The organism is Allosphingosinicella vermicomposti, from assembly GCF_003012815.1.
GTDB lineage: Bacteria > Pseudomonadota > Alphaproteobacteria > Sphingomonadales > Sphingomonadaceae > Allosphingosinicella > Allosphingosinicella vermicomposti.
In genome coordinates this window covers 111487-168051 of sequence record NZ_PXYJ01000002.1, presented here as the reverse complement: position 1 = coordinate 168051, position 56565 = coordinate 111487, and the positions used below count along the sequence as shown (strand labels likewise).

55 protein-coding genes (2 of these 55 cut by a window edge) are annotated in these 56565 nt (G+C 62.5%); 30 read left to right on the top strand and 25 right to left on the bottom strand.

Annotated features, from left to right (window positions below; genetic code table 11):
• Positions 1 to 1364 carry the 5' portion of an ABC transporter permease gene (locus C7I56_RS06730; RefSeq protein WP_106639803.1) on the bottom strand. It extends 1162 nt beyond the left edge of the window, so the window shows 1364 of its 2526 coding nt (coding positions 1-1364); the start codon lies at positions 1362 to 1364; its stop codon lies beyond the left edge, outside the window.
• Positions 1361 to 2074, bottom strand: coding sequence for an ABC transporter ATP-binding protein (locus C7I56_RS06725; protein WP_106639802.1), 714 nt, complete (start codon positions 2072 to 2074; stop codon positions 1361 to 1363). Before C7I56_RS06725 ends, C7I56_RS06730 begins: the two co-directional genes overlap by 4 nt.
• Here C7I56_RS06725 and C7I56_RS06720 point away from each other — a divergent pair.
• From C7I56_RS06720 to cueR, 4 genes are all read left to right on the top strand, one after another.
• Entirely contained in the window at positions 2043 to 2783 is a 741-nt protein-coding gene (locus C7I56_RS06720; RefSeq protein ID WP_106640183.1) for an arylesterase, read from the top strand. The genes C7I56_RS06725 and C7I56_RS06720 overlap by 32 nt on opposite strands.
• Positions 2784 to 3091: 308 nt before the next feature.
• Positions 3092 to 4360, top strand: coding sequence for a tyrosine-type recombinase/integrase (locus C7I56_RS06715; protein ID WP_106639801.1), 1269 nt, complete (start codon positions 3092 to 3094; stop codon positions 4358 to 4360).
• 247 nt (positions 4361 to 4607) lie between these two features.
• Positions 4608 to 6974: a heavy metal translocating P-type ATPase gene (locus C7I56_RS06710; RefSeq protein WP_106639800.1), complete on the top strand. Its 2367-nt coding sequence runs from the start codon at positions 4608 to 4610 to the stop codon at positions 6972 to 6974.
• Positions 6971 to 7369, top strand: coding sequence for a Cu(I)-responsive transcriptional regulator (cueR, locus tag C7I56_RS06705; protein ID WP_106639799.1), 399 nt, complete (start codon positions 6971 to 6973; stop codon positions 7367 to 7369). The genes C7I56_RS06710 and cueR overlap by 4 nt, the downstream gene beginning before the upstream one ends.
• A gap of 39 nt (positions 7370 to 7408) precedes the next feature.
• Here the strand turns inward: cueR and hutH are convergent, their stop codons facing one another.
• Positions 7409 to 8911, bottom strand: coding sequence for a histidine ammonia-lyase (gene hutH / locus C7I56_RS06700; protein WP_106639798.1), 1503 nt, complete (start codon positions 8909 to 8911; stop codon positions 7409 to 7411).
• On the bottom strand, positions 8908 to 10545 hold the full coding sequence (hutU, locus tag C7I56_RS06695; RefSeq protein ID WP_425352384.1) for a urocanate hydratase: 1638 nt from the start codon (positions 10543 to 10545) through the stop codon (positions 8908 to 8910). Before hutU ends, hutH begins: the two co-directional genes overlap by 4 nt.
• A 181-nt stretch (positions 10546 to 10726) precedes the next feature.
• Between hutU and hutI the strand changes: the two genes are divergently transcribed.
• The gene (gene hutI, locus C7I56_RS06690; protein WP_106639796.1) at positions 10727 to 12022 is read left to right on the top strand and encodes an imidazolonepropionase; all 1296 of its coding nucleotides are present in this window, start codon (positions 10727 to 10729) and stop codon (positions 12020 to 12022) included.
• Here the strand turns inward: hutI and hutC are convergent.
• From hutC to C7I56_RS06620, 14 genes are all read right to left on the bottom strand, one after another.
• The gene (gene hutC / locus C7I56_RS06685) at positions 11939 to 12688 is read right to left on the bottom strand and encodes a histidine utilization transcriptional repressor HutC (protein ID WP_245409619.1); all 750 of its coding nucleotides are present in this window, start codon (positions 12686 to 12688) and stop codon (positions 11939 to 11941) included. The two genes, hutI and hutC, sit on opposite strands and share 84 nt — an antisense overlap.
• A 176-nt stretch (positions 12689 to 12864) precedes the next feature.
• Complete coding sequence (locus tag C7I56_RS06680; protein ID WP_106639795.1) at positions 12865 to 13215, bottom strand: DUF3147 family protein; 351 nt, start codon at positions 13213 to 13215, stop codon at positions 12865 to 12867.
• Between the two features lie 55 nt (positions 13216 to 13270).
• Complete coding sequence (locus tag C7I56_RS06675; protein WP_106639794.1) at positions 13271 to 13588, bottom strand: 2Fe-2S iron-sulfur cluster-binding protein; 318 nt, start codon at positions 13586 to 13588, stop codon at positions 13271 to 13273.
• Positions 13589 to 13755: 167 nt separating this feature from the next.
• The gene (locus C7I56_RS06670; RefSeq protein ID WP_245409618.1) at positions 13756 to 14502 is read right to left on the bottom strand and encodes a PepSY domain-containing protein; all 747 of its coding nucleotides are present in this window, start codon (positions 14500 to 14502) and stop codon (positions 13756 to 13758) included.
• Positions 14499 to 15203 carry a PepSY domain-containing protein gene (locus tag C7I56_RS06665; protein WP_106639793.1) on the bottom strand — a complete coding sequence of 235 codons (705 nt, stop codon included), beginning with the start codon at positions 15201 to 15203 and terminating at the stop codon, positions 14499 to 14501. Before C7I56_RS06665 ends, C7I56_RS06670 begins: the two co-directional genes overlap by 4 nt.
• 12 nt (positions 15204 to 15215) lie before the next feature.
• Positions 15216 to 17939 carry a TonB-dependent receptor gene (locus tag C7I56_RS06660; RefSeq protein WP_106639792.1) on the bottom strand — a complete coding sequence of 908 codons (2724 nt, stop codon included), beginning with the start codon at positions 17937 to 17939 and terminating at the stop codon, positions 15216 to 15218.
• 203 nt (positions 17940 to 18142) lie between these two features.
• Entirely contained in the window at positions 18143 to 18964 is an 822-nt protein-coding gene (locus C7I56_RS06655) for a DUF305 domain-containing protein (RefSeq protein WP_158703032.1), read from the bottom strand.
• Between the two features lie 89 nt (positions 18965 to 19053).
• Complete coding sequence (locus C7I56_RS06650) at positions 19054 to 19818, bottom strand: copper resistance protein B (RefSeq protein WP_342587701.1); 765 nt, start codon at positions 19816 to 19818, stop codon at positions 19054 to 19056.
• 590 nt (positions 19819 to 20408) lie between these two features.
• Positions 20409 to 22154 carry a copper resistance system multicopper oxidase gene (locus C7I56_RS06645; protein ID WP_106640179.1) on the bottom strand — a complete coding sequence of 582 codons (1746 nt, stop codon included), beginning with the start codon at positions 22152 to 22154 and terminating at the stop codon, positions 20409 to 20411.
• Between the two features lie 77 nt (positions 22155 to 22231).
• Positions 22232 to 22585, bottom strand: coding sequence for a hypothetical protein (locus C7I56_RS06640; RefSeq protein ID WP_106639790.1), 354 nt, complete (start codon positions 22583 to 22585; stop codon positions 22232 to 22234).
• 413 nt (positions 22586 to 22998) lie between these two features.
• Positions 22999 to 23436, bottom strand: a complete 438-nt coding sequence (locus C7I56_RS06635; protein WP_106639789.1) for a DUF411 domain-containing protein — start codon at positions 23434 to 23436, stop codon at positions 22999 to 23001.
• Between the two features lie 72 nt (positions 23437 to 23508).
• Positions 23509 to 24260 (bottom strand): IS5 family transposase gene (locus C7I56_RS06630; protein ID WP_245409617.1). Its coding sequence is split into 2 segments (ribosomal slippage): positions 23509 to 23927 and positions 23927 to 24260, totalling 753 coding nucleotides; the frame shifts between segments, so codons are not numbered across the junction.
• A gap of 121 nt (positions 24261 to 24381) precedes the next feature.
• Positions 24382 to 24828 carry a DUF305 domain-containing protein gene (locus C7I56_RS06625; protein ID WP_106640178.1) on the bottom strand — a complete coding sequence of 149 codons (447 nt, stop codon included), beginning with the start codon at positions 24826 to 24828 and terminating at the stop codon, positions 24382 to 24384.
• Positions 24829 to 24887: 59 nt separating this feature from the next.
• A complete protein-coding gene (locus tag C7I56_RS06620) occupies positions 24888 to 25553 on the bottom strand; it encodes a DUF2231 domain-containing protein (protein WP_245409616.1) in 666 nt (221 codons plus the stop codon).
• A 143-nt stretch (positions 25554 to 25696) separates the two neighbouring features.
• Here C7I56_RS06620 and C7I56_RS06615 point away from each other — a divergent pair, with 143 nt between their 5' ends.
• The 3 genes from C7I56_RS06615 to C7I56_RS06605 are packed head-to-tail and all read left to right on the top strand — an operon-like array spanning position 25697 to position 26960.
• A complete protein-coding gene (locus C7I56_RS06615; protein WP_106639787.1) occupies positions 25697 to 25963 on the top strand; it encodes a hypothetical protein in 267 nt (88 codons plus the stop codon).
• Entirely contained in the window at positions 25960 to 26403 is a 444-nt protein-coding gene (locus tag C7I56_RS06610) for a Spy/CpxP family protein refolding chaperone (RefSeq protein ID WP_280951953.1), read from the top strand. The genes C7I56_RS06615 and C7I56_RS06610 overlap by 4 nt, the downstream gene beginning before the upstream one ends.
• Positions 26400 to 26960, top strand: a complete 561-nt coding sequence (locus tag C7I56_RS06605) for an RNA polymerase sigma factor (protein ID WP_106639786.1) — start codon at positions 26400 to 26402, stop codon at positions 26958 to 26960. The genes C7I56_RS06610 and C7I56_RS06605 overlap by 4 nt, the downstream gene beginning before the upstream one ends.
• Before the next feature lie 102 nt (positions 26961 to 27062).
• On the opposite strand, the gene C7I56_RS12725 is transcribed toward C7I56_RS06605, so the two are convergent.
• Positions 27063 to 27188 (bottom strand): hypothetical protein, encoded by a 126-nt coding sequence (locus C7I56_RS12725; protein WP_280951952.1) that lies wholly within the window; start codon positions 27186 to 27188, stop codon positions 27063 to 27065.
• A gap of 26 nt (positions 27189 to 27214) precedes the next feature.
• Here C7I56_RS12725 and C7I56_RS06600 point away from each other — a divergent pair, with 26 nt between their 5' ends.
• Genes C7I56_RS06600 through arsB form a run of 5 tightly spaced genes read left to right on the top strand, consistent with a single transcriptional unit; the run spans position 27215 to position 29927 of the window.
• Positions 27215 to 27562: an ArsR/SmtB family transcription factor gene (locus C7I56_RS06600; protein WP_106639785.1), complete on the top strand. Its 348-nt coding sequence runs from the start codon at positions 27215 to 27217 to the stop codon at positions 27560 to 27562.
• Positions 27559 to 28038: an ArsI/CadI family heavy metal resistance metalloenzyme gene (locus C7I56_RS06595; RefSeq protein ID WP_106639784.1), complete on the top strand. Its 480-nt coding sequence runs from the start codon at positions 27559 to 27561 to the stop codon at positions 28036 to 28038. The genes C7I56_RS06600 and C7I56_RS06595 overlap by 4 nt, the downstream gene beginning before the upstream one ends.
• Before the next feature lie 29 nt (positions 28039 to 28067).
• Entirely contained in the window at positions 28068 to 28460 is a 393-nt protein-coding gene (arsN2, locus tag C7I56_RS06590) for an arsenic resistance N-acetyltransferase ArsN2 (RefSeq protein ID WP_158703031.1), read from the top strand.
• Positions 28454 to 28870, top strand: a complete 417-nt coding sequence (gene arsC, locus C7I56_RS06585) for an arsenate reductase (glutaredoxin) (RefSeq protein WP_199792348.1) — start codon at positions 28454 to 28456, stop codon at positions 28868 to 28870. The genes arsN2 and arsC overlap by 7 nt, the downstream gene beginning before the upstream one ends.
• Positions 28863 to 29927: an ACR3 family arsenite efflux transporter gene (gene arsB / locus C7I56_RS06580; RefSeq protein WP_106639782.1), complete on the top strand. Its 1065-nt coding sequence runs from the start codon at positions 28863 to 28865 to the stop codon at positions 29925 to 29927. The genes arsC and arsB overlap by 8 nt, the downstream gene beginning before the upstream one ends.
• Before the next feature lie 20 nt (positions 29928 to 29947).
• Here the strand turns inward: arsB and C7I56_RS06575 are convergent, their stop codons facing one another.
• On the bottom strand, positions 29948 to 30469 hold the full coding sequence (locus tag C7I56_RS06575) for a helix-turn-helix domain-containing protein (protein ID WP_199792347.1): 522 nt from the start codon (positions 30467 to 30469) through the stop codon (positions 29948 to 29950).
• 644 nt (positions 30470 to 31113) lie between these two features.
• On the opposite strand from C7I56_RS06575, the gene C7I56_RS06570 reads away from it, so the two are divergent.
• The 3 genes from C7I56_RS06570 (at position 31114) to C7I56_RS06560 (ending at position 34432) form a co-directional block, all read left to right on the top strand.
• A complete protein-coding gene (locus C7I56_RS06570) occupies positions 31114 to 31776 on the top strand; it encodes a GntR family transcriptional regulator (protein ID WP_106639780.1) in 663 nt (220 codons plus the stop codon).
• A 243-nt stretch (positions 31777 to 32019) separates the two neighbouring features.
• The gene (locus tag C7I56_RS06565; RefSeq protein WP_106639779.1) at positions 32020 to 32655 is read left to right on the top strand and encodes a lasso peptide biosynthesis B2 protein; all 636 of its coding nucleotides are present in this window, start codon (positions 32020 to 32022) and stop codon (positions 32653 to 32655) included.
• Positions 32656 to 32734: 79 nt separating this feature from the next.
• Positions 32735 to 34432, top strand: a complete 1698-nt coding sequence (locus C7I56_RS06560) for an asparagine synthase-related protein (protein WP_158703029.1) — start codon at positions 32735 to 32737, stop codon at positions 34430 to 34432.
• Here C7I56_RS06560 and C7I56_RS06555 read toward each other — a convergent pair.
• The 4 genes from C7I56_RS06555 to C7I56_RS06540 all read right to left on the bottom strand — a co-directional run bounded on the left by C7I56_RS06555 (position 34386) and on the right by C7I56_RS06540 (position 41606).
• A complete protein-coding gene (locus C7I56_RS06555; RefSeq protein ID WP_106639777.1) occupies positions 34386 to 36857 on the bottom strand; it encodes a S9 family peptidase in 2472 nt (823 codons plus the stop codon). The two genes, C7I56_RS06560 and C7I56_RS06555, sit on opposite strands and share 47 nt — an antisense overlap.
• Positions 36858 to 36906: 49 nt before the next feature.
• Positions 36907 to 39963: a TonB-dependent receptor gene (locus C7I56_RS12720; RefSeq protein WP_158703028.1), complete on the bottom strand. Its 3057-nt coding sequence runs from the start codon at positions 39961 to 39963 to the stop codon at positions 36907 to 36909.
• A 130-nt stretch (positions 39964 to 40093) separates the two neighbouring features.
• Positions 40094 to 41056 (bottom strand): FecR family protein, encoded by a 963-nt coding sequence (locus tag C7I56_RS06545; protein ID WP_106639775.1) that lies wholly within the window; start codon positions 41054 to 41056, stop codon positions 40094 to 40096.
• Between the two features lie 13 nt (positions 41057 to 41069).
• Positions 41070 to 41606 carry an RNA polymerase sigma factor gene (locus tag C7I56_RS06540; RefSeq protein WP_199792346.1) on the bottom strand — a complete coding sequence of 179 codons (537 nt, stop codon included), beginning with the start codon at positions 41604 to 41606 and terminating at the stop codon, positions 41070 to 41072.
• Between the two features lie 728 nt (positions 41607 to 42334).
• Here C7I56_RS06540 and C7I56_RS12315 point away from each other — a divergent pair.
• The 13 genes from C7I56_RS12315 to rlxS all read left to right on the top strand — a co-directional run bounded on the left by C7I56_RS12315 (position 42335) and on the right by rlxS (position 53649).
• The gene (locus C7I56_RS12315) at positions 42335 to 42586 is read left to right on the top strand and encodes a transcriptional regulator domain-containing protein (RefSeq protein WP_158703027.1); all 252 of its coding nucleotides are present in this window, start codon (positions 42335 to 42337) and stop codon (positions 42584 to 42586) included.
• Positions 42567 to 43157: a DUF2285 domain-containing protein gene (locus C7I56_RS06535; protein ID WP_158703026.1), complete on the top strand. Its 591-nt coding sequence runs from the start codon at positions 42567 to 42569 to the stop codon at positions 43155 to 43157. Before C7I56_RS12315 ends, C7I56_RS06535 begins: the two co-directional genes overlap by 20 nt.
• Before the next feature lie 65 nt (positions 43158 to 43222).
• Entirely contained in the window at positions 43223 to 43438 is a 216-nt protein-coding gene (locus C7I56_RS06530; RefSeq protein ID WP_106639773.1) for a hypothetical protein, read from the top strand.
• A 388-nt stretch (positions 43439 to 43826) separates the two neighbouring features.
• Entirely contained in the window at positions 43827 to 44804 is a 978-nt protein-coding gene (locus C7I56_RS06525; RefSeq protein ID WP_106639772.1) for an ArdC family protein, read from the top strand.
• Positions 44801 to 45037 (top strand): hypothetical protein, encoded by a 237-nt coding sequence (locus tag C7I56_RS06520; protein ID WP_106639771.1) that lies wholly within the window; start codon positions 44801 to 44803, stop codon positions 45035 to 45037. Before C7I56_RS06525 ends, C7I56_RS06520 begins: the two co-directional genes overlap by 4 nt.
• Before the next feature lie 120 nt (positions 45038 to 45157).
• On the top strand, positions 45158 to 47077 hold the full coding sequence (locus C7I56_RS06515; RefSeq protein WP_106639770.1) for a ParB/RepB/Spo0J family partition protein: 1920 nt from the start codon (positions 45158 to 45160) through the stop codon (positions 47075 to 47077).
• A 380-nt stretch (positions 47078 to 47457) separates the two neighbouring features.
• Positions 47458 to 48054, top strand: a complete 597-nt coding sequence (locus tag C7I56_RS06510; protein ID WP_106639769.1) for an AbiEi antitoxin N-terminal domain-containing protein — start codon at positions 47458 to 47460, stop codon at positions 48052 to 48054.
• Positions 48047 to 49093 (top strand): nucleotidyl transferase AbiEii/AbiGii toxin family protein, encoded by a 1047-nt coding sequence (locus tag C7I56_RS06505; RefSeq protein ID WP_106639768.1) that lies wholly within the window; start codon positions 48047 to 48049, stop codon positions 49091 to 49093. The genes C7I56_RS06510 and C7I56_RS06505 overlap by 8 nt, the downstream gene beginning before the upstream one ends.
• A 361-nt stretch (positions 49094 to 49454) precedes the next feature.
• Positions 49455 to 49751: a DUF736 domain-containing protein gene (locus C7I56_RS06500; RefSeq protein ID WP_106639767.1), complete on the top strand. Its 297-nt coding sequence runs from the start codon at positions 49455 to 49457 to the stop codon at positions 49749 to 49751.
• A gap of 161 nt (positions 49752 to 49912) precedes the next feature.
• The gene (locus C7I56_RS06495) at positions 49913 to 50140 is read left to right on the top strand and encodes a helix-turn-helix transcriptional regulator (protein WP_106640173.1); all 228 of its coding nucleotides are present in this window, start codon (positions 49913 to 49915) and stop codon (positions 50138 to 50140) included.
• On the top strand, positions 50133 to 50705 hold the full coding sequence (locus C7I56_RS06490) for a S26 family signal peptidase (protein WP_106639766.1): 573 nt from the start codon (positions 50133 to 50135) through the stop codon (positions 50703 to 50705). Before C7I56_RS06495 ends, C7I56_RS06490 begins: the two co-directional genes overlap by 8 nt.
• Positions 50693 to 51358: a lytic transglycosylase domain-containing protein gene (locus C7I56_RS06485; RefSeq protein WP_106639765.1), complete on the top strand. Its 666-nt coding sequence runs from the start codon at positions 50693 to 50695 to the stop codon at positions 51356 to 51358. The genes C7I56_RS06490 and C7I56_RS06485 overlap by 13 nt, the downstream gene beginning before the upstream one ends.
• Before the next feature lie 314 nt (positions 51359 to 51672).
• The gene (gene rlxS / locus C7I56_RS06480; RefSeq protein ID WP_106639764.1) at positions 51673 to 53649 is read left to right on the top strand and encodes a relaxase/mobilization nuclease RlxS; all 1977 of its coding nucleotides are present in this window, start codon (positions 51673 to 51675) and stop codon (positions 53647 to 53649) included.
• 261 nt (positions 53650 to 53910) lie between these two features.
• Here rlxS and C7I56_RS06475 read toward each other — a convergent pair whose 3' ends face one another.
• Entirely contained in the window at positions 53911 to 56229 is a 2319-nt protein-coding gene (locus tag C7I56_RS06475; RefSeq protein WP_106639763.1) for an AAA family ATPase, read from the bottom strand.
• Between the two features lie 209 nt (positions 56230 to 56438).
• Here C7I56_RS06475 and C7I56_RS06470 point away from each other — a divergent pair, with 209 nt between their 5' ends.
• Positions 56439 to 56565, top strand: partial view of a hypothetical protein gene (locus C7I56_RS06470; protein ID WP_106639762.1) — the 5' portion only. 191 nt of this gene lie beyond the right edge of the window; 127 of the gene's 318 nt are visible here — the first part of the coding sequence; its start codon is at positions 56439 to 56441; its stop codon lies off the right edge, out of view.

Sequence of the window (56565 nt, the reverse complement as noted above, 5' to 3'; positions counted from 1 at the left end):
CGGGGCAGGCGGGCGGCGATGCGGCGCACGGCCCAGCCGATGCCCATCAGGAGAAGCAGGGTGGCAGCCGTCGCGCCAAGCACGGAGGCGGAGAAGATCGGCTCCCGCGCGGTGAGCAAGGCGAGGGCGATAATGGCAAGCGTCGCGCCGCTGACGAGCAGCCATGTGCGCGTATCGAAGCGGCCGCGCCGGTCGACAACGGCCCGGAACAGGGCGGTGGCGGGGAGGGTGCGGGCGCGGGCCAGGGGCGGCAGGGTGAAGATGAAGGCGATGAGCAGGCCGTAGGCGGCGCTGGTGGCCAGCGGCAACGGGTAGACGGACGCGCCCGGCTGCACGGGCAAAGCGTCGCCGAAGAGGGCGATGAGCGCGATCGGAATGATGCTGCCGACGATCAGGCCGCAGATGATGGCCAGAACGGCCGCCGCGCCGATCTGCATCATGTAGATGCGCGATATATCGCCGGACGTGGCGCCGAGTACCTTCAAGGTCGCGATGCCGCCCCGCTTCAAAGCGAGATAGGAGGCGACGCCATTGCTGACGCCGATGCCGGCGATGATGAGCGCGGTGAGGCCGATGAGCGAGAGGAATTGGCCCATGCGGCCGATGAAGCGGCTGGCGCCCGGCGCGGCGCGATCGCGGTCGCGGATTTCGAGGCCCGCGGTTGCGAATTGTTTCTCGATCCGTTCGGACGCGGCCTTTACGTCCGCGCCGGGGGCGAGCTTCAGGCGGTATTTGCTTTCGTAAAGGGCGCCGGGCTGGAGGAGGCCGGTGCGGCGAAGGCCGTCCAGCGACACGATGGCGACGGGGCCGAGGGTGAAGCCTTCGCCGACGCGGTCGGGTTCCTTCGCGATGATGTCGCGGACGCGGAAGGAGGCTTCGCCATAGCGGAGCGTCGCGCCGGGTGCGACGGACAGGCGATCGGCCAGCGCGCGATCGATGAGGATGTCGGTGGGGGGGAGCGGGGCGTAGCTGCCGCCTGCGAGGGTGAGGCTGCCGTAGAGCGGATAGGGGGCGTCGACGCCCTTCAATTCGGTGAGGATTGCGGCGGGGCCGTTACCTGCCCCTTCCGCGCTGACCATTGCGCGGGTGCGGATGGTTTCGCTGAGCGTGCCTTCGCGGGTGAAAGCGGCTTTTTCCTCTGCCGATGCCTCGCGCTGGCTGACGGTGATTTCGACGTCGCCGCCGAGGATATCCTGGCCCTGCGCGTTGATTTCCGACGTGATGGCGGTGGTGAGGCTGCCGATGGCCGCGAGCGTCGCGACGCCGAGGAACAGGCAGATGAAGAGGAGGCGCAGGCCCTTCAAGCGCGCTTGAAGGTCGCGCCGCGCGATCTTCCACGATGCGGACCAGCCGAGCGCCATCAGCCGGCCGCCGCCAAGGTGCGGCGATCCGCGACGATCGCGCCGTCGCGCATCTCGATGATGCGGTCGCAGCGATCGGCTAAGGCAGGGTCGTGGGTGATGATGATGAGGGTGGCGCCGTTCGAGGCCTTGCGCGCGAAAATCAGGTCGACGATGGCGTGGCTTGTCGTTTCGTCGAGATTGCCGGTGGGCTCGTCTGCGAAGATGATGTCGGGGCCGGGCGCCATGGCGCGGGCGATGGCCACGCGTTGCTGCTCGCCGCCCGAGAGCTGCGAGGGGTAGTGGGTGAGGCGGTGGGCAAGGCCGACGGCGGTGAGTTCTTCTTGCGCCTTCGTAAAGGCCACATTCGATCCGGCGAGTTCCAGCGGCACCGCGACATTTTCGAGCGCGGTCATCGTGGGGAGGAGGTGGAAGGATTGGAGGACGATGCCGATCCGGCCCCGGCGGGCGCGGGCCAGCGCATCTTCGTCAAGCGGGGTGTAATCGACGCCCGCGACGCTGACGCTGCCGCCGCTCGCCCGCTCGATACCGGACAGGATCGCCATGAGCGACGATTTGCCGGAACCCGACGGCCCGAGGATCGCGACGCTCTCGCCGCGCGCGATGTCGAGGTCGATCCCCTTCAGGATGCTCGTCATCGCATCCTTCGATCCAAGGGAAAGGGTGACATTGCGCGCCCGAATGGCAATATCAGCGCTCATCGTTCCGTGCATCAAAGAGGGCTTTCCCGTGTATGGCAGTTTCCGTCTTTATGGGGCCTTGCTCCTGATTGTCCAACTGGTCGCGGGTTGTTCGGAGGCGGAAACTCCGGGAAATGAGAATAAGGCGGTTGCTCCCGCCGCTGCCAAGGGGCCCGAAGCTGGTGACAAGATCGTCCTCGCCTTTGGCGACAGCCTGTATGCGGGCTACGGCGTTCAGCAGAATGAGAGTTTCCCGTTCGAGCTTGAGCGGGCGCTCGAAGCGCGGGGGATTCCCGCTTATGTGCATAATGCGGGTGTGTCGGGCGACACGAGCTCGGCTGGCCTCCAGCGGCTGACCTTTACGCTCGACGGGCTTCCGCGCAAGCCCGACCTCGTGGTTGTCGGCCTGGGCGGCAACGACATGCTGCGCGGCCTTGATCCCGCCGCCACGCGCAAGAATTTGGATGCCATCCTGAGCACCCTCAAAGAGCGCGATATCGACGTGATGCTGACTGGAATGGTCGCGGCGCCCAATATGGGCCAAGCCTATGCGGAGAGCTTTAATCCGATCTACCCGGAATTGGCGCGCGAATATGATGCCGCGCTTTACCCATTCTTCCTGGATGGCGTGATCACGGATCGAAACCTGATGCTACCGGACAGGATCCACCCCAATCCGGCGGGCATCGACAAGATCGTGGAAAAGGTGGCGCCGGTCGTCGCAAAGGCTTTGGAGGACTGAGCGAGGGCGGGGTAGCCTGCCTTGGATCCGGCGCTACTGGATTGCCGCGCTTCGCTCGCAATGACGAACGGTGGTGCGGACGGCGGGACTCGAACCCGCACGCCCCGAAGGACAAGAGATTTTAAGGCGGAACAGATGGTGTACGCTCTACCTCCCGTTACACCCGCTCTTATACGCTAAAGCACTGACATAGCTGGGATTATTGCCTCGCTCCTGTTACGCCGAAGCGCACAAGAGCTACGACCAAATTCGATCTTGGGCCGGAGCTTATTTGGCACCCAGATCAGAGGCGGTCAGGAGGTTCTTTTGTGGCAACCAAGAAGCTGACCAAGGCAGTCATACAGCAAGCGCGATCTGAAGCCGTGGCCTACGAAATCCGCGACACGGTCATTTCCGGACTTATTCTTAAGGTCAATCCCTCCGGCCGAAAAGTCTTCATGATCGACTATCGTGACAATGCCGGACAGCGGCGAAAACCGGTGATTGGCCGATTTGGCGATCTCACGGTGAGCCAAGCTCGCGACCTTGCCTGCACTTGGATGCATCAAGTGCGACACGGTGAAGACCCCACAGACAAGCGGCGGGAAGAGCGCAAGGCGGCCACGATCAGGGAGTTGTGCAACCGGTTCATCGAGGAATATTCCATCCCGAAGAACACAGCAAAGACGGTTCGCCAGAACCGGCAGTTGATCAAGCGTCATGTCCTTCCGGCGATCGGACGCACGAAAGTGCATGCGGTAAAGCGGGCGGACATAGCGGACCTCGTCGCCCGGATGCGCCATACCCCGACGACCGCAAATCGGGTGCTGTGCTGCCTTCGCAAGATATTCAATCTGGCCGAGGTGTGGGGATATCGGCCTGACTACAGCAACCCTTGTCGCCACATCCCGAGCTATCCTGAGGGCGGTGAAACCCGCTTCATCACCGATGCCGAGCTCATCCGCATCTTCGCCTATATTGAGAAGGCGGAAGAAGAGGGACTCGAGCACTGGGCCTACACGTTAGCGGTCCGACTCCAATTCGCGTTTGCGGCTCGAATGGGCGAAATCCTGACGCTGCAATGGGATTGGATCGATTTCACCAATAGACGCGTGGTTTGGCCGAACAGTAAGACAGGATCGATTTCCAAGCCGCTCAGCGAAGAGGCGGCGCTTCTTCTGTCGCAAGCTCCCTGCCTCGACGATCTGGCTGGAAAACCATCGCCGTTCGTTTGTCCCTCCCTACGGGATCCCAGCCGGCCAATGCCCGATGGCAGCTATGCTAAAGCTTGGTCACGCATCTTGAAGCGAGCCAAGGTTCCCCATGTCGGAACCCATGGTATTCGGCATCGGGCAGCAACCGACATCGCGAACTCCGGAGTCCCGATAAAGGTGGGCATGCAACTGACAGCGCACAAAACGGTGTCTCAGTTCATGCGATATGTGCATGCTGAAGATCACATCGTGCACGCGGCAGCTGAACATGTCGCTGCGCGGCGTAGTCGTCTGCTGAGGACCTTTCATAGGCCGCACTGCGACGAAGAAAGAAGATATCCTCATCAGATGCGTATGCATGCTCTCCTACCGCCAAGCGGTTGAGGAGTTCTTCAGTGAATGGCGACTGCGGGCGGCTGCGCCGGCTAGGTGCTCGGCGTGACGGTAATTGCTGCCGGTCATTGTTGCGAGGCGACGTCCGATCAGGTGCGCTAGTTGCCCCAGAAGCGATCCTACTCAGTTTCGGCGGAATGCAATGGTCGCGATTGGCCAGGTAATTACTAATGCCTTGACCTTCCAGTTAGTGGAAGCACCATTACATCGTCATCTGAAAACGAATCGGACAGACGACATGACAAACAAACACTGCTGCCACAGCCGTACGGAAGGTCACGAGCAGACTTCGACGGGCGCGACGAAGACGGTCATAGATCCTGTTTGCGGGATGTCCGTTGATCCGGAAACGACAGCTCATCACGCGACGTACGAAGGCGAGCAATATCATTTCTGCTCCGCAAAGTGCCGGGAACGCTTCCTGGCTCGTCCCGAGATTTTCCTGAGTAAGGGCGCTAAGACTGCAGAACCTGCACAAGCCGACGTCATTTACACCTGTCCGATGCATCCGGAGGTCGAACAGATTGGGCCTGGCACTTGCCCGATCTGCGGCATGGCGCTTGAGCCTAAAGGAATAGCGATCAGCGAGGGGCCTTCCGAAGAGTATCTCGACATGCGGCGGCGCTTCGTAGCGTCCGCCTTGCTTTCTGCTCCCCTCGCCATTTTGGTCATGCTGAGGCACTTCTGGCCTGCCACGGTGGAGCATCTGGGCGGCCGTACGCTCGACTGGATAGAGCTCGCGATGGCTACGCCCGTAGTGCTTTGGGGCGGGTGGCCCTTCTTCATTCGTGGTTGGCAGAGCGTTGTGCGGCGGCGGTTCAATATGTTCACGCTCATCGCTCTGGGGACGGGCGTCGCGTGGGTATATTCTGTCGTTGGCGCTGTTGCCCCTCAAATCTTTCCTGCCTCGTTCCGAACGATGCACGGCGGTGTTGGCCTTTATTTCGAAGCCGCGGCGGTTATCGTCACGCTGGTCCTATTGGGCCAGGTGCTGGAGCTTCGAGCGCGTGAACAGACCGGCTCGGCAATCCGCGCACTCCTCGACCTCGCGCCCAAAACAGCACACCTCGTCGAGAATGGTCGTGAACGCACGGTTCCGCTGGACCTTGTTCGAACTGGCGACCAACTCCGTGTGAAACCCGGAGAGGCTGTTCCCGTCGATGGTGTAGTGCTGGAAGGGCAATCGGCTGTGGACGAGTCCATGCTCACCGGCGAATCTGTTCCGGTTTCCAAGGAGGCTGGCTCAGCCGTGACGGGCGGCTCCATAAACGGCGACGGTGCCTTCGTCATGACAGCAGAGAGGGTCGGTGCCGAGACAATGCTTTCGCGCATCGTTCAGATGGTTGCGGAGGCACAGAGGAGCCAAGCGCCGATCCAAAAGAAGGTGGACCAAGTTTCTGCGTGGTTCGTGCCGGCCGTAATGTTCGTCGCCGTGCTCGCATTTGCCGTCTGGTCGTTCGCGGCACCTGCCCCAAGCGTACCGTTCGCCTTGGTAGCGGCGGTCTCCGTCCTCATCATCGCCTGCCCATGTGCGCTCGGCCTTGCAACGCCGATGTCGATCATGGTGGGCGTGGGCAAAGGCGCCCAGGCTGGCGTGCTCATCAAGAATGCTGAAGCGCTGGAGCGCTTCGCTGCCGTCGACACGCTGGTAGTCGACAAGACCGGCACCTTGACCGAGGGCAAACCCGCGTTGGTCGCTGTCGAACCAGTAGCGGGCCATACAGCTAACGAGATCCTCCTTGCTGCCGCCTCTCTCGAGCAGTCGAGCGCGCACCCGCTCGCCCATGCCTTGGTTACAGGAGCGGAGGAGCGTGGACTCGCTCTCCAGGCCGTGGCCGACTTCGCTTCCGTATCTGGGAAGGGCATTGTCGGCACCGTTTCCGGTAAACGCGTTGCCGTCGGCAATGCCGCAATGATGGAAGTAGAAGGTGCACAACAGTCGGGGCTTAGCGATGCAGCCGGACGCTACCGGGACGAGGGTGCCACAGTCATGTTTGTGGCAGTAGGCGGCACGCTGGCGGGCCTGGTTGCGGTCGCCGATCCGATCAAGCCGACTACCGCCAAAGCTATCGAGCAGTTGCATGCGGAAGGCTTGCGGCTGATCATGCTCACGGGCGACAACAGACGCACTGCCGAAGCCGTTGCTCGGCGCCTCGGCATCGATGAAGTGATCGCCGATGTCCTTCCGGAGGGAAAAGACACGGCCATCGAGCGCCTCAAACAGCAAGGGCGAGTAGTAGCTATGGCAGGCGACGGCGTGAACGACGCGCCGGCGCTCGCCCGGGCCGATATTGGAATTGCAATGGGGCCCGGCGCCGATGTGGCCGTGGAAAGCGCCGGCGTTACCTTGGTCAAAGGTGATCTGATGGGGCTTGTTCGGGCACGGCGGCTTTCCGACGCGGTCACCAGTAACATCCGGCAGAACCTTTGGTTCGCCTTCGGCTACAACGCTCTTGGGGTACCGATCGCGGCTGGCGTGCTTTATCCAGTCACCGGGCTGCTGCTCAGTCCGATGCTTGCCGCTCTGGCGATGAGCCTGTCCTCTGTGTCGGTTATTGCCAACGCGCTTCGCTTACGTGCGCTGCATTTGGAGGCGAGCGTGTGAACATCGGCAGAGCATCCGAGCGAGCTAAGCTGCCTGCGAAGACGATCCGATTTTACGAGGATATCGGTCTCATACAGCCCGCACGTCTCTCTAATGGCTACCGCGACTATAGCGAAAGGGATGTCCACGACCTTCGCTTCATAGGAAGGGCACGGAGCCTCGGCTTTACTGTCGACGAATGCCGGCATCTTCTAGAGTTGTATCGCGACAGGAGCCGCGCGAGTTCGGACGTTCGTCAAGCGGCCGCCGCGCACATCAATGTGATCCGGACGAAGATCAAAGAGCTGCGATCCATGGAAAAGACGCTCGCTTCGTTAATCGACCAGTGCGCGGGTGACAGCCGTCCCGACTGCCCCATCCTGGCGGAGCTTGCTGCCGGAAAGTCCGCCAGTTAGCTTCTGCGCGGCCGCGGTTCCCCCATTACGCGTTGAACTTCAAAGAGGCAGGTTTTCGGGTAGAGCGAAACGGCCGGCGAGTACCGCCTCCTGGCTCCACACAAGGTCGGTCGCGAAATAGCGGTCGTGCTCGTAAAAGGGCACGGCGGCCCGGATGGTTGCTTTTGCTCCCTCCAGAACTGGTGAGGAAGTACCCGGCGCGTGGAAATCCACGCCCTGCGCCGCGGCCAGCAGTTCGACGCCGATCACACCAGCCGCGTTGCGCGCGATACGCCCGGCCTTGCGCGCGCCTGCGGTCGCCATGGAGACATGATCCTCCTGATTGGCGGAGGTTGGGATGGAATCGACGCTGGACGGGAAGGCCAATGTCTTGTTTTCGGACACGAGGGCGGCCGCCGTCACCTGCGCGATCATGAAGCCCGAATTGACGCCGCTATCCTCTACGAGGAAGGCCGGCAGCCCGCTCATCTTGGGATCGACGAGCACCGCCACGCGCCGCTCGCTGATCGACCCGACTTCGCAGAGCGCCATGGCGATCATGTCGGCGGCGAAGGCAACCGGCTGAGCATGGAAGTTGCCGCCCGAAATCGCCTCTTCGCCGAACAGCAAAGGATTGTCGGTTACCGCATTGGCCTCGATCTCCAGCGTCCGCGCGGCATTGCGCAGCAGGTCGAGCGAGGCGCCCATCACCTGCGGCTGGCAGCGGAAGCTGTAGGGATCCTGCACCTTGGCGCAGGCGGTATGCGATTGCCGGATCGTGCTGCCTTCCAGCAGGCTTTTCAGTATCGCCGCAACCGCGATCTGTCCCGGCTGCCCACGCACCTCGTGGATGCGCGGATCGAAAGCGGCGTCGGTCCCTTTCAGCGCATCGATCGACAGGGCGCCGCCAATCAACGCCGCCTCGAATACACGCTGCCCAGTGAACAAGGCGTCGAGCGCTATTGCTGTGGACGCCTGCGTGCCGTTGATGAGGGCGAGGCCTTCCTTGGGCCCAAGCTGGAGCGGCTCGACGCCGATCCTGGCAAGGGCCTCGCGCGCGGCAAGCCGCTCGCCCTTCAGCACGATCTCGCCTTCGCCCAGCATCGCCGCGCTCATATGGGCGAGCGGCGCAAGGTCGCCCGACGCACCGACCGATCCCTGGGCAGGGATAAGCGGCAGCGCATCGGCCTCCAGCAACTGCAGCAGCCGGTCCACCACGATCCGCCGCACGCCCGAATGACCGCGCGCAAGCCCGATCACCTTCAGCGCCAAAATGAGCCGCACGATGCGCGGCTCCAGCGCTTCGCCGAGCCCGCAACTGTGCGAGAGGATGAGATTGGTCTGAAGCTCGGCCAATTTGTCGTCGGGAATGCGCGTCTGGGCGAGCAGGCCGAAGCCGGTGTTCACGCCATAGACGGTGCGTCCCGACGCGACGATCTTCGCGATATTGTCAGCGGCCGCGTCGATGGCGGCATAGGCACGCTCGTCCAGGGCAACAGGCGCACCGCTCCAAATCGCGCGCAGCTCAGCAAGCGTGACGGAGCCGGGATGTAGGGTGATCATCCGCGTGCGCCGATCATCGGCAGGTCGAGGCCGCGTTCGCGCGCACAATTGATCGCGATGTCATAGCCCGCATCGGCGTGGCGCATGACGCCGGTGCCGGGGTCGTTCCACAGCACGCGCTTCAACCGCCGCGCCGCATCCTCCGTCCCATCCGCCACAATGACCATGCCGCTATGCTGCGAATAGCCCATGCCGACGCCGCCGCCATGGTGGAGCGACACCCAGGTCGCGCCCGACGCGGTGTTGAGGAGCGCATTGAGCAGAGGCCAGTCCGAAACCGCATCCGATCCGTCTTTCATCGCTTCGGTCTCGCGATTGGGCGAAGCGACCGAGCCGCTGTCGAGATGGTCGCGGCCGATGACGATCGGCGCCTTGAGTTCTCCGTTGGCCACCATTTCGTTGAAAGCGAGGCCGAGCTTGTCGCGAAGCCCCAAGCCCACCCAGCAGATGCGCGCCGGAAGCCCCTGGAAGGCGATGCGCTCCCGCGCCATGTCGAGCCAGCGGTGGAGGTGCGGATCGTCGGGGATCAGCTCCTTCACCTTTTGGTCGGTCTTGTAGATGTCCTCCGGATCACCCGACAGCGCCGCCCAGCGGAACGGGCCGATGCCCCGGCAGAAAAGCGGGCGGACATAGGCCGGAACGAAGCCGGGAAAATCGAAGGCATTTTCGACGCCCTCATCCTTCGCGACCTGGCGGATATTGTTGCCATAATCAAAGGTGGGCACGCCCATGCTCCGATAAGCGAGCATCGCCTCGACGTGGACGGCCATGGACTTGCGCGCCTCGCGCTCCACTGTCTTGGGATCGCGCTCGCGCATCTCCGCCCATTTCTTGACGGTCCAGCCAATGGGGAGATAGCCGTTCACCGGATCGTGCGCCGACGTCTGGTCGGTGAGCGCATCCGGGCGGATGCCACGCTTCACCATGTCGGGCAGGATTTCCGCCGCATTGCCGAGGACGCCGACGGAGATGGGCCGGTCAGTCTTGGCAATGATCTCCAGCGCCTCATCGATCGTGTCCGCGCGATAATCGAGATAACGGGTCTCAAGCCGTTTCTGGATCCGGCTTTCCTGGCATTCAATCGCGATGCAATGGGCACCGGCCATGACTGCGGCGAGCGGCTGCGCGCCGCCCATGCCGCCCAATCCTGCCGTCAGGATCCAGCGGCCACGTAAATCGCCCTCATAATGCTGCCGGCCCATCTCGACGAACGTCTCGTAGGTGCCCTGCACGATGCCCTGCGTGCCGATATAGATCCAGGATCCGGCCGTCATCTGGCCGTACATCATGAGACCCTTGCGATCGAGTTCGTTGAAATGGTCCCAGGTCGCCCAGTGCGGCACGAGATTCGAATTGGCGAGCAGTACGCGTGGCGCGTCCTTGTGAGTCGGGAAGACGCCGACCGGCTTCCCCGACTGGATCAGCAGGGTCTCGTCTTCATTCAGCCGCTTCAGCGTCTCGACGATCCGGTCGAAGCTCTCCCAGTCCCGCGCCGCGCGGCCAATCCCGCCATAGACGACCAGCTCCTCAGGGGCTTCGGCCACGCGCGGATCGAGATTGTTCATCAGCATCCGAAGCGGAGCTTCCGTCAGCCACGACTTGGCTGAGAGCTCCGATCCCTGAGGCGCCTGCACAATCCGGCGTACTGCGTTATCGTCGCTACGAGCCAATCGTCCCTCCAAACTTCGGGCTTCGCGCCCATGATCTCTGGCCTGAGACGCTTCCAGCAGCCGAAGTTGGCGACTTGGCGAAAGCGTCCATACCTGTATAGACAGGTGCCATATCCACGAGTCTAGGCGGTGGCAAGAGAACTCCATGCACGACGAAGAAACATTGCTCCTTACGAACTGCCACGTGGCTTCAATGGCCGGGGGCAGCGGCTATGGAGCGGTGCACGACGCAGCTCTTCTCATCGATAACGGGAAGATACGATGGCTGGGGACGCGGTCGGATGCACCACGAACAGGCGTCCGGCGAATTGATCTGGGCGGCCGCTGGGTGACCCCCGGCCTCATCGATTGTCATACGCATCTGGTATTCGGGGGCAACAGAGCTGGTGAATTCGAGCAGCGCCTGAAGGGTGCCAGCTATGAGCAAATTGCTCGAGCCGGCGGCGGTATCATGTCCACCGTCGCGGCCACTCGCGCGTCTACGGAAGAGGAGCTGATAAAGGGCGCAATTCCGAGACTGCGGAGCTTGGCAGCCAGCGGCGTCACCACCATCGAGATAAAGAGCGGATATGGCCTCGATCTCCAAAGCGAATTGAAGATGCTGAGGGCGGCTCGCGAACTGGAATCGAAAGTCCCGATGAATGTCGTCACCACGTTCCTCGGTCTGCATGCAGTTCCGCCGGAGTTTGCGAGCCGGCCCGATGACTACGTCGAAATAGTGATCAAGGCGGCTCTACCGGTTGTGGCGGAGGAGCGGCTCGCTTCGGCCGTAGACGCCTACTTGGAAACGATCGCCTTCTCCGAAGAGCAGGTTGAACGCTACTTTGCCGCGGCGACAGCCCTTGGCCTAAAACGGAAGCTTCATGCCGATCAGCTCGCATCAGGCAATGGCGCGCATCTCGCATCCCGAGCGAAAGCTCTTTCCGCCGATCACCTCGAATATCTTGATGAGGCCGGCGCCAAAGCCATGGCGAGCGCAGGCGTGGCAGCAGTGCTCCTGCCTGGCGCTTTTCTCACGCTACGGGAAACCAAGGTGCCGCCGGTAGATCTACTCCGGGCCGCGGGTGTCGACATGGCCGTTGCCACTGACTGCAATCCAGGCACTTCACCAATGACGTCAATGCTCTTGGCGATGAATTTAGGATGCACGTTGTTCGGCCTCACACCATTCGAGGCCCTCAAAGGCGCAACCATAAATGCGGCGAAAGCCCTAGGCCACGACGACGAGATTGGATCGATTGAACCGGGCAAGGCTGCGGATCTGGCGGTCTGGGATGTCGCAGGTCCGGCAGAACTATCCTATTGGCTGGGCCATTCGCCTCTCCACACCCGGTTTAAGGGTGGGGTTGAAGTTGGGCTAAGCCACCGTGAACGTATCGCTGAACTCGAACCTGGACGCAGGGTGGACCAATCGCGCGTAGCTCACGAGGCGAGAGTTTGACCAGGTCTGACGGATCAGCAGCAGCCCAGGTTCGCCTTCCTTCATTTCCAAGCGTTCACGCATACCTTCATCCGGCATGATCGCGCGCACGGTGTGATCAACACGTTCAAGTGGAGCCACCCGCATCAGGTATTCGTTTGGCGTAATCTCAGAGAAGTCCGTTTTGTCGTAGTCCGGCGCTGCTGCGGCTAAGACGTAACGATCCTCGACCTGAATCGGTAGGCCGGCCTCATAGTGAACAATGATCGAATGGAAGATCTTCGTTCCTACGGCAGCACCCATCAGCGCCGCGGTTTTGCGATCGGCCTTCTCGGACGTGTTTAGCTCAACCTTCGCGCGGTACTCATGCCCCCGGGATCTAATCTCGTCGGCGATATTCCGAATCTCAATTAAGTGTCCTTGCGGCGCCGGATCAGCCACGAACGACCCCACACCCGGCAACCGGATAATGACACCCTCGTTCTGAAGCTCTCGAAGAGCGCGGTTCGCCGTCATGCGTGAAACGGAGAACTCGCGCATGATCTCGGCTTCAGACTGAAGCCGATCGCCCGGCCTGAGTTGGCCTGTCTGGATGGCTCCCAGAACATGCTGCTTGATTGCGGCATATCTAGGTTCCGGCATGGACTCGTATGCCTCGCCCCTGCTCTTCCGCAGCGTCCGCTCCATTTTGTAGCACCCTCCCGGAGCGAATTGATCCGCCTGTTATGTATATACACCTCTAGCACAAACTAGGACAAAATCGAGTAGCGACATGCAGCTGCAGACGCACGGCATATGGTCTGCAGGCTTTCTCAGGAACTGTCTTCCGCCGACAATGTCCTCCTCCAACGACTGGGCGGTTCTCAGAGACTAATGCCTAGGCGAGGGGCGGCCCAGATCGTCAGCGAATACAGCAGGATCGTTAAGACGCAGCCAGCAATGAGCGATATCCAAAATCCGAACCCCTCTCGCAGCATCGCGGGGATGAGCAGGAACATGGGTAATGAAGGCAGCACGAACCAGAAAGTGGAGGCGGCGTGTAATGCCATGTTCTCGGCATCCGGACGATCGCGCCACAGCCAGATCATTCCCATAACCGATACCAATGGAAGTGACGCTATCAACCCGCCAAACCCGGGATACCGCTTGGCGACCTCGGAGATGGTAGCGATTAGAATGCCCGAGACAGCAGCTTTGGCGATGAGATACCACATAAGCACGCTTTTGGCGCGCTTCGGCGCACTCCTCAATGTCAAAGGATGCTAAGGCTCAGTCCTCCGGGGCGATCGTTACGCGCATCCCATCCAGAGTGCGGCCGAAACGAAGCTGACACGACAAGCGGCTCGTTGCAACGCGATGATCCGAGCTATCGAGCAGGTCATCCTCATCCCCGCTGAGAGACGGCAACTGAGAAGCCCACTCCGGATCCACGTGCACGTGGCAAGTTGCGCAGGAACAGCAGCCGCCGCAGAGCGCAAGCAGCTCGTCGATGCCGGCCTCTCTGATCACTTCCATCACACTCAGCCCGGCTTCGCCATCGATCTCCTGTTCGGTGCCATCGCGCGTGACAACAATGAGCTTCGGCATTCAAGTGGGTCCTTATAAAGGCAGATTGCGTGGAGCGGGGAGGAAAGGGGCTTGACGCCTACACGCGGTACCAAGCCCCGTTACAGGCCCGGAAAAGCCCGCATGGCGGAGAACCGGGCAAATTAATCTAGCGTGTCAGAACAACATCGTTCGGAGGGGTGCCCGCGTCACTCGAATTTTTCCTTGCCGAGGACCCAATTGAATTCACGCCGACGGAAGCTCTTGAAGAGCAGGTAGAACCCGGTGAACGACAGCCACAATGCGCCGAAGCCGACGAAGATGATCAGCGGGTGGTTGAAGCTTGTGCGGTTCACGTAATCCATGTTGTGAAGCATCCAGACGAAGTCCCAGGTCCGCCAGGTGTCGCCCCTGTTCACAAGAGGCTTGCCCGTAACTGCCGAGACGTAGCTGCTGCTGTTTTCCTCGTCCGCGAAATTCACCCTCCACATGGGGGCTGCGTGTTCGCGTGCTTCGAGGTTCGGCTTCTCCAAGCGTTCGATAGAGCGGACTGGAACCTCGTGATGGAACGCCGACCGGGCAATGTCTGCCGCTAGCTGTTCCTCGATGACGACAGGGGCACCGGTGCGGGCGTCCGCTAGACGCAGTCCGCGCTCGTCCTTGATCTCAAAGACAGGGCCGGAAACCAAGTTTCGGAGCGTGATAGCTTCGACTTTGCCGAACGTGGCGGGCGTCTTGATATCCGGAGACCAGCCAGAAGAGGCTGTCGGAGGTGGGGCTGCGCTATGGCCACCAACCTTCTCCATATCAAGAAGGGCCATCACAGCGCCGCTAACTGTCCAAAGCACAAACTGGAGTCCAAGAATCAGGCCGACCCACTTGTGAATGCGACGGAAGAGGAGAGGCGAGAGGCGGACTGGTTTCCGCTTTCGAGGCGCGATGGTGTCCATCTTCATGCTTTCTTCCTCTTCTTCCGGGGGAAGGACCAGAGCAGCAACCATGCTCCACTCAGAGCCATGATAACGGCGCTCCAAGTCGCGACCCGCAGAAGCGGATTGTTTACGTTACTGCGCTCATCATAGTCCATGATGTGCAGCATCCAGGCGAAGTCGAAGACCCGCCACAGTGCATGGCGCCGGGAGATGAGTTCGCCTGTGGTTGGTGAGATATAGAGGGTGGGCCGGTTCCATCCTTCGAACTCAATCTGCCAGAAGGGGGGCTTGGCCGATTGCATCTCAAGCGGCGGTTCCATGAGGAGCTTGGAAGAGACGATCGTCGGATTGCCAGTGTAGACCGATCGCGCCGATGCCTCAGCTTGGGCCTGGGTCAGGGTAGGAAGCTTTTGGCCAGACTGCCCATCAACGAGGTAGCGGCCTTCGGTCGTTTGAACCCGCCAGACGGGCCGATCAAGCCAATGCTGCAGGCGCAGCTCCTGAGTCTGCGGATGGGCGGCGACGACTTGCTCCGCAGGAACAAGCCGCGCCAGATCGAAGCCCCGAGCCTCCGGCGCTTTCACGAGGTGATCGCCGTGAATGTAGTCGATGTGGACCGAGACCATGTAGAAGCCGGTGATGGTCCACAGGACGACTTGGATGCCGACGAATAACGCCAGCCACTTGTGAACTCGGCGAACCAGAAGCGGCCAGCGTATCGTCATCTTCCCACCCCCTTAGAAGCGGTGCCGAATGCCGACATAGTAACGGCGACCCAGAAGATCGTAGGTCATCGTGTCGGTGTTAGCATCAGTCCAGCTTTGGATGAAGGGGGCGTCACGATCGAAGAGATTGTCGACGCCAAGCTGAAGGCGCGAATTCTCGGTCAGATCGAACGCGACCTGCGCGTTGTGGTAGAAGACGTTCGGGGAGCGATAGCCAATGTCTCCCGGTGCCGCATTGAAGTCTGTAGCCTTGCCGATCCACTGGGTGGACCAGGTGAGGTCGACGGTTCCGAGATCTGCCGTGACCACGCCGTAGCCGCGCCATTTCGGATAGCCGCCGTTGCCTCCGCCAATGAAACCATCGAAGATGATGTCGTCGCCGCCCGGATAGGGCGAGATGACATACTCATCGAGATAGCTGACGTTGAGGTCGACGGAGAGCCCGACCGCTCCAATGCTGCGGTTGTATACGACGCCAAGATCCAGACCGCTCATACGCTCTCGACCGGTATTGATCGGCTGGGCGGTGAGATCCTCAATTGCCCCGGTCAGCGGATTACGGGTGAAATCGTCGCAGAATGGATGAGCAAGGTTCGGCGTATTGTAGCAAACGGCGAGCTTCGTCGAACCCGGGATTGAGCGGATCGCGTCCTTGATATCGATGTTGAACCAGTCGGCCGTCAGGGTAAGGCCAGGAATGATGGCACGGGGCTGGAAGACAGCGCCTACCGTCCAGCTCTTCGAGCTTTCCGGCTGCAGATCTTCGTTGCCGCCGACGGTCGTCAGGATCGTATTGCCGAGCTGCACATAATCAGGCCGCACGCCGGATGCCTGGCAATTGGCGATCAGGACAGCATTGCCGCTTTGAGGATAGCGACTGCAGGGGTCGGTCGTCGTCAGATTGCCTTCGGATACACCGCCGTAGAGCTCCGGCACGTTTGGCACACGAAAGCCCGTGCCGTAGGTCGCGCGCAGGCGCACCGCGTCGACAATCTGCCAGTCTGCCGCGACCTTATAGTTCCAGGTGCTGCCGAAGAGGTTGTAGTCTGAATAGCGGACCGCACCGTCAAGGGTCAGGGCCTGAACAAAGGGCACGTTCTTCAGCACCGGCACCGAAAGCTCGAGATAAGCTTCTTTCGTGGTAGTGGAGCCGGAAATGGGATCCTGCTGGTTCGTGTTCGCCACGCCGGCCACCGTCAACGGATCCGGGTCGCGCCAGCCTTTTTCCTTACGGTAGACCACACCAGTGGCGAACGCGACGTCACCGGCGGGAAGAGCAAAGAGCTCGCCCGTTAAATCAGCAGTGACGCTGGCAAGTTCGTTTCCGCCGTGATCGCGCGAGGTGAAGAGGATGTAGTCCAGAACCTCCGGCGTTAGGTCACCGGCTCCCAGATAGTCGCCGCAGGGAACAGCCGCGCCTGCAGAGAAGCTGCACACATTGGTGTTTAGAGTGTTGGCAACATGCTCTAGGTTGGCGATGTTGGTTGAGCCGTCAAGACCAGTGTTTCGCCCATAGCTCGCCGCAACCTCCCATGACCAATTGTTTGCAAGCTTCCCGCGCAGACCCCCCGTGCCCTGCCAGGTGTGGGTTTCTTGGAAGAAGATGCGAGGCCCCGGTTCGGCCAAGCGGCGGGCAACCAATACCAGGTTCTCCCCGGTAGGATTGGTCGGATTTGCGGCAGAGATATTGAGGTTCCGGAGGCCGCCGGGCGTTGCGACCTGATCGCTCTTCCGGAAGGTGTACAGGAACTCGCCGAATGCCGTCACATCGTCGCTGATGTCGTAATGCGTGAAGAAGGCTGTGCTCAGGCGCTCGATCGGACTGACCGCGTTGAGGAACGGGTTGGAGTTGAAGTTGTGCTTGGCGCCGCTGTACGGCTCGTAGAAATCGCCATCGCCGCCGGGTGTCTGATTGAAGTTTATCATTGTGCCGTCGGGCAAGACGGCACGGCCACCGATCGTCGAGGAGCTGTTGGTGCAAGTAAGCACGCCAGGCGACGTCTCGCCGAGCGCACAGGGCGCTCGACTGGCCATGTTGACATCTTCCGTCTTCTGATAGGTGGCTGCAGCGGAAAAGCCACCACGCTCGCCTTGAATGCCCCATGTGAGGTCAGCAGTGAAGTCGGAGCCATCGCCGCGTTCGGTGATGCCGTAGCGCGCGCCGATGCCCAGACCCTCAAAACGGGTGTTCGAGATGATGTTCACCACGCCGGCGACAGCGTCGGCGCCATAGATCGCCGATGCGCCGTCTTTCAGTACGTCGATGCGCTCGATGATCGGCGTTGGGATCATGTTGAGGTCGGGCGAAGAATTGGCGCCCGTTCCACCTGCAACAAGCCGACGATTGTTGAGGAGCACGAGAGTGCGTTTGATGCCGAGACCACGCAGGTTCACCTGAGCCGTGCCGTAGCCGTTGCTGGTCCAGTAGGAGGAGGTTTGGTTACCGGCAGCCCCTGCGCTGGCAGGGAGGCGCTGAAGAACGTTTTCGATGTTCACGACGCCGGTATTGGCGATGCTCTCTGCCGTCACCGTCGTGGCGGGGCCGTTGGCCGTCAGATCCGTCCGACGGATGCGCGAGCCGGTGACCACGATTTCGGCGGATGCGGGTGCTTCAGACACCGTAGTCTCGGTTGCCTGAGTGTCACCCAGGGCTTCGGGTGCGGTCTGCGCGAACGCGGCGGAACCACCCGACGCGAGAATAGTGGCGCTCAGGAGCGATAGTGCAGTTCTTCTCATCGTAACCCCCTAGTGTGACAATCTTATGATTCAAGGAGGCAGGAGAAGCTAAATGCATATACATGTCAATATATATAATGGGAGCTCTTCCTCGGCTCCGGCTGAAAGTCGAAAAATGCCTAAATACAGAGTGATAGGGGAGCGTGGCGGCGCTTATCTGCTCACGACGCAGGGGCGAGCGATGCCGCTCGCCCCTGAGGATGTTACATGTGGTTCATGTCATGGCCGGCATGAGGATCCGCGGGCTCTGGCGCTTTTGGAGCGGGTTTCGGCGCGCTTTTTTCGGCCTCGGGCGCCTTTTGCTTCGCGGCTACGGCAGGTGCTTTCGTTGGGGCCGCTGACTCCTTCGAGCTGGCCTTAACGACTGAGTCATTGGCAGCTGGCGTCGCTTCGCCTCTCAGCATCGCTTCGAGCGCCTGGATCTCCTTCTGTTGATCTGCCTTCGCCTTCTCGGCCTTGGCCCGGATGGCGGTATTCGGGTTTTGAGCGAGAACAACGTCGGACATCTCTACGGCACCGCGATGATGCTCGATCATCTTTCGCATCCAGATCTCGTCGACCGAGCTGCCGGTGGCCGCCATCATCTGCTCATGCATCTTCATCTCGGACGGCCGGTAGAGGGTTGCCGCGTCCTGTGACGGAGCAGCATTGGCCTGAGCTATCTTCTCAAGATCTTGGATCTCTCGCGTCTGCTTATCGATGGTGGTCTGCGCCATGCGGCGAACATCGGCATTCTGGGTCTGGCCCAGGACGGTGTTCGACATCTCGACGGCGCCGCGGTGGTGCTCGATCATCTTGCGGACCCAAGTGTCGCCTGCGTCGGCACCGACAGCCGCCATCATGCGCTCGTTCATCTGCATCTCAGCTTGAGCGAACGGATTGTTGGGATCGTTCATCATCGCCGCCATGTCATTGGCTGCCTGGACATTCTCCGGAGCCGCTTGGTTTTCGTCACCGGTGCCCGAAGAGCAGGCAGAAGCCATCAGAAGCGCCGAGGCCAGGAGTAGGCCTTTGTTCGATTTCATGTCATTCACTCCCTTTGTTTTGATGTTGGGAATTGAGATGCCGACGGGGTGCATACGCGCGAGCGCGCCGCACCCCTCAACATTTACAGTTAAAACCAGGCTCGCAGACCGACGAGGAAGCTGAAGGCATCTCGTCCTTCACCTTCGTCGGCCGCAAAACGCGCCGTATCTCCGAACGCCCGCTCGTATTCGACGCCCACGTAGGGCGCGAATTCCGGCACGATCTCATACCGTAGGCGAGCGCCGAGCTCTCCTGAGGAAATGCCTGATCCAATCCCGAGCTCTGGTACGTCCTGCATCGCCAGCTCAAGCTCCAGCCTTGGCTGAAGAATAAGCTTCTGCGTGATGCGAAGGTCGTACTCTCCCTCCAAGCGAGCGGTTACATCGCCCTTGTTCGACACGAAAACGGCACCGTCGACCTCGAACCAATAGGGAGCGAGGCCCTGGACGCCGAGCACGAGGTGAGTACGATCTGGACCAGACTGGAAGTCTTGGCGGACGCCAACCTGCAAGTCGAACCAAGGATCGATGGCACGGCTCCAGAGCGCCTGGACTTCGGCTTCTTCGAAATCGCCGCCGAACGAGCCTTCGCCTTCGGACTTAACCCAAAGCTTGTCGATGTCACCGCCATACCAAGCTTGTGCGTCCCAGAGGTAACCTTCGGAGCCGTTCCGGATCTTCACTTCCCCACGGTCTAGGAGGAATTTGAAAGTCTCAATGGATCCATGCTCCTCGGCGAGACCAGCGCGCGCCTGTTCCATTGCATCTGAGCCAAAGACGAGGTCGGCAGCATGCGCAGGTCCGCTCATCGCGGCCGCAGATGGGGGTGCTTTAGGCGGCGCAGGCACCTCCATCGTACTCATATCGTGCCCTGCGTGAGGGTCGCTCTGGGTAGTCGTGGTCGGCATCACATGGCCTGCATGTGGATCAGCCTGTGTTGCCGGCGCCGGTTGAGCATGCCCCGCGTGTGGGTCGCTTTGTGCGGGCATCTGATGACCTGCATGCGGATCGGTTGCAGCCGGCTGCGCCGGTGCAGCCGGCATGGTGTGGCCAGCGTGGGGGCCTTGGGCCTCGGCCTCGGGCGTCGGCGACGCATGACCAGCATGAGCATCTGAAGTCGGCGCAGGTGTCGTTCGAGGCATGGTGTGGCCGGCATGCGGGTCGGCTGCGGGCGTTGTTTGCTGCGCGGGCATGTTATGGCCCGCGTGCGGGTCAGCCGTCGCAGATGAGGTCGTTCCCGCCGACATGTTGTGCCCCGCATGCGGATCCTGCGGCTCTGCCGGAGCCGTAGCTGTCGTGCCGTGGCCTGCGTGAGCGTCAGTACTGCTGGCCTGGCCCGCTGGCTCGGAGGCAGTGGTATGCCCACTATGCTGGTCGTGACCAGTATGCTGTGCGAGCGCGGTCGTGGACGCCGATGCAGCCCAGAGGGCTATGAGGATGCTCTTCATGCCGCTTCTCCATCCAAGGGCCGGACCGTCACGACACGCATCATTCCCGCGTGCATGTGGTAGAGCAGGTGACAGTGGAACGCCCAGTCACCGGGAGCGTCGGCCGTCAGATCAAGGCTTACTTTCCCCCCGGGGAGCACCATGATCGTATGCTTCAGCGGCTGGTTGCCTGGATTGCCATTGACGATTTCGAAGAAGTGCCCGTGCAGATGCATCGGGTGCGTCATCATCGTGTCGTTCACGAGGGTGAGGCGGGCACGCTCGTTCCTCTCGAAGCGGATCGGCTCGGGATTCTCGCTGAGCTTCTGCCCATCGATGGACCACATGAAACGCTCCATGTTCCCCGTCAGATGGATTTCGACGTTTCGCGTCGGAACACGCGTGTCCGTGTTCGGATGAAGGTTGACGAGGTCTTTATATGTGAGAACTTTGTGCCCGACATTCTCAAGCCCAATCCCCGGATCCCCCGTTCGATCGACAGGGTTGGGAGCAATCATGTCGACACCTACACCGACCTTGAAGTCGACCTTGGATTTGTCTCGCATGTCCATGCTGCCGTGATCCATTGCAGGAGCGGTTGCCGTTCCAGCGCGGGCGCCAGAGCCATGGTCCATGCCTCCCATGCCCCCCATGCCCATGTCCTTCATGCCGAGGAGTGGGCGCTTGCGTAGGGGGGGAACCGGCGCCGTCATCCCGAGCCGGGGAGCAAGCGTCGCTCGCCCCATCCCTGAGCGGTCGATGCTCTCAGCGACGAAAGTGTAGGCCCGATCTTCGGTCGGCTCGACAATGATGTCGTAGGTTTCCGCGTTGCCGATCTGGAATTCGTCGATCACGACAGGGCGGACATATTGGCCATCCGTGCCCACGACGGTCATGCGCAGGCCGGGAATTCGGACGTTGAAGATCGTCTGAGCCGCGGAGTTGATGATCCGCAACCGAACCCGCTCACCAGGGCGGAACAGGCCGGTCCAATTCTCCTGAGGCCCGTGACCGTTGATGAGGAAGGTGTAAGCCGCTTCCGTCACGTCCGCGCTGTCGGTCGGATCCATTCGCATCTTGGCGAACATGTTGCGGTCCGCGTGGCTCATCCGGTCCTTGCCTTGGATGCGGTCCATCAGCGTCTGCTTCTGGCGATTGAAGAAGCCACCCTCTTGCTTGAGGCGAGCAATGACCTGGTGTGGGTGGAAGAAGGTCCAATCGCTGAGAACAATCACGTGCTCGCGGTCATAGGCGACAGGATCAGCGCCTGCCGGATCGATGACCAGAGGCCCGTAATGACCAAGCTGCTCCTGCAGCCCGGAGTGACTGTGATACCAATAGGTGCCCGACTGTTTAATCGGGAACTCGTAGGTAAAGGTCGAACGAGGCTTGATGCCGGGAAAGCTGATGCCAGGCACCCCGTCCATCTGAAAGGGGACGATCAAGCCATGCCAGTGAATGGACGTATCTTCGTCGAGGGCGTTCTCGACATGGAGGCGAACGTTCTGCCCCTCTCGAAGGCGAAGGAGAGGCGCTGGCAAGACGCCATTTATGGTCACGGCGTGGCCAGTTCGGCCACCAACCGTGAATGCGTCGTGCCCGATCTTGAGGCGAATATCTTCGCCTGAAAGAGTGGGCATCTGAGGGGCGAGCCCGGCGGTCCCGCTCTGGGCCCACGCTGGTAGTAAGCCAGTCAGCCCGAGCCCTACAGCCCCAAGCGCGCCGCCGCGCAGAATCGCGCGTCGTTCAATTAAAGTATTCATGCACATGTCCTTACAGGTCGGCAAACCGATTTTGCTGAGAAAGAGGGGAGGCGATCGGATCGCCTCCCCTCCACGTTTCAGTGGTTTGCGTGACCGGCGTTAGGATCAGTTTTGCCGGTTGCGGCTTTGCCAGCCTGCATGGCCTTCATGTGCTCCGCACACTTTGCAGGGTCTTTGCACATCGCCGCGCACTCGGCGGGATCTTTACCCATTGCTTTCATGTGTTCCGCGCATTTCGCGGGATCCATGTCCTTCATGTGCTCCGCGTGCTTGGAATGATCCATCGCAGCGCCGGCTTGAGTGCCGTGGCTTCCATGGTTGGCATGGTTTTGCGAAGCGGCTGCGTGGCCGGCGTGGGGATCTGCCGGTGCAGTCTGCGCAAGAGCGGTCGAAGCGATCATCATTGCGATCGCGGTCATCATCATTTTCATTTCGTAATCTCCGTTGAGTTTGAAAGCTTCAAGTCTCTGGAGAAATACGTGGAGGAGGCGTTTCCCCCTCGGGGAATATCCCTTCTGAAGTGCGATAGGCGTGAACAGGGGGAGTTTGCCTGCTCATGCCCAAGGGCGGCACTGAGGGTGCAGCTGGCGTAACGGCAGAGCAGGTGCTTACACAGCCCGGCTTCATCTTGGAGCCCTCGCCATTCTCGTCAGTATCGCCATCGGCACAGTGGGATGCTCCATCCGATGTGACAACCGACGCATGCGCCGCGGCCATTCCCGAGCCGGTCATCATGATGATCGGCGAGAAGAACAACGCGAGCGCAACGGCGAAGAAGGTAAGAAGCCTGGGCATTTTAAAGGAAGGTAGTCCTTCGAACCGTTTGCTGCAACAGCTCCCCAGCTTAATGTTGCGCGAAGACCTTGCGGCTGCCTTGCGCGGCGAAGAGGATCGCCTTGTATGGCTGCCGCATATTGCCCTGCTCCATCCCTGGGGAACCGATCGGCATTCCAGGTACGGCGATGCCGATCGCCTTTGGCTTTGTTTTGAGCATCCGCTGGATATCGGAGGCGGGTACGTGACCCTCTACGGCATATGATCCCACTTTTGCGCTGTGGCATGAGCGCAGATCATCAGGTATGCCCAAGGCCTTCGCCGCTGCATCAACATTCTCTGTCTCGATGACCTTCACTTGAAAGCCATGTTCTTGCAGGTGTTTCACCCATTCGGTGCAGCAGCCACAATAAGGCGACTTGATCACCTCGACGGTGGCAGCGGCCGCCTGCGTGCATGCGAGCAACGCGAGTGGAAGGGCAACAAACGACAATTTAGGAACTTTCATCAGGTCTTCCTACAACGAGTTAGAAGGCTGCCGCGCTCATCTCTCAGCGCAACTGAATGCTAGGGTCGGGACTCATAACCACCATGTGACGGCTGCGGCGAGGTAGATGGCGCTGAGGAAGTTGGTGGCGAGTTTGTCGTAGCGGGTGGCGATACGACGATAGTCCTTGAGTCGACAGAACATGCGCTCGACGGCGTTGCGCCCCTTGTACAGGGTCTTGGAGAAGCAGCTTTTCCAGCGCCGGTTAGCCTTTGACGGAATGTTCGGGACGGCGCCCTGGCGCTCGATCAGGTCGCGGATCGCATTGCTGTCGTAAGCCTTGTCCGCGAGCACGATGGTACGTGGCGCAAGGTCATGGAGCAGCGCATCGGCCGCGCGGCAGTCGGCGACCTGGCCACCGGTCAGCAGGAAGCGGAGCGGTCGACCTTCGCCGTCGGTGAGGGCGTGGAGCTTGCTGTTGCGGCCGCCCCGGCTGATCCCGATCGCCTGGAAGAGCGCCCCCCTTTTCCGCCGCCCGCCGAGCGGTGCGCCTTCATGTGGGTGCTGTCGATCAGAACCTCGGCGGGTGGCCCATCTGCTGCTGCCAGCGCAACGACCAACTCTTGCCAAACGCCCTTCGCGGCCCAGCGCACAAACCGGTTGTAGAGCGTCTTTCTCGGCCCATAGCAGTCCGGCGCATCGACCCAGCGCCCGCCCGACTTCAAAACGTGGATGATGCCGCTGATCACCCGGCGATCGTCCACCCGGGCCACACCGCGCACCTTGTCCGGCAGCAGCGGACGCAGCCGCTCGAACTGGGCTTCACTCAACCAAAACTCGCTCAAATCCACGCTCCCGCAGTCGCAGAGCGTGAATCACATCCAAGCCGCCAAGGGAATCCCGTTTATGGGTCCTAACCCTAGATGACGCAGTACCCTATGCTTCAACCGGAGACAGCCCAACCTTTCAGTGAAGCCGCGCTAGAATCTGCTTCATTTGTTCGATCTCGGATTGTTGCGATCGGACGATGTCATTGCAGAGCTCGATTAGCTGATTGTCTGTGAGTTTCGCTTCACGGCACATGAGAATGGCGCCTGAATGATGGGGTATCATGGAGCGGACAAACTGAACGTCGCCCACAGGCGTCTGGGTGCGGGTGAACGCGAATGCGAGCACAAAAAGCGCAATGAAGCCGACGTAAAGAATCCTGTTCAGCTTCTCGTTGTAGTACATGCCCTTCATCATCAGCAGCATCAGCACGGCCATAGGCGCCACCATCATCAGTGCCATGTAGAACATGTTGATGTTGTGGTAGAAGCTTCCGATGCCATCTATCATCGTGAACATCACAAAATACATCACAACGGCACTGATGATAAGGTTTAGGCCGAGTTTCGCGTAATCGGATCTCATCTTCCCTCTCCGTTCTTTTTGCTCCATCCGCCGCGGGTCGACTGGCAAGGTGACCCTCGTTAGAACGCCATGTGATTCATGCCGCCGTGCATGAAGGATCCACCGAGCCAGCCTTGAACGGCGATGCCAAGCGTGATGAACGCCAGGAGCATCCAATAGACGAGGCGAGGCCGGTCAGGACTGCGCCTGGCGCTTGCTCCAAGGTACAGGAGACCGACGCCGAGAATGGCTATTGTTGTGCCTAGCCAGCGGTGAGCCATGAGCACGGGATTGCGATCAGCGAGGTAGAAGCCTCCCGCGAACCAACCGAGCCCGGCTGCGGCGATAGCACCGATCGCCCCCACGACGAGCATGACGTGGGCTGCCCATTGGAACTGCCGATCTCGCCTCCAGAGGCCATATAATTCCACCGCGAGTGCACCAATGAACATCGCGATGGGAAAATGTACGACCAGAGAATGGGCGCGTCCGAGCCAACTTACGATCCGCTGACCGAAAGTTCGTTTCTGGTTGGCAGCGTCTTCATGGTGCTCCGCTACCTGCTCGTGAGCGGCCGCCATGTTTTCGTGCATGTCCGCAGTCGGGGTTTCGAACTTGGCGGCTGCGGGCGCGCCGGGGCCTGCGCCAAGTTGATCATGATTTTCATGCGCGGATGCGGCCGAGCCGAGGACGAGCCAACCTGCCAAGGTCCACGCTAGCACTGTCTTTATGTTGATCTGAAGCATTTACTAACCCCTTAGTCCAAACAGCATACGCACAGCTGGGGCATGCCCCTTAACGCGACACTAGCAGTCGGCGTCCGTTTGAGATTTGTGAGGGAAACGACCTTTAAAAGCGTATGCAAATGGAGGCAGGGTGGAGGTGACCAATGGATATCGACGTACTCTTGAGAAATTTGGCGGACGAAGCTCCTCCGGCAGCACTGAACTCTCTTGAGACGGAGGTGGATCGGCGAGTCGCTCATATCGATTTGCACGCCGACCTTTCCGGTGCCCGCGCGATTGCGGTAGCGCTGTCGGCCTTCGTCGGCATTGCAGCAGGCATGATCCCCGATACGCGTGTGGCGCATGCGTCGACGCCCCTGTCCGATGCCAGAGCGCTTGCACCATCAACGCTGCTACTGGGTGATTTGTGACGCTACCCTCCCGAAAAACTTTCACACTGGCAGTGGTCGCCTTTCTAGCCGCCATGACCGGTGTTTTGGTCGGGCGCGGTTTGTCGCAAGAGCAGCCCGAACGGGCTGCTGCGCTGCATGAAGTCCTTCATGAGGAGTTGGGTCTTAACGATCGCCAACTCGCAAAGATTGACGCTTTGGAAGCCGAGTTCGCAACCCGCCGAGCTGTTTTGGAAGCCGAATTGCGCGCAGACAACGCAAGGCTCGCAGCGGCGATCAAGGCGGAGAAGGGCTACGGCCCTCGAGTTCAGCATGAGATCGAGCGGTCACACAGTGTCATGGGCAGTCTTCAAAAAGAGACCCTCGCTCACATCTTCGCTATGCGAGCGGTGCTCACTCCCAAGCAGGCAGAGCGCTTCGATAAAGCCGTTGTAGAGGCCTTGACCGCGGACGCAGAATGAACTGCGATTCCGCGCAACGAACGGACAGCGAGCTGGCGGCGTTGACGCTTGCTGGACGGAAGGACTGCTTTTCTGAAATCGTTAAGCGTCACAAGGCTCCGATTTTTCGCTTAATCCGCGGTTATGTTGGCGACCCCGAAGAGGCGCTTGATCTTGTTCAGGATTGCTTTGTCTCGGCCTTCAAGAGGCTGGATAGTTACGACCAGGCGAGGCCTTTTCGGGCATGGTTGGCGAGGATCGCAATCAACAAATGCCGCGATTGGGCTCGCAGGCGAGCTGTTCGTGGGCTTCTGTTCTCGTCGGCGGATGCCGACGAGAGGCTTGTTCCAGATTCTAGGCCCACAACCGATCGTTCTCTGGCGGATCGCGAGGAACTCCGCCTCCTATGGTCCGCCATTAGAGATCTACCTCGCGCCCTGAAAGAACCCCTCATCCTTTGCGCGATCGACAATCTTTCGCAGGCCGAGGCCGCAGCCGTGCTGAGGATCAGCGAGAAGGCAGTCGAAACTCGTATATATCGCGCCCGCAAGAGGCTCGCCGCGATCCGAGATGGTTAGCGGGAACGCTCTGATTGATCGCTTCTCCGCCGCTGACAGGGGATGGACGGATGGGGTGACGCCGTTTCCGTCTGGTTTCGGGTCGATTGAGGGCGGGGCCACTTACGGTTGGCAGAGTGCGCCCGAACCGACTTTCTTCAGTTCGCGTGGAGCTGATGGTGCATATTGCCTGACGATCATTTCGAATAGCGTGGAAATGATCTTGACTTCCTGGGTCGTTGTCGTCATTTCGAGAATATTGAAAGTGAGCGAGTGTGGACGTACAAACGGCAATCGTTGCTCTGGGAGCCCTTGCACAAGAACACCGTCTGTCTCTCTTCAGGTTGCTTGTTCAAGCTGGAGGCAAAGGGATGGCGGCTGGGGCAATTGCTGATGTGCTCGGCGTTCCAAATTCTTCGCTCTCCTTCCATCTTGCACAACTGCAAAAAGCTGGCCTCATCGACCAGGAGCGCCAGCATCGCTCCCTCATTTATCGAGCCAATTATGCGGCGATGAACAATCTGGTCGGATACCTGATGGAAAATTGCTGCGCCGGAGCGACTTGTGGCGTCGAACCGCAATGCAGCATCGATCAAGCTCAAGACGAAGGGAAACGCGCATGAAGCGCCTGCATGTTCACGTCGGGGTGGAAGACCTCGAACAGTCGGTCTCTTTCTACTCGACCCTGTTCGGAGCAGAGCCGTCTGTGTTGAAGGCCGACTACGCCAAATGGATGCTGGACGATCCGCGGGTCAATTTCGCCATTTCCTCGGGCAACCATGCGGCCAAAGGCATTGAACATCTCGGCATCCAGGTGGAAAGCGATGAGGAGCTGGCCGAGGTCTACGGACGCCTGAAGGCGGCCGACCGGCCCGTGCTGGAGGAAGGTGCGACCACCTGCTGCTATGCGAAGTCGGATAAGAGCTGGATCGCCGACCCAGACGGGGTCGTTTGGGAAGCTTTCTTCACCACGGGAGAGGCAACGATGTACGGCGACAGTCCGACCCTCTCGGCACTGTCTGAAACCGCGGCGGAAAACGCCTGCTGCGCGCCGGTCATGCCGAGCCAGCCCGAGAAACAGCCCTCATGCTGCGGCTAGAGCGGCTATCGTCCGAGGATTTTGGAGCCTTGGAAGCCGCGCTTCAATCGGCCCATCTTCCAACCCAGGACATTCGAGACCCCGGCAAGCTTTTCTATGGTGCTGAGAAAGCCGGCGAGACCGTAGGGTTCATTGGGTTTGAGGTTCAAGGCAGCGAGGCACTCCTGCGCTCGGTTGTTGCCCGTCAACGCGGCCAGGGCAGCGGTGTGCTTCTGGTGCAGGCTGCCATCGAACAGGCGCGAATTGAGGGCGTGAGACGGCTTTGGCTACTCACCACGACAGCCCGCGACTTCTTCCTGAAACAGGGCTTCCGAAAGGTAGAGCGATCAGCCGCGCCGGACGCCATCCGGCAGACGCAGGAATTCCAGTCGCTTTGCCCTGCAGAAGCGGATTGTATGACATTTGAAATTGAGGAATGCTGACAGTGGAAGTCACCATCTATCATAATCCCGCCTGCGGCACGTCCCGGAACACTCTGGAACTGATCCGTGCCACCGGCGCCGAGCCCAAGGTGATCCACTATCTGGAGACGCCCCCGAGTAGGGAAGAACTTGTGTCGCTGATCCAGCGCATGGGTATCGGCCCACGCGATCTTCTGCGGCAGAAGGGAACGCCTTTTAGCGATCTGGGCCTCGACGATCCGGCGTTGAGCGATGACGAGCTGATCGACGCGATGATGGCGCACCCGATTTTGATCAACCGTCCGATCGTCGTCGGGCCAGAAGGCGTGAAGCTCTGCCGCCCTTCCGAGGACGTGTTATCGATCCTGGATCGGCCACTCACTGCAGATTTCACCAAGGAAGACGGCGAAGTGGTGCCGGCGAATGGCTGACGCTCCCAAGGTGCCGGCCAAGCCAGCGATGACGACCTTCGAGCGCTATTTATCCCTCTGGGTTGCGCTCTGCATCATCGCCGGCATCGGCCTCGGCGCGGCGGTGCCCGGCGCTTTCGCGACCATCGCCGACGCGGAAGTTGCCCGGGTGAACCTCCCGGTCGCCCTGCTCGTATGGCTGATGATCATCCCCATGCTGCTCAAGATCGACTTCGGCGCGCTGGGACAGGTGCGCCAGCATCTGCGCGGCGTCGGCGTCACGCTGTTCATCAACTGGGCCGTGAAGCCTTTTTCGATGGCGCTGCTCGGCACCGCCTTCATCGGCTGGCTCTTTTGCCCCTGGCTGCCCGCTGACCAGATCGAAAGCTACATCGCCGGTCTCATTCTCCTCGCGGCGGCGCCCTGCACGGCGATGGTGTTCGTGTGGTCGAACCTCTGCGAGGGCGAACCTCATTACACGCTGAGCCAGGTTGCGCTGAACGACCTCATCATGGTCTTCGCCTTCGCGCCTCTGGTGGGGCTACTGCTTGGGGTCGCGTCGATCACGGTACCATGGGACACACTCCTGCTCTCGGTGGTCCTTTACATCCTTGTCCCAGTGATCGTCGCTCAAGTCATCCGCCGCCAAGTCCTGGTGGCGGGCGGACAGCCTCGGCTCGACGCCTTGCTGGGCAAGTTGGGGCCGGTATCACTCGTGGCACTGCTCACCACGCTTGTCCTGCTCTTCGGCTTTCAGGGTGAGGCCATATTAGATCAGCCGCTCGTCATCGCTTTGCTGGCCGTGCCGATCCTTATCCAGGTCTATTTCAATGCGGGGCTGGCTTACTGGCTCAGTCGCCGTTTCGGCGTCGCTTGGTGCGTCGCGGCCCCTGCGGCTCTCATCGGTGCGAGCAACTTCTTCGAACTCGCAGTCGCGGCTGCAATCAGTCTGTTCGGCCTAAAATCCGGCGCGGCACTCGCAACCGTCGTAGGTGTGTTGGTGGAAGTTCCGGTGATGCTCTCCGTGGTTGCCCTCGTGAAGCGGACACGGCGGTGGTACGAAACCCTTGCGCACTGACACGCTTGGCCAGATGCTGCCTATGATTTTCCGACTGCCGATCGCCTGCGCCAATCGATGTGCGTAATGGCCGAGGCCCCCTTCACCTTCGTGGATTTTTCTTGAAGCCAAGCCTCGGCAAAGGTGTCGCGCTTGCGGACATGCTCAACAAGTTCCTTCGCGACGCGCGTGAATGCGCCAATCAGGGTGCCGGACTCGATGTACATGATGTCATCTCCCAGCTCCTCGTTCAGCTCCGACAGCGCGATCGTAAGGATCGTCATCAGTTTGTTGTCGGCGCAACGCAAGGCGAACTCAGGAGACTGTAGCGGGATTGCCGCTAGTAAAGCCACCGGGTCGCTGTTGGTCGCCTCTGCAAAGCGCGCAAGCCGATCGTAGGTGATGCGGCCGCGACCGGCTTCGAAATGCTCGTAGGAGCGTAAGGGCATTCCAAGCGCACGCGCTACCTCGCTCGGCCGCATGCGGCGATCTTTTCGAATTGCTTTCAGTGCTTCGGACAGAAGATCTGCGTGGGTCCTGTCTTCAGAGTTTTTCATTCCCATCGCGCGCTCGCTACTCAAGGTAAGCCTCGCATTCGTTAGCCAGTGGTGAGAAATTGTTCAAACCCGCGCCAGCGAACCATATTGGATTCTAGACCTTAATCGATTTACTGGACTTGCCGTTCCTTGAAATGCACTTTGAAAATAGTCCGAATATGATTTGAGTATGCCCTGCAGAAAGGGCCTCCTCAGACGCCGCGCATGCCTGCGCGGGCCAGAATGAGGAGGCTAGGATGAAGAAAGTGAACACAAGCCGGCTGATCAAGCTGGGATCAGTAAACCGTCTGACCAAGGCGATCGGGCCCGGCACGCGGCCCGAACTGAACCCTGTTTTCGCTTGGCAGGGCTGAGTGCGAGGGGAACGGCGGCCTCGGCCGCCGTTCCCGAGTCGGCCGCGCTCGATGCGCCACCATGCTCCCTTCCGCTCAATCCTCGCGTCACGCTTGCCGCGCCACGACCGGCAAATTCTTGCGGATTTGCGGCGGGAAACGGTGCAGACGAGGCGAGTATAAGACCGATCATGGCCCTTCGGTCGCCTCAACTGGTATCGCTCACTACGCTGGAGACGACTTTTGCCGGTCCGGGCGCTTTGGCGCTGGACCGATGGCCGCATAGTCCATCATGCCACGCACAGCAGGTGGCAGCAGATGGTGAGTACGGCCCAGGGTAACGACCGGTTCAGCCGGGTTTACGTGGACATTCGCAAGCAGGTTGTGACGGGCCGCTTCTTACCGGGAGCCCAGATCAAGGTCGCTGAAGCGGCCGCCCACCTCAAGCTCAGCACAACCCCTGTGCGCGAAGCACTCTCGAGATTGGTGGGCGAGGGTCTTCTTGAAGACCGGCGCCGTCACGGCTTCTTTGTTCCTGTTCCCTCGCCCTACGACCTCATCGATCTTTACACGCTTATGGACCTCTTTCTTGGAGCGGCCTGGAAGAAGCCTGACCACGGATCGCGACCCTTCATCCCTCCGTTCGCGGGTGATAACGCTGACGAACCCGTCGGCGCCGATCCCGCGAGGGATCTGTTCAGCGGCATTCTACGGCGCTCGAATAACTTCGCTCTGATCGAAACGGGTGAGCGGGCGCTCGACCGGCTGGCTTCGGCGCGACGGGCCGAGCCGCTCGTCCTGGGCTGCTGCGACGAGGAGTTGGGTCTTCTGCGAGAGGCCCTCAACCGTGGCGATCGCGACCCATTGTTTGCTCTCGTCCGAAGCTATCACCGCCGACGCAAAGCGCATGCGCCGCAGCTTTCCTATGTCATCGCCAATCGGTCGGCCGCAGCCGAAGAATATATTCAAAATATAGTTTGAGTGTCTCTTCACCGGCTGGCCTGCTGGGGGCGCCGCTTCATGCGGCGGACCATCGAAGAGGAGCACGAAATGAAACGCAGATCGAAGATCATCCGGCTCGGGAAGGTTTCGCGCCAGACCAGGGCCATGCACATCATCGGCGTTCCCGAGATCGGCAATCCGATCCTGAGCTATCTCGCCGGTTGATTTGAGGAGGACGGAGGCCATGACATTCTCCGTCCTCCTTTTCCCCGTGGGTCGGCCATGAGCATCGGATTGCCTGGAGGGATTTACGCGGCAAATGTGCGCGGAGATCTGGTGTTTCTCGACGCACGCCGGAACGAATATTCATGCATCCCGCGTTCCCAGGCCGAGGGACTATTGGGCCCGGACGAGCGGCGAGACCTCGACCTCGTTGAGGAACTCGAGGCCGAAGGCCTTCTCACGCGCGAGCCGGGGAAGTTCGCCCGAAATCTTAGCGGACCTCCCTCTACGGCCGTCGCAGACCTTTATGACGCCGCGGTGGAGCCGCCCGATCGCATGCCGATCTTCGCCTTCGTCCGAGCAGCGGCCCGGATGGGCGCAAGGATGATATGGCAGAAGCCGCGACACTGGCTCGGGAGCGGTCGCAACGGCGCCAGTAGATCGGGGGCGGAGCAGGCTTTGACGCTCGCCCATGCTTTCAGCCGTCTTAGCCCCTGGGTGCCAGGATCCGGCCGCTGCGTACCCTCATCGATCCTTCTTCTCGAGTTCCTCAAGCAACACGGCATCGAGGCGGACTGGGTGTTCGGGGTGCGAACCTACCCTTTCGAAGCCCATTGCTGGGTGGAGAAGGACGGCATTGTCCTCAACGACAGCCTCGAACATGTCCGCTGGTTCACGCCCATTGCCGTTGGCTGAGCTGCAGGCCGATCCGCCGTATCTGGCGATCGCTTGGGATCGGAGTAGCTCCGAACAAGAAGCGCACGCCCGGAGCATAGTGGATTTCATCCCGAGCCGCTGGGCAAGGCTTCAGCTGATCTTCAACGAGCCGGGCATGGCGGTCCTTGTTAGGTCCGATCAACAGCACCGAATCTTCGAGATGCCGGACGGACGGAGCATCGTGATAGGCGATCTCTTCGCTTCGTCGGCTTTGCCGGCCGCGCTTCGCAATTCGCGGAATATTGGAGAAGGCGCGGCCTTTCTCCTGAGCGCTGGATGGGGGCGCTACGTCTCCCTGTTCTGGAGCGCTGAATCTCTGGACGCAGCGTTGCTCCGCGACCCGAGCGGCGCCATGCCGGCTTATGTTGCCGAACACGACGGGGTGCGTCTTATCTCCTCTGCGATTCCGCGATGGCTTCTGGAACGCCTTGGCCGGAAGGTGAAGGTTAACCTGCAGCGCCTCGCCGCAGCGGTCGCGCACCCGCCCGTGGCGAGTTTCCAGTCGCTCATGGAGTGCGTGGAGATTGTCCCAGCAGGTGGCTTGTTTCACTTCTCCGGCCCCCTTGCGGCGCACGCGCAGCTGTGGAAACCCGCCCGCTTCGCCACACAAGCCCAGCCGTCGTGCGTATCCGCTGCCGCTCGAGATTTGCGGGGCGTTGTCGAGCGGGCGTGCCGTACGCTCCTGTCCGAACAGGGACGGGTTGTACTTGAGCTCTCCGGCGGACTCGATTCCGCTATCGTACTCGGCGCTGTCGCCTCGCACGCCCACTCACCCATAGTCAGCTGCGCCAACTTCGCCACCAGCTTCGTGGAGGGCGATGAGCGAGAACATGCCCGGGCCGCCGCCGCAAAATGGAACGCACCCCTTGTCGAACTTATGGCCTGCGAGCGGGACGCCGATCTCGCGCGGCTTACGCAGATCGCGCAGCCCGTGGAGCCCCTCCTTTTCGGTCTCGACCTGGCGGTCGAAGTCGCCATGACCAACCTTGCGGCTGATCTCGACGTGACAGCCATCGCGACCGGGCAGGGCGGCGATGCCGTCTTCTTCCAGAGGCCGACTTCGGCCGTGGCGATCGACGCCTATTTGGATGGTGGTTGGCGAGCTTTGTATTCGCAAGCGGCCTTCGATGCTGCACGCCGCGCGCATTGCTCGATCTGGCGGGTGTGGCGGGACATGTTGCTTCACAAGTGGCGCGGCCCGGCAGCGCAATCGCAATTCGATGGCGGTGTTCTTTCACGGACTACTCTTGCGATTATCGAAGGCGGTCTTCCCGTGCATCCGTGGCTTGAGGGGGACGAGACGTTACCGCCCGCCAAGCGCATGCAGATCGAGGCGCTTTGCAACGGCCAGATTTTCTATGGGCCAAGCCTGCGATCCGCCGCCCGCACGCTCATTCACCCGCTTCTCGCGCAGCCGGTACTGGAACACTGCCTCGCGATCCCGACCTATATGCTCGCCCGTGGTACGGCCGACCGGGCGCTTGCGCGCGCCGCCTTCGAGGACATGCTGCCCCAGTCCATCGCCAGGCGGCGGGGAAAAGGAGAGGCATCCAATTATTATGGCCGCCTCGTTTTCGAGAATCTGGACTTCCTGCGTGGTTATCTGATCGACGGAACGCTCGTTGCGCATGGTATCCTCGATCCCGATGCGCTCGATAATCTTCTGACAGAGGACATGCTCATCTGGAGCGACCGTGCGCGCCTGCCCATTATTTATGCGGGGTTTGAGGCTTGGGCGCGCCACTGGCTTGCGTGAGCGGGGATTGTCCGAGCGTCTCCTCAAGGAAGCGGAATATCCGTTCCCATTGATCCTCGATATTGGCCGGGCTCGCGAAGACATGCCCTTCGCCTGCATAGCGGACCAGCGCGGCGTCCTTGCCGCTTCGATACAGTGCAAAGAACATCCGTTCGGATTGCGCCACCGGCACCGCGTCAACGTCCCCGTGGATGAGGAGAACGGGTGCGGTAATGCGCTCCACACCAAAGAGCGGACTGTTCCGAATATAGCGGTCGAGATCGCGCCACGGCGGCGATCCCATCCGGCCCTGACCACCCTCGTGCCATCCCGCGCCCACGCTGAGTGCGATGGCGCTTCGTTCGTCCGCTTGCGGCACATCGAAGCCATCGCCATAGCCAGAAAGGAGGTCGGAAACCCCGGCCGAGGCGATCACGCTCTTAAAGACCGTGGACGTTCCGGCGAGCGACAATGCGGCATAGCCGCCGTAGCTATGGCCGTAGACAGCGATACGGGACGGGTCGATCCGGCCGGTTGCGCGCGCGGCCTCAACCGCTCCAAGAACCAGATCCGACAAGCCGGCGAGGGGATCCCCGGTACCGGACGGAAGCGGAATGCTCGGCTTCAAGACCGCATATCCCTTCGCGGTCAACAACTCCGGATTGGCGTGACTCTGCAAGGTTGCAAGGCCAGCGCTCGGCGCCGCCGCGTCGCTGAAGGAAAGCTCGGGATAGGGGATCACGACCAGGGGATAAGGAGCAGCGCCTGTTTCAGCGGGCAAGTAAAGCCAGTGCGTCAGCCTCTCGCCTTTTGGCGAAACGCTGTGAACGGATATGGCTTTGGCACGCGCCACATCCGCAAGATGGCGATTGAGATTGTCCAGCGGTTCCTCTGGCCCGCCGCAAGACAGGCGTAGCAGCTGTCCGACGGCATCTTCACCTTCGCCATAGGCAATGGCCTTGCCCGTATCTGCGGCTGCGAGCGGGCGCGAGCGGGGTGCAGCGAAGGGGCAGGCTCGGAGCTGGCTGCCATCGCTGTCGAAGATATGCAGGACCTGCCCCTGCTTAGTCTTCTCGACGATGAACGGCAGGCGCGGGGGCGGCGTGTTGAAGAGGCGCCGCACGCCCATGCTGAACGGATCTCCCGACGCCCCGCCCACGGCGGCGACCGCTTCGAACGGCATCTTGCCGGGTTTACCCGTCGCGGGAATGGACCAGATCTGCCCGCCCGCGCGGACGAACATCGAGGCAGGGCCAGCCGCCTCAAGGTGGAGCGGTTGGGACAACGCCCCGGTGAGGTTTTGGAAACGGCCGGGACTCTGGATGGCATACCAATCCGGGCGGGGTGATGCGCCCTCGCGCGCGAAGACGATCGGTCGCTCGCCGAGCCACGCGGCGCTAATGACGGTCGTGCTGCCGTCCGGCTCCGAAATTTCGGGCCGGAGCTCTGACCCTGTCAATGTACGGATACGGCGCCTCGCAGCCCCTGCCTGATAGACCTCCGCCTCGCGCCAATCCTGCCCCTGCGCGCGAGCAGCGAAGAGGAGGCTAGCTTCCTGAGGGGACCAGCTGAGCAGATTGGGGAGAATATCGCATCCGGGGCAGGGCTCCCAAGTCTGACCACTCTCAACATCGATGATGGTCAATCGCTGCGTGCGCCAGGTGGCGGCGGAGCCGACGGGGCGATCGAGGGGGAGCGGTGCGGCCGCGCCCTCATGAACGGCCGCAAGCCGTTTCCCATCGGCGGAGAGCGCCAGATCGGTGATGTCACCGTGGAAGAGGGTCCGCGCAGCGCCCGAGCGAAGATCGACGAGAACGGCCGCCCGGTCGGCACCTGGCCCTGTGTCGCCGAAGCGCCCGCTTCCAAAGACGGTGGCTGAAGCTCTCCGTCCTCCGGCTCCCGCGTCCCAAAGGCGCTCTGATCGTTTCTGGATCGCTGAACCGAAGCCGAGGATGAAGGGCAGGGTGCCGGACGGCAAACTGGCATAGATGAGCTTGTCCTCGCTCAACCAGAGCGGAATGGGGTTCGCCAGCGGCAGGTCCGGCGTCAGGGCGAGCCATTGAACCCGGCCGCTGGGAATTTCCAGGACGCCGAGGCTGACCTCGTCGTCCTTCAACCGGAAGATGGCGAGCTTCTTCCCCGAAGGAGAAAAGTCGCCCATCCAATAGCCGGCGTCCGCCTCCTGCGCGAACGCCGGGCGAAGACTTCCGCCCTCGAGCGGCGCGAGAAACAGCTTCGAGAGCAGCCTCCGCACGAAATAATTATAGCTGTACCGTTCCGCGCCATCGTAGCGCTCCTGTCGCTCCACCATCGCAAAGCGCCCGGATGGATCGATCTTGACCTGCCCATAGCTTTCGAGCCGCAGCATGTCGTCAACCGTATAGGGTCGCGCCGCGGCAGGAGAGGGGGCAAGCAGGCACAGCGCGGCAAGCCACGAAAAACGCATGGCGAAGGGCTCCGGGAAAGGGTGAGGAAAAAGTGCGGCTAGGTGGCCGTCACCAGCTCTTTATGAGTTGCAGGGCGACAAACCGTCCAAGCGGGTCGGCATTGCCCGCATCGTAGCCGAAGCCGCTACTTCGATCGACGAAGGGCGGTGTCGCGTCGAACAGGTTCTGGACGCTGAGCGACACGGTCAGATCCTTGATAAACTGTCTCGGCTGGTAGCGGATTTGGAAATCGAATGTGGTCCAGGCATCAACCTGCCTCTCCGGGCTGCTGACATCGTCTCGATACCCATCGACATAGTTGACCGAGACGGTGGTGCCCCAATCGCGCCAGGAGACGCTGCCGGTCGCGCGCATCCTGAAGTCGACCGGGTTGCCAAGCGTATCCACCCGCTCGGCGACCGGAGCGGCGGGAGTCACCTGACGTTTGTAGTCGAGGAGGTAGGAGCCATTGAGGCCCACGACCGCCTGCGCCTCGCCAAGGTTGAAGCTCTTGTGAACCGCAGCGTCGAGGCCGCGTACGACCACCTTGGCCGTGTTGACGAAACGCCCATCGACAATGCCGCTGAAGGCCTCCGGCGGCAGAGAGGGCGGAACGATCGACCCGGGACCATTGATGAGGGCGGTCACGTCCGCGAGATCGTCCGGATCGTTAGCGTTCACGCGCCGCACGAAGGGCGAGAAGATGTCGTCGCGCAGAACGTTGAGAATGTCCTCGAAGGTCGGCTGTCCGATGCGGTTCGCGAAGCGCGTTTCGAAGAAGGTGGTCTCAACCCGGAGGCCCGGAGCACTGGGCGGTTCCACCTGCGCGCCGAGAGTAAAGGAATGGGCGCGTTCAGGCTGAAGATCGGGATTGCCTCCGCTCAGGAACAATACGAGCTGCGGCGTACCGGACGCATCGGCGAGTTGGGTCGCGCTGACGCTCAACGGATCGCCGATCTCGCGAATGGCGGGCGCCCGGAAGGAGGTTCCATAGGTGCCCCGTAACCGAAGTCCGCTCAGCGGCTCCCACACCACGCCCAGCTTCGGATTGGTCGTGCTGCCGAAGTCGCTATATTCCTCATGCCGCACAGCAAGGGAGAGTTCGAGGCGTTCGAGACCTGCGCGGCGATTGATTTGGCTGACCAAGGGAATGAGGAGTTCGGCGAACGCCGCCGTGATCGAGCGGTCCGCATCGGTGCGATCAAGCGGATCGGGCGCGGCTCCGAAGTAGAAGGCCTCGCCGCGCCGGAGGAAGGATTCCACACGGTAGGTCGCACCGATCGCCCCGCGCACGCTGCCTCCGCCGATCTCGAACAACGGGCCGTCTGCTTTCACGTTCACCGAGGTAAGCCCGTTGTCGATGCGCTCATCGGTAAATCCTTGGCCGATGAAGTCGAGGATCGTCTCGCTGTTCGAAGCACCCTCGCCATAGGGATTGAAGAAGCCGTCTGTGGCCGTGCTGAACGGCGTTATAGGATCGTCGGGAACGATGCCGAGCGCTTCATAGAGGTAGCTCGACTGAACGATATTTCCGGTGCGGTTGCCGCTCTCCTCAAAGGCGTGGGTGAGATAGGCGTCGACCAGCCAGCCGTCCCCTGCGTCGAATGTTCCGCCCACGGTTGCGCTGAGCGCCCGCACCTCGCCTTCGACCTCAATCGCGCCAAGTTCTGGACCAAAGGAGTAAGCGATAAGACTGAACGGCGACCCGTCGGGGCTGACGAAATACGGATTGGCGGCGGTCACCTGGAGCAAGGCGGTCGAAGGGAGGCTCCGGTAGGAAAAGTTTCGTTCGGCGTAGCGGCCCTCGGCGAAGAGGGTGACGCCACTTCCCGCCTCCTGCTCGGCAGTGACATAAAGGCTATGCCGGGTCTGACGCGGAAGAACGTCTGTCCCTTCAAGCAGATTCTCGAAATTGGCGCCGGGCTGGAAGTCGCCGGGCTCGAGACCCGTCCCATCCTGATCTTCGGGAATGGCGAAGACGGGCACGAAGCCGCCGCCCGTCGCGTCCAGAGCGACGATCGTTCCGGGGTTCGAAAAGTAGCCGCGATGGTCTGACCCGCCGAGCGGTCGCAGATCCTGGGACCGCGTATAGGGCCGGTCTCGCGCTTCGAGATTCTCCCGGTGCTGAAACTCATAGGCGCCGAGGATGTGGCCGCTCCCCCAGGTCGTTCCGAGGAGCTGGCTCAACTGATAGTCCTGCACGCCGCCAGAAGTGGTGGTCCCGATGCGCGCGCGGCTCTCGCCGCCGTCGATTGTCGTTCGAAGAACGAGGTTCACGACGCCGCCGACGGCGTCGGAGCCGTAAAGCGCGGATGCACCGTCGGCCAGCACTTCGATCCGCTCGACGGCGGCCGTCGGGATCGAGGACAAATCGGTGAAATCGCCCTTGCCGCCCGATCCGGCGACACGGCGGCCGTTCACGAGCGTCAGCGTCGCATCGCTGCCGAGGCCCCGAAGGTTGACGCTGGATGCCAGGGTGGAGTTGGCGATCGTCCGGTCGGAGCCGGTAATCGCGGTGTCCTCGGTCGCCGTGCCGCCGAAATTCTGGGGAAGCGCCGCCAGCGCTTCGGCGACGGTCCCATAGCCTGACCTGACGATATCCTCCCCGCCGATGACGAGGAGCTGCGAGGGGCCTTCGCGCTGGCCGCGGATGTTGGTTCCGGTAACGACAATCTCCGGACCGGTCTCGTCTTCCGGAGCCGCGTCGCCTACCGGCGGCGCAGGTCGCGCAGGCTGGCGCTGACGCTCCGGGCGGGCCGGCGCGGGCACAGGGCGAGCCCGCGTCTGCTGAGCCGCTCTACCCGCCTTCAGCACATAGACATTGTTCCTGGCACGGTGGACCTTGATTCCCGTCCCTTCGAGCAGCCGCACCAGGGCTTGGTCGGCGGTAAAGCGTCCATGCAATGCCGGGGCGGCGCGGCGACTCACCAGCGCGCTCGGATAGAGGAGCTGGCGACCGGTCACGCGGCCATAGACAGTCAAGGCGTCCCTGAGCGATCCACCGCCGAGTTGAAACTCGTATTGCTGCGGCTGGGCCGCTTGTGCATGCCCAACATTCGTTGCCGAGCAGAGGCCAAGCGCCAGCGCCGCAATCGCCACGCGGTGATCGAACCGCTTTCTCGTCACGCTTCCGCCCATATCCCGCTCCCCGTCCTGTTGCGGCCTTTCATGGCCGTTCACCAGGGAAACGCAGCGGAGGTGCCACTCCCCTAACTGCCGATGGAAATATTCTTTCCTGCAGGAGTAAGGGTTACCGCTAGGTTGCGGTGAGAATGATCGATCCGTTTTCGCCCTTTTCGGCATGGACAGGGAAAAGGGTCGTCAGCGCGGCAACGAAGGCGTCGACGTCTCCGGTCTCGAACGTGCCGTCGACGCGAAGATTTCGAAGAGCCGGCGATCGAAGCTCGATCTGCCGCGCCGAATAGCGATTGGCTTCGGCGATTGCCTGACCGAGCGGCGTCTCCCTGAACACCATCCTGCCGGAGGTCCAGCTCGTCGCCGCTTCGAGATCGACTTTCTCCTCAACTTTCCGTCCGTCCGGGCCGACACGGACCGCCTCTCCGGGCGAGAGGAGCGAGGGCACGCCCTCGTCTCCGGCGGATACCGCGACCGAACCGTCCACCAGAACCACCTGAACCGCGCCTGCTCTTCGGACGTCGAACCGGGTTCCCAAGGTCCGGACTTCGACCCCATCGGCGCTGACGGTGAAGGGACGCTCGGGGTCGGACTTCACTTCGAAGAAGGCCTGACCCTGCAAAAGCTCAACGTCGCGCGCGCTCGAGGAATAATCGACCGCGAGTCGGCTGTTGGTGTTGATCCGCAGGCGCGACCCATCGGCAAGCGTCACAAGGCGCTGCTCTCCGATACCGGTTGCATAGATTTGGGCGCGCGTGAGGAAGAATGTCGCCCCCGCTGCGACAAGGACGAGGGCCCCTGCGCCCGCCAGCACCTGACGCCTTCGGGTCGGCAGGAAGGCGGCCCTTTGCCGGGGCCGCTCTAAAGCTTCACGAACCGCGTCGGCGATGTCTCGGTCGCCGCCAAGACTGCGTGCTTCGCGCCATAGCGCCTCGACCTTCGCATAAGCCTCGGCATTGCCGGGCTGGCGACGCCAGGCATAGAATTCTTCGAGTTCCTCGTGCGAGACGGCGCGCGTGTTCAAACGAGCCAGCCAGTCGGCGGCCTCGCCCGAGCTTTGATCGCCTTCACCCCTGTTGATCATGGCGGTCCGCCGTTCAGTCGCGCATCCACTCGGCGCACATAGCCAACGCCTTGCTCATCCGCCATTCGACAGTTTTTACCGAGATGCCGACATGACAAGCAATCTCTTCATACGTCAAACCGGTGAAGCGGCTCAAGACGAACACGTCGCGGTAGATCGGCGGCAGGCGCAAAATGACACGCTTAAGTTCCAGCAGATGATCCTGATCGGGACCGATTGACGCTGTCTCAACTGCCTCGTCAGCCGCCATGCTCTGGTCGAAAAGGCCGCCACGAACCACATTCCGCCGCATATTGTCGCGGGCGAGATTGACGGCGATGCGCATCAGGAGCGCCTTGGGGTGGCGCGACGCCTCGTCGAACGGATAGCGCGCGACTCGAACATAAGTCTCCTGGACGATGTCGTCGACTTCGACCGAGGTCGTGCGCAGGCGCAGCGACAGCATGCGGTTGAGCCAGCCGGAATAGCGCCGGTAGAGCAGGTCCACCGCCGATACGGCCTCGGGCTGAAGCGGCGCCGCCCGCGCCTTGCGCTCGTCTCTGCTGGCCACGGTTCGTCCCTCACGCCAAGAGCCAAGGGGCGGACGACAGCATGGCTGACGGTGTGGAAATACCTGCGGCGGTGCGCCATCGATCCCGCGGCTCGTGCCGCTGGTCGATCAAATCCGAACTGCGATGAGTGAGCGCGAGCGCCAAGCGACACCCGTCTCCACTCATCCTGCACAGGGGTTTCCACGCCCCTGCCGCCCGTTCTCGGCGGCGAGGTCATGCTGAATCATCTGCCATCGCTTTGCAAGAGGGCGATTTTTGGAAGGAAGGGGCCGGGTGTTGGAACCTCTGTGCGAGGCCCGTTAGTTCCCGCCTGCCTGACGCCGACACGAGAAGACCTCGTGTCCCCGGCACTTGGACAGGCAGCTATTTCACGGCACCCGACATGGCAGCTGATAACCGCCGCGCTGCCTCCGGGCAACGATGGCACCCTCCTTTTCCGCACCGATGCGGCGGGGTTTCATTTTCTTTAGGCACGTCAGGGCGCTATGGTCGCTTTCGGCGCGACGTGCCGGAGAGCGCGTCTCCACAGCCGCATGGGCCGCCGGAAACGCACCCTTTCCGCGCAGCGGATCGGCGCTTTTGTGCGCAGATGGCGCACAATGCGCGCGCAAGCGGCAAGGATGTTGCGGATCCTCATCTATCGACAGCTCGACGCGGCTTTTCGCGTGATTCCAAGTGGGCTTTTGCTGTTCCTTCGAATGCGAACGGGAGAGACAGGAGGAGTCCTATGGCCTCTCCCGCGCCAGCCGAGACCCAGTGGCGGGAGCAATCTGCATATCAGCCGCTCCGCGGCCTCGATCGCGCGGGCTTTGCCTGGGAGTTTCTGCGCCGGAACGAGGAATATCGCCGCACGGCGCGTCTCCACTGTTCGAATGCGCCATCCAAGTTCAAGCATGTAGATGTGCGTCAGCCCGACAAGGAGGAAGCCAGGGCCGCCGCGCCCTGGTGCCTTCACTTTCTTGGCGGACCCCGACCTTAAGTCGCAGGACGTCCAAATTGCCTGGCGCGCAGCCGATCATCCCGCAGTCGTACCGGTGGACGTTGTCTCGGCAGAGCGCCCCGATTTCGACGCTCTGACACTCAATCGCGACGATCTTCATGTGACCATCGTCCGCTCGCCCGTAGGGGAGCAGCTGCTTCTTGGCGATGGCCTCCATCAAGTGCAGCTCGCGAGCGAGAGCGGCAGCTTCCTCCACGATGCTGTGCATCTGCGCTATCGTCTTCACGGCCTGCGCACGCTCGCGCCGAAACTTCTAACATTGCAGCGCCTGACAGCGCTTGATCGCCTCGGCCGTTTTCCGGCCGGACTGTTCCCGCCCGAAGGGCGCGCGGGGCGGTGGATCATGATGCTGCGCGCTGCCGACGCGATCGCGCAAGGCGCGAGGCAGCGCGAGATCGCGGCTGCATTGTTCGGCGATGAGGTCGCCGCGCGAGACTGGCGCGGCGGTTCGGATTTTCTGCGCCTTAGGGTCCAGCGCCTCGTGCGCGAAAGCGCGCGAATGGTCGCCGGCGGCTACCGCGCGCTTCTTCGCGGAAGGGAGGAGGGCTGATGCCATGAGGACGCTTGCGCGAGAGAGGATGCCGCCGCATGCTCGCCTGCCTAGAGGGGAGATCTATGGCGCGCAGCAAGGAACAGCTGATCGGCCGGCTGCACGGCGAGACATCGGGCGGCGATCCAATGATGGTCCGCATATACAAGACCGGGCGGAGCTATCGGTTGAGCGGTGCACGGGATCATCTCTGCCATCCGTCGGTGAAGGACATCGAAGGTGTAAAGCGCGAAGCGCTCCTCGTCTTCCATCTCAAAAACGGCGTGTTCGAACCGAGTTGAGGCACACTCTCATTTCTCCTCAGTAAAATCAGATGGCGAAGGACCGCATGCGCTTCGCGCGCTTGGCGGATTAGCCGGTCAGTTGCCGGACCTCTTCGCGGTCCGGCCCGTCAAGTGACGATCGGTCACACGGAACCGAGCCTCGCGGCTCGAAAGCGGTCGCCGCTCGCGCGGCGGCGTGTCTGTGGGCCGCTCCCGGCGCGCGGAATGGGCGGCGCTCCCGGCTAGGCCCGCGCGCACCGGCCGCAACCGGCGCTGACGCGCCAGTCCTCCACTGCGTTCCGGCCCTTCGGGTGCGCCCGGCGCTTCAGCCGCGGGCCTCTTGGTCGCTGGTTCGCCGCCCACCCCGCTTCCGGGGTGGCTGTGCGGATTGGAGAGGAGCCGGAGGATGGCGCGAGACGACAGGCCGAGGCGCGGCGCGGCAAAGGCGGTGCGGAGTTCCCGCCGCTGCGCGGCGGATGCGGGCGGGGCGAGGGCGCAAACGAGCCTCTATGAGGAAGTGACCGGGAAGGTCATTGCGGAGCTTGAGGCGGGGCGCTTTCCATGGGTGCAGCCGTGGGACAGCGGCAGCGCCGCCATCGGCATGCCGACGAATGCGGCGACCACGCGGCCCTATTCCGGGATCAATATCCTCCTCCTGTGGAGCGCGGTCATCGCGCGCGGCTATCCGCGCCAGAGCTGGCTGACCTTCCGCCAAGCCCTTGCCGCAGGCGGTAACGTCCGCAAGGGCGAAGCGGGCGTCGCCGTTTACTATGCCGACCGCTTCATTCCTGCCGCCGATAAAGCGCGCGCTGAACAGGAAGGCTGCGAAGCCGCCGCCATTCCGTTTCTCAAGCGCTTCACCTTGTTCAATGTCGCCCAGTGCGATGGCTTGCGGGACGCGTTGGTCGGCCAGCCTCCCCGCGTCGACGAGTGCGAGAAGGTGCCAGCCGCCGAAGCGCTGATCGCTGCCACCGGCGCCGACTTCCGCGTCGCCGGGCCGCAGGCCTTTTATTCTCCCGCGCAGGATTTCGTGGCGGTGCCGCCGCAATCGGCCTTCTTCGATCCCGTCAACTATTACCGCACCGCCCTTCACGAGCTTGGCCACTGGACCGGCCACGAGACCCGACTCAATCGCGATCAATCCGGGCCGTTCGGCTCGCAAGCTTACGCGCGCGAGGAACTGGTGGCCGAACTCGCCGCCGCCTTCACCTGCGCGAGCCTCGGCATCAGGCCGACCGTGCGCCACGCCGACTATCTCGGCGCATGGCTGGCGGTGCTCCGCGCGGACAATCGCGCCATCTTCAAGGCCGCGCGGCTTGCCAGTCAGGCAGCGGATTATCTGCTCGCCTTCCACAATCCCATTGGCGGGGAGGCGAAGCAATGAGCGTCGCCGCGCCCTTTGAGGCCGAGCCAACGGCGGCGGGCGCGCAATGCCTCGTCCCCGGCGTCCGGCCCATCAGTCAGCGCGCGCGGCTGGAAGCGCAGATGGCCGCGCCGCTCGTGCCGCAGAGGCCGCAGAAAGCCACCGATTTCGGCCTATTCGATGAAGCGGCGCGCCTCCAGCTCGACCTGTTCGGCGTCTCCGGGCGGACGAGCGCCCCGGACCGGCCTCCGTGAACGAGGCGAGGATACCCGCGCCTGCACGATGCGGGCCGCTCACTTACCGGCCCGCAGCCGACGGGATTTTCCAGTCTTGAAAGGCCGCAGCCGATCCACCCCGAAAAAAGGAACATCATCATGCAACTCGCTCATATCGACATAAGCAAGCTCTCGGTTTCTCCGGTCAACATGCGGTCCGGCAAGAAGCCGCCCGACCTTGCCGATATTCTCCCCTCCGTCCGCGCGCGGGGAATCCTCGTGCCGCTCCTCGTCCGCCAGAATGGCAGCCCGGAGACGTTCGAAATCGTCGCCGGACGGCGGCGCTATTTCGCCGCCAAAGCGGTGGTCGAGGAGACGAGCAACGAGGCGGGCGAGGGGAGAGTCATACCCTGCGCCATCATGGAGGCGGGCGACGATGCCGCCGCGCTCGAAGCCTCGCTCCTTGAAAATGTCGCACGGCTGGACGCCCATGAAGTCGAACAATGGGCGACCTTCACCGGCCTTGTGAAGGCGGGGCGGAGCGCCGAGGAGATCGCGCTCGTCTTTGGCCTCACCGACCGGCAGGTGCGGCAGGTGCTGGCGCTCGGCAACCTTCTCCCCAAGATCCGCGAGCTTTACAGGAAGGAGGAGATCGACCCGGCGAGCATCCGCTATCTCACCATGGCGACCAAGGCGCAGCAGCGCGAATGGCTCGCGATGGTCGCCGACCCCGATTGCTACGCGCCGGGCGGCGTCCAGCTCAAGAACTGGCTGCTCGGCGGTCAGTCCATCGCGACCGGTGCCGCTTTGTTCGACCTTCAAACCTACAAGGGCGAAATCGTCGCCGACCTCTTTGGAGAGGACGGCTATTTCGCGGACGCCAATGCATTCTGGGAAGCCCAGAATGCCGAGATCGAGGCGCGCCGCGCGGCCTATCTTGAGGCGGGCTGGGCCGAGGTCATGCTTCTCGATGTCGGCGACTATTTCAACAGCTGGGAGCATGAGAAGGCGCCCAAGCGCAAGGGCGGCAAGGTCTTCGTCCAGCGCTCGCAGCGGGGCGAGGTGATCTTCCACGAAGGCTATCTGCCGCGCAAGGAAGCGCGCCGCTTGCCGGGCGGAGGCGCGGGGGGCGAAGGGGAGAAGCCGGTCAGGCCCGAAGTCACCGGACCCTTGCAGACCTATATCGACCTTCACCGCCATGCCGCCGTCCGCGCGGCGCTCTTGGACCACAAGGACGCGGCCTTCCGGTTGCTGGTTGCCCATGCGATCAGCGGGTCGCACCTCTTCAGCGTCAGGCCCGAGCCGCAGCGCGCGGGTAATGAAGTCGTGCAGGAGAGCGTCGAGACGAGCGCGGCGGAAACCCTCTTCGACGCGCGGCGGCGCGAAGTGCTCGCACTGCTCGGCTTCGATGCCGACGCGCCGACGATCATCGGCGGCGACGATCAGGGCACGACGACTTTGTTCGCGCGGCTCCTCCCCCTCGCTGACGACGATGTGCTCGCCATCGCGGCGGTGGTGATGGGCGAAGCCCTTGAAGCGGGAAGCGTGGTTGTGGAAGCCGTTGCTCACCATATCCGGCCCGACATGGCGGTGCTCTACCGGCCCGATGCGGCGCTCGTCGAACTGGTCCGCGACAAGGAAGTCTTGTGCGCGATGCTTGCGGAGGTCGGCGGGGAAGCCATCGCCCGCGCCAATCAGAACGAGAAGGCCAAGACCTTGAAGGGGCTGATCGTCGATCATCTCGAAGGGGCGAATGGCAGGACCAAGGCAGAGGTGTGGCTGCCGCGCTGGATGGCGATACCACCCGCCGCTTATACGGGCCGGGGCGGCGTCGGCGCTGTGCGCCGCCATACCGGGGTCGCGGCTTTGTTCGGCGAAGAGGCGGATGATTGCGTATCCGCCGACGCCTTCGCGTCGGCGGAGGAAGCGGACGGCGACGTCGCCGACGGTCGCGCCGACGAGCCGGTGGCCGCTACCGGCGACGGCGATGATGTCGCCGCCGGTGCCGATGACATCGGCATCGCCCCCGATAAGGCGGGCCCCGAGGCAATGGCCGAGGCGGATCGCGTGGCGGCCTGAGTGCGTGTGAGCGGCGGCTCCAGCCGCCGCTCGTCGGTCCCTTGATTCCAATTGCGCCGGGCGACCCCGCCTTCGGGCGGTGGCGTCCGGCGCTTCTTCATCTGCTATGCCTGAAGTTCGCGCGCCCGGACCTCCTCAGGAGGCCCGGGCGCGTTATCCTCCAGTCGATGGACGAATTAGGATCGAGAGCACTGCCCCATCCGGTCCGGCCTCGCCTGTCGCAAGAGGAAGGGCGGGCCAGCGTCCGCTGGCGTTCGCTCCGACATAAGAGCGCGACCTGCTTCTCCGGCCCTCCTTTCAGGGAGGCTGGCAACCTTCGCGTAACCTCATGGTTGTAAAGTGTCAGAAAGAGGCCTAAGTTTCTGACAGAGGGTGAATCCATGAAACATGTGTCCGAGAAGATCATGAAATATGCCGCCGGGCTGCCGGAGGGCGCGCCAATCGTCGCCAAGGCGCTGCTGCATCTGGGCAGCCGCGCGGCAGTCGATCAGGCTCTGTCGCGTCTCGTGCAGCGAGGCGCGCTGCTGCGCGCCGGCCGCGGCCTCTACGTCCGCCCGGTCGAATCCCGCTTCGGCACTCGCGCTCCGGCGGCCGAGAAGGTCGTTGCCGCGCTCGCCCAGCAATGCGGCGAGACGGTGACGCCGAGCGGCGCCGCCGCCGCCAACGCACTCGGCCTCACCGAGCAGGTTCCGGTCCGCTCAGTCTATCTAACCTCGGGACCGAGCCGCAGGCTCAAGGTCGGCCGCCAGACCGTGGAACTAAAGCACGCACCGCGCTGGCAGCTCGCGCTGGCGGGCCGTCCGGCGGGCGAGGCGGTGCGCGCGCTCGCCTGGCTGGGGCAAGCGAAGGCGGGTCCGGCGCTCACCAAGCTTAAGCGCACGCTGCCGCCCTCCGCTTTCCGGGAAATGGTGTCGGTCTCACCTCTCCTGCCGCCATGGATCGCCAAGCCCGTGAGCGAAATCGCGGCTTATGGCTGAGGCCTATTTCGGGCTTTCGCCCGAAGACCGCCTCGAAGTGCTGAGCGTCGCCGCTTCCGCCTCGGGGCGACCGCCGCACCTTCTGGAAAAGGACATCTGGGTCGTCTGGACGCTCGGAGCCCTGTTTGGCGATTCCTTGGGCGACGATCTCGTCTTCAAGGGCGGCACGTCGCTCTCCAAGGTCTATGGGGCGATCCGCCGTTTCTCCGAGGATATCGACCTCACCTACGACATCCGCAAGCTCGTTCCCGACCTCGTCGATGGCGCGGAAGACGCGCTTCCCGCAACCCGGAGCGAAGAGAAGAGATGGAGCAAGGCGGTTCGCACGCGGCTTCCGCAATGGATCGCGGAGAAGGCGTTGCCGCTCATCCAGGCGCGGCTCGCCGCCGATGCGCTCCCGGCCAAGGCTCGGGCCGAGGGGGACAAGATCTTCGTCGAATATGAGGCGCTGACCACGGGCTCCGGCTATGTCCTCCCGCGCGTCATGCTGGAATTCGGCGCCCGTTCAACCGGTGAACCGAGCGCGCCGTACGAGGTTACCTGCGATGCCGCGCCTCACGTCGAAGGGGTCGCCTTTCCGGTCGCGAGGCCGCGCGTCATGCGCGCCGAGCGGACCTTCTGGGAGAAGGCGACCGCCGCCCATGTCTTCTGCTCGGAAGGCCCCTTGCGCGGCGACCGCTTCGCGCGCCACTGGTACGACCTTGCCAAGCTCGATGAAGCCGGGCTCGCCGAGGCGGCGATCGCCGACCGGTCCATCGCCGCTGCCGTCGCCGCCCACAAGAGATGGTTCTTCGCGGAGAAAGATGCCGGCCGGCAGACGATCGACTATGGCGCCGCCGTCGCAGGGGACTTAAGGCTCGTGCCCGAGGGAGACAGCCGCCGCGCCCTCGCCGACGACTATCGGCGGATGGTCGAGGACGGATTGCTGCTCGACGAAGCGGAGCCCTTCGAGGCGCTTATGGATCGCATCCGGGACCTCCAGGATCGTGCGAACGCGGCAGCCGCTGACGGGTCTGTGGAGGGTTCAGGCCGGGTCTAGCCACTCAGGGCGATGGTTTATGCTGCCGTGCCGAGAGTGCCTTCGAGGCGCGGAGACTGCGCTTTTCCGATCAATGTCAACGTGTCTTCGATGCTGTGCGATCCGCCCTCACGGCCTCATCGATGGGCTGGTCTGGCGCGCCGGTTCGGGCCCTGGAGGGCCCCGGCCTCATGCCCGCAACGGCGGGAGCCCAACCTTCTTCCCCGCCGCTTCTTGCGGCTCCTCGCGAGACAAGAAGCTTGGGCTCCCGCCGTCCTCCGCTCTGCTTCGGCCTGACGGTGCGGACCGGCCGCCGCCGCGCCTCCCGACAGCCATCGAGGCCGCAAGAGGCGGTCCCGAAAGCAGCATAAGGAGACATGACATGGCCCAGATCGGAACCTTCACCGCGACCGACAACGGCAATCTCGGCGGCACGATCAAGACGCTGACCCTCAACGTCAAGGCGACCCTCCGTCCCTCCGACAAGGACCACGACAAGGCACCCGATTACCGGGTGTTCGCCGGCAACGTCGAGTTTGGCGCCGCCTGGAAGAAGACCTCGCGCGAAGGCCGCGACTATCTTTCGCTGAAGCTCGATGACCCGAGCTTTCCGGCGCCCATCTTTGCGACCCTCATCGAGGGCGAGAATGGCGAGCACAGCCTGATCTGGTCGCGCTGAGCCCCGAAAGCCCGCCGCGCGACATGCGCGGCGGGCTTTTCCTCGATAAGGGCGGATCGATTTTCAGGGCGGCCGTTTTTCGAGCCTCCGAAGACACGCCCTCACTCGACCATCTTCGCCCAAGGCCGCGGCGATTCCCGCCGCGCCAAAGAGAGGTCGACATGGACGATGAAATTGCCCGCGCCGCCAAGGCGAAAAAGGGCTGCCCTTTCCTCAACACGGCGCAGGCGGCTTATTATATCGGCCTTTCGGCGCGCACGCTTGAGAAGATGCGGAGCGCCGGACAAGGCCCGCGCTTTCGCAAGCACGGCCGTTATGTGCGCTATCACATCGTCGATCTCGATGCCTGGTCCGAAGGCGGCACGAGCGCGGCGCGGTCCCATGCCTGAGGCCCGCGACCTGCCACTCTTCCGCTGGGGCGCCGAGCTTCGCCGCGCGCGGACCGCGCGGCGGCGCCTGACCAAGCGCCTCCTCGCGGGCGGCCTTCTGTGCGGCCTCGTCCTCGCAACGGCGGCCGGCGCGCCCCGGCCGCGCGTCGTCTGGAACGTCTCGGACAGCATGGCGAGGGGGCCTTATTGGGTGCGGCCCGATGCGCCGCTCGCGCGCGGCGATGCCGTTGTCGCCTGGCTTCCTCCGGCCGCCCGCGCGCTTGCCGCCGAGCGCCATTATCTTCCCGGAAACGTGCCGCTGGTGAAGAAAGTGGCGGCGCTCGAAGGCGATCTTGTCTGCGCGATCGGCGAAGCGCTCTACATCAACGGCCGCCACGCCGCCGCGCGTCTCCATCATGATCGCCGGGGAAGGCCCTTGCCGTGGTGGACAGGCTGCGGGCGTATTGCCGAGGGTCACTATCTCCTGCTGATGGGGGAGGTGCCCGCCTCCTATGACGGCCGCTATTTCGGCCCGGTGCCGGGACGCGCCATCCTTGGAAAGGCGGTGCTCCTATGGGCGTTGTGAGCCGGTTCATCGCCATTCTGGCGATCGCGGCGCCGTGCGCCGCCTCCGCCGCGCCAGCCGGTCAGTGGCAGCCGCACGTTGCCGAGGCCTCCGCCCGCTTCGGCATTCCACAGGAGTGGATCTTGCGCGTGATGCGGGCCGAGAGCGGCGGCCGGACGCACCTTAAGGGGCGTCCGATCACCAGCCACGCGGGCGCGATGGGGCTGATGCAGGTGATGCCCGGCACCTATGCCGCACTGGCCCGGGCGCACGGCTTTGGCCGCGATCCGCACGATCCGCGCGACAATATCCTCGCGGGAACTGCTTACCTCAGAGCCATGTACGACCGCTACGGTTATCCGGGGCTCTTCGCCGCCTACAATGCCGGGCCGGGGCGCTACGAGGACTATCTGAAGGCCGGACGGCGGCTTCCGGCGGAGACGCGTGCCTATGTGGCGAAGCTCGCAAGCGCTCCGTTGCAGGCGCCTTCCGCTGCGCTGCGAAGCGTGCCGGAAGCTGTAAAAATTGCCGCGCCGGGGCAAATGAACGGGCTTGGCGGCGCGCTGTTTTTCCAGCTCCGCACCCGCCCAGAGAGGGGACCAGCAGGCGTGGAATATGCGCCGAAGGCGAGTGTTTTCGTGCGCCTGACCGGCGGCATTTCGGCTGCGGAATAGAAGGGTCGGCACGAGGCTGCGGCTGCCTGTGGCATTCGTCTCTGAAGGGAATTGGGACCGGTCGCGCCGCCGGAGAGGCGTCGCTTCTATCAGCGGCTGGACGGGCTTCGCAGCCCGCATTGGCGGCGATGTCCAGGGGAGGGAGGAGGAATAGTGCCGAAGGCAAGATAAAGGAATGGCGCCACGGGAATCTTGGCACCCTCCTAAGCTTTTGTCTGCACATCGTTTTTTCTGCGGCAAGGATGGCGCCATGCCACCGGACGTGGCGCTACGCTGGCGCCCCGGCCGGGAGACCCGAATGAAAGGAGAAGCGAATGGCGGGCGAGGAGACATTCGAACCGCGGCTCGGCAAAATCCGGTCAATGGGATCGAAGCGCGGCCGCAAATATCTGCACCAGGTGCTTCGCGCCGCGAACCTTGCTGGCGTCGGGGCGGCGCGCAACAGCGGCTTTCACGGCAATCGTATCGGACGGGGTGCGGGGGTAGGAAGGGTGCTCGCCGCGCGTAACCGCATGGCTGCCTTCCGGCAGCGGCGCGTCGTCATCAAGTCGAGGATCGTCAAGCTTGCCGGAAAGGCGCTCGCCGGCGCCCATGCGCATCTGCGCTATATCCAGCGCGATGGTGTCACTCGCGACGGTGAGCCTGGCGCGCTCTACAACGCGGCAAGCGACCGCGCCGACGGCAAGGACTTCATGGAACGCGCGGCGGGGGACCGCCACCAGTTCCGGTTCATCGTCTCGGCGGAAGACGGCAGCAGCTACGATGACTTGAAGCCGCTTACGCGGCGCCTGATGACGCAGATGGAAGAGGATCTCGGGACCAAGCTGGACTGGGTCGCGGTCGATCATTTCAACACCGGCCATCCTCACACCCATATCATGCTGCGCGGCAGGGACGAGCGCGGCAAGGATTTGATCGTCGCGCGTGACTACATGGCGAGCGGCATGCGGGAGCGTGCCGCCGAGATCGTGCAGCTGGACCTTGGACCCCGTACCGATCGTGACATCGAAACGCGGCTGGAGAGGGAAGTCGAGCAGGAGAGGCTGACGAGCCTCGACCGTAGATTGCTCCGTGCAAAAGGTGTCGAAGGTCTCGTGAGCCCGCAGGCGGACGGTCCGTTCCGGCAGGCGATGCTGACTCGCCGCCTCGTCAAACTGACACGTCTCGGTTTGGCCGACGAGACCGCGCCCGGGCGCTGGCATCTTGCCGAGGATCTGGAGACGACGCTCCGGCGAATGGGAGAGCGCGGCGATATCATCAAGACGATGCACCGCCAGCTTGGTGCGAAAGGTGCCGAGCGCGCGCTGTGCGATTATGCGGTTTTCGATCCAACCGTAGAAGGGCAGCGGGAAGTCGTCGGACGCGTGCTCGCACGCGGTCTCTCCGACGAGCTCAGCGGTCGCTATTATCTGCTGGTCGACGGCCTCGACGGACGTATTCACTATGCCGATGTCGGGAGCGGCGATGTCGCCGACCTTGCACCCGACAACGCGATCGTGTGCGTCAGCGGACGAAAAACGGGGGTGCGGCCGGTAGACCGGATGATCGCGAACATCGCGGCCGAGAATGACGGCCGCTACAGCGTCGATCTGCACCTGCGGCACGATCCACAGGCCACAGAGGCGTTCGCCTCAACACATGTGCGGCGACTTGAGGCCGTCCGGAGGAGCGGCGCCACACTGGATCGACAGCCTGACGGAAGCTGGAACCTGGGGGACGGCTATCTGGCGGCCGCAGCGTCCTATGAGGAGCGGCAGGCGCGGGCGCGGCCGGTCGCGGTCGAGCTTCTCTCCAGGGAGCCGCTGGAAAGGCAGCTGGGCGCTGACGCGCCAACTTGGCTCGACCGGGAATTGACTGCAGCCACGCCACTCCCACTGCGAGACGCCGGCTTTGGACGCGCCGTGCGGGAGGCGCAGGCAATACGGCGCCAATGGCTGCTTGACCAAGGCCTTGCCGAAGAACGGAGTGGCGGCACCGTCTATCGCGCGGGCATGCTCGCGACACTGCAGCGGCGGGAACTGCTTCGGGCCGGCGCGCAATTAATGGACGAACTCGGCCTGCGTTTTACGGAAGCAAAGGCTGGCGAACGAATAGAAGGGAAGCTGGCGCGCCAGATCGATCTTGTCGGCGGGCGTTATGCTCTGGTGGAGAAATCCAAGGAGTTCACGCTCGTGCCCTGGCGCCGGGTGCTGGAGGAAAGGATCGGCAAGCAGGTCACGGGAATCGTCCGGCCGAATGGTAGCGACGTAAACTGGACATTTGGGAGATCGAGAGGACAGGGAGTTTCGTAGTGCGGGCGGCTTCACTGAGCAGAAACGCTCGGGTCCGCTTTGCGCCCATGGCGGACGCTCGTGAACTATTCATTCACAGCCGAAAGCGGTCATTCCTACCTGGCTATCGATCCTGCACTTCACACGGGTGGGGTCACAGGTTCAATCCCTGTCGCGCCCACCATCTTTTCAAGCACGCAGCTGGAAAGGTGGTCCCGCCAGTCCTTCCGGGGTAGTCGAGCGGTAGCGATTTAGTCGCTACCCCCGGTTCGGTTCCGGGTTTCAAGCCGCATTTGCCGCAGTGCGAATTGCCGTCGCAGGCCGCCGGGCGCCAATGAGCTCGAGCGCATCGATAGCCACCACCCGGACCTCCTCGTCTGACAACGTTCGTGCCCGCCCGGTATCGGCGTTCTCGCCGTGGTGATCGTCGCATGTCGCGTTGTTGCAGCGGTCGAGCTGCGTGAGGTCTCGGTGGCACGGGTGCGAGGGTCCCTCGCTCGCGATCGCCTTGACGATGGAGCCGAGGTTTTGGTCCGGTGCGAAGTATGCCCGGTATCGCCTGTAGTGGGTCTCGAGGACGCGACGCACCGTGAGAACCACCTTGGCAGGGTCCCCCTCGTTCCGTTCAACGTAGGCCGAGAGGTCGTCAATCATCTCGATGTGCCGAGCTCGACAGAGGAGGTCCAAGTCCGCGACTGACGCCTCCGACCACTGACCCCCAGCGGCGAACTCGATCTTGAAGGCTGCGCAAGGGGTGCCCACGCAACGGGCCTCGATGTCGAGGAGCAAGTGTTCATCGTGGGACAGCACGATCATCTGGCGGCAGCGGCCGCACAGCTCTTTGATGACCTCGACCGTCATGTACCGGCGATGGCTATCGTGGCTGCTCAGCGGGTCATCGACCACCACTGTCTTCCCAGCGAGGCCCGTGTCCGCGTCCAGCATGGCGAGGAAGAACGCGAAGGCGAGCGTGGTCTTGTCCCCGGCCGACAGCGTGTTGCGGAATGAGGGAATGGCATCCGCCTGCCGCCCCCGTCCGCGCGCGACGGTCTCGCCCTTGATGAGCAACCCGTAGTCCACCTGGCCCGAGTTGCCCTGCATGCTGTTTGTGATCTTCGAGATGGTGAAGCTGGCACCGAAGCGGCCGAGATGGTGATTCACTCGGCTGTGGTACTGAGCGGCCGAGGCCTCGTTCACGTCCTTGAGCTTCTTCTGAATGTAGGTCCGGGTCTTGCGCGCCCGCGCGTCCCGCTTCTTCGCGCGGAAGTAGGCATTGACCCGCTTCTGGACCCCCGCGTCATGCCGGGCGATGCGCTTCTTCACGTTGTCGCGGGTCGCCTGCGCGACTGCCAATTTGGTCGGTGCGGCGGTCGATACCTTCGCGGCGGCGTCATTGATGCCTACAACGGCCTCGTTGTAGGTATTGATGAGGTTGGTGGCGGCCGTGAGCTTGGCGCCTATCTCAGTCAGCTCTTCCTCGGCCTCGAGCTTGTCCAGCGGTGACGCGCGCTTCTTGTCGCATAGTGCCTTGGCCGCCTTGTGCGCGTCCGCGATCACGGGGCCGAGCTCGGCCATCTCCGGGAGTGGCTTATCCAGCCGAACGTATTCGCCCCACTTTCGGGCGGCCTCGGCATTGGCTTCGATCTTGGCCGTCAGGCCCGTGCGGGTGTCCTCGCCCAAGGAGGTTTCAACCTCGCCCCCGAGCTCCCGGACGGTGGCTAGGTGGCCCTGGTAGGTGTCCCCGAAGATTTGCGCGTACAGCGTCACCATCCCCGCCTGATCCACGTCCTCCCGCCCACAAAAGGGGCAGGAATCATCGTGGATATGGTCCAAGCCGTAGCCGATCCACTCCTCGGCCTTCTTGTCGAGGCGGAAGCGGGTGAAGTGCTCGAGCAAGCGGTCCCGAGCCGAGGTATCAATGTCAGCGACGGTGCTTGCGAGGACGGCGGCCATCCCGGCCGGGAGAGCGGGGACGGGAAGCTCCTCGAGCTGCTTGAGGGCAGCGATCTTGTCCGCCTGCTGGACCGCCTTCACAGCGCGCTCAGCATCCTCGAGGCGCTTGTCGTAATCGGGGTTGGGTGCCAGCGCGAAAAACTCGTCCAGTCCCATGTCGGCGGGCTTGTCTTCGGCAAGGGCCGTCTCGGCCGCCTTCAATTCCGCCGATGTCTTCCGGTTGATATCGTTAAAGCGCTCGAGGTGGGTTGCCAGCCGCACCCCATCCTTGCCGATAATGACGGAGAAGAGGCCGCGATCATGGGCGAGATCGGTGAGCTCCCCGGCGTAAATGTTGTCGGCAATGAAGGTGGTGTCGAACACCTCAATGGGCGCGCTCTTCGACTTCCACTTGCCATTGTCGAAGCGGATGTTTCCGGCGTCAGTCATAAGGGTGATGTCCGGCGCCGCGCCGCCGTTGCCCAAGGACTGGCGAGCGAGAACGGTATTCGAGCAACCGTCCCGTGCCGCTCGCAGGACGGATGTGAGGGTCGATTTGCCCCGCCCGTTGCCCGCATAGAACAGCGTGAGCTGGGAGAGCTTCGGGGACCCGGGCGTATCGAACGCGCGCAATACCCCGACATTGCGGATGACGAACTTGCTGAACATGAACAAATAGCTGACTCCGAATCACAGTGGAGTCAAAGCTGTTCGCGGGATTGTTCAGTATCGGCGCAATCAAACGGCGTATGGGCTCACCTCTCCGGCACGGTCTGGCGAGGCCAACGGAACGAACGGCCGGGCATTGATGAGAGGGGGCTGGTTGAAAATTCCAGCCCCGATCACACCTGCTAGGCTCAACAGGAGGAGCGGGCACCGTGTCGGCAAGTGACGAAGTTGACGAGATGCACCTGACCCCGGACGGATGGGTGCAGGGCAGCAGCAAGATTGATTTCGCGGGTTGGACGCACCGAGACCCGCCGCCGGACCGCCTGCTGACGGTGA

Excerpts from the sequence above, each read along its gene's own strand:
- C7I56_RS06545 (WP_106639775.1), bottom strand. The coding sequence starts at position 41,056 with ATGATCAACAGGGGTGAAGGCGATCAAAGCTCGGGCGAGGCCGCCGAC.
- C7I56_RS06660 (WP_106639792.1), bottom strand. The coding sequence starts at position 17,939 with ATGAGAAGAACTGCACTATCGCTCCTGAGCGCCACTATTCTCGCGTCG.
- C7I56_RS06645 (WP_106640179.1), bottom strand. The coding sequence starts at position 22,154 with ATGAATACTTTAATTGAACGACGCGCGATTCTGCGCGGCGGCGCGCTT.
- C7I56_RS06500 (WP_106639767.1), top strand. The coding sequence starts at position 49,455 with ATGGCCCAGATCGGAACCTTCACCGCGACCGACAACGGCAATCTCGGC.
- C7I56_RS06620 (WP_245409616.1), bottom strand. The coding sequence starts at position 25,553 with ATGCTTCAGATCAACATAAAGACAGTGCTAGCGTGGACCTTGGCAGGT.
- C7I56_RS06615 (WP_106639787.1), top strand. The coding sequence starts at position 25,697 with ATGGATATCGACGTACTCTTGAGAAATTTGGCGGACGAAGCTCCTCCG.
- C7I56_RS06530 (WP_106639773.1), top strand. The coding sequence starts at position 43,223 with ATGGCGCGCAGCAAGGAACAGCTGATCGGCCGGCTGCACGGCGAGACA.
- C7I56_RS06485 (WP_106639765.1), top strand. The coding sequence starts at position 50,693 with ATGGGCGTTGTGAGCCGGTTCATCGCCATTCTGGCGATCGCGGCGCCG.
- arsC (WP_199792348.1), top strand. The coding sequence starts at position 28,454 with ATGCTGACAGTGGAAGTCACCATCTATCATAATCCCGCCTGCGGCACG.
- C7I56_RS06490 (WP_106639766.1), top strand. The coding sequence starts at position 50,133 with ATGCCTGAGGCCCGCGACCTGCCACTCTTCCGCTGGGGCGCCGAGCTT.
- C7I56_RS06670 (WP_245409618.1), bottom strand. The coding sequence starts at position 14,502 with ATGAAGATGGACACCATCGCGCCTCGAAAGCGGAAACCAGTCCGCCTC.
- C7I56_RS12725 (WP_280951952.1), bottom strand. The coding sequence starts at position 27,188 with ATGACGACAACGACCCAGGAAGTCAAGATCATTTCCACGCTATTCGAA.
- arsB (WP_106639782.1), top strand. The coding sequence starts at position 28,863 with ATGGCTGACGCTCCCAAGGTGCCGGCCAAGCCAGCGATGACGACCTTC.
- C7I56_RS06525 (WP_106639772.1), top strand. The coding sequence starts at position 43,827 with ATGGCGCGAGACGACAGGCCGAGGCGCGGCGCGGCAAAGGCGGTGCGG.
- C7I56_RS06625 (WP_106640178.1), bottom strand. The coding sequence starts at position 24,828 with ATGAGATCCGATTACGCGAAACTCGGCCTAAACCTTATCATCAGTGCC.
- C7I56_RS06640 (WP_106639790.1), bottom strand. The coding sequence starts at position 22,585 with ATGAAAATGATGATGACCGCGATCGCAATGATGATCGCTTCGACCGCT.
- C7I56_RS06475 (WP_106639763.1), bottom strand. The coding sequence starts at position 56,229 with ATGTTCAGCAAGTTCGTCATCCGCAATGTCGGGGTATTGCGCGCGTTC.
- C7I56_RS06575 (WP_199792347.1), bottom strand. The coding sequence starts at position 30,469 with ATGGGAATGAAAAACTCTGAAGACAGGACCCACGCAGATCTTCTGTCC.
- C7I56_RS06650 (WP_342587701.1), bottom strand. The coding sequence starts at position 19,818 with ATGGAGGTGCCTGCGCCGCCTAAAGCACCCCCATCTGCGGCCGCGATG.
- hutI (WP_106639796.1), top strand. The coding sequence starts at position 10,727 with ATGCACGACGAAGAAACATTGCTCCTTACGAACTGCCACGTGGCTTCA.
- C7I56_RS06555 (WP_106639777.1), bottom strand. The coding sequence starts at position 36,857 with ATGCGTTTTTCGTGGCTTGCCGCGCTGTGCCTGCTTGCCCCCTCTCCT.
- C7I56_RS06605 (WP_106639786.1), top strand. The coding sequence starts at position 26,400 with ATGAACTGCGATTCCGCGCAACGAACGGACAGCGAGCTGGCGGCGTTG.
- C7I56_RS12315 (WP_158703027.1), top strand. The coding sequence starts at position 42,335 with ATGGCCTCTCCCGCGCCAGCCGAGACCCAGTGGCGGGAGCAATCTGCA.
- C7I56_RS06595 (WP_106639784.1), top strand. The coding sequence starts at position 27,559 with ATGAAGCGCCTGCATGTTCACGTCGGGGTGGAAGACCTCGAACAGTCG.
- C7I56_RS06635 (WP_106639789.1), bottom strand. The coding sequence starts at position 23,436 with ATGAAAGTTCCTAAATTGTCGTTTGTTGCCCTTCCACTCGCGTTGCTC.
- C7I56_RS06510 (WP_106639769.1), top strand. The coding sequence starts at position 47,458 with ATGAAACATGTGTCCGAGAAGATCATGAAATATGCCGCCGGGCTGCCG.
- hutH (WP_106639798.1), bottom strand. The coding sequence starts at position 8,911 with ATGATCACCCTACATCCCGGCTCCGTCACGCTTGCTGAGCTGCGCGCG.
- C7I56_RS06505 (WP_106639768.1), top strand. The coding sequence starts at position 48,047 with ATGGCTGAGGCCTATTTCGGGCTTTCGCCCGAAGACCGCCTCGAAGTG.
- C7I56_RS06515 (WP_106639770.1), top strand. The coding sequence starts at position 45,158 with ATGCAACTCGCTCATATCGACATAAGCAAGCTCTCGGTTTCTCCGGTC.
- C7I56_RS06680 (WP_106639795.1), bottom strand. The coding sequence starts at position 13,215 with ATGTGGTATCTCATCGCCAAAGCTGCTGTCTCGGGCATTCTAATCGCT.
- hutC (WP_245409619.1), bottom strand. The coding sequence starts at position 12,688 with ATGGAGCGGACGCTGCGGAAGAGCAGGGGCGAGGCATACGAGTCCATG.
- C7I56_RS06720 (WP_106640183.1), top strand. The coding sequence starts at position 2,043 with ATGGCAATATCAGCGCTCATCGTTCCGTGCATCAAAGAGGGCTTTCCC.
- C7I56_RS06570 (WP_106639780.1), top strand. The coding sequence starts at position 31,114 with ATGGTGAGTACGGCCCAGGGTAACGACCGGTTCAGCCGGGTTTACGTG.
- C7I56_RS06725 (WP_106639802.1), bottom strand. The coding sequence starts at position 2,074 with ATGCACGGAACGATGAGCGCTGATATTGCCATTCGGGCGCGCAATGTC.
- C7I56_RS06710 (WP_106639800.1), top strand. The coding sequence starts at position 4,608 with ATGACAAACAAACACTGCTGCCACAGCCGTACGGAAGGTCACGAGCAG.
- C7I56_RS06495 (WP_106640173.1), top strand. The coding sequence starts at position 49,913 with ATGGACGATGAAATTGCCCGCGCCGCCAAGGCGAAAAAGGGCTGCCCT.
- C7I56_RS06665 (WP_106639793.1), bottom strand. The coding sequence starts at position 15,203 with ATGACGATACGCTGGCCGCTTCTGGTTCGCCGAGTTCACAAGTGGCTG.
- C7I56_RS06565 (WP_106639779.1), top strand. The coding sequence starts at position 32,020 with ATGAGCATCGGATTGCCTGGAGGGATTTACGCGGCAAATGTGCGCGGA.
- C7I56_RS06675 (WP_106639794.1), bottom strand. The coding sequence starts at position 13,588 with ATGCCGAAGCTCATTGTTGTCACGCGCGATGGCACCGAACAGGAGATC.
- C7I56_RS06520 (WP_106639771.1), top strand. The coding sequence starts at position 44,801 with ATGAGCGTCGCCGCGCCCTTTGAGGCCGAGCCAACGGCGGCGGGCGCG.
- rlxS (WP_106639764.1), top strand. The coding sequence starts at position 51,673 with ATGGCGGGCGAGGAGACATTCGAACCGCGGCTCGGCAAAATCCGGTCA.
- C7I56_RS06655 (WP_158703032.1), bottom strand. The coding sequence starts at position 18,964 with ATGAAATCGAACAAAGGCCTACTCCTGGCCTCGGCGCTTCTGATGGCT.